The sequence below is a fragment of the Clostridium sp. CX1 genome (assembly GCF_025398335.1).
Lineage (GTDB): Bacteria > Bacillota > Clostridia > Clostridiales > Clostridiaceae > Clostridium_AM > Clostridium_AM tanneri.
Genome location: NZ_JAODOO010000023.1, coordinates 1 through 43,921, shown reverse-complemented (window position 1 = coordinate 43,921; position 43,921 = coordinate 1). Strand labels below are relative to the sequence as shown.

Here is a 43,921-nt window from a genome sequence, read left to right as displayed (position 1 = left end):
TAAGCATTGCCATTGGCTTGAACCTTTTAGCAAAGGGCTTTCATGTAATTTATATGTCCTATAGAGATGAAATCTTAAAACTAAAACAGAACATTTTAGATGAGGAATACTACGCCAGCTGCATAAGAAAGTACAAATCTGCAGAGGTTTTAATTATTGACGACCTATTTAAGGGTAAAATTAATGAATCAGATATCAACATAATCTTTGAAATAATTAATTATAGGTACATGAAGAACCTGCCTATTATTGTGTCTTCAGAGTTTACCTCAGAGAGGCTGCTGTATTTTGATGAAGGGGTAGGCAGCCGGATTATTGAGATGTGTAAGGATTATATAATTGAAATGGAGGGAAGGGAAAGCAACTATAGGATAAACCATAGGGAGTAAGGTTGCTGCTAACAACAGTTCCACCGAAGAATCTGATATGATTAAAGAAACTTATTCAACTTTTGAGTTTTCTTACCCAAAACAATGGAAAGACAAAGCTAATCTTGCAGACCCTTATGGAAAAATTTTATACAAGGATGAAAAAAATCTAGTTTCCTTCAATATTGCTCCTGTTGCTGATAACGATACTAGCAAGTTTATTGAAATATTAAAGGAAAATGCAAGAAGGTTAGAAACGGATAAAATATCTACTGGAGAAAATGTCTACATATTTGAATATGATACTGCAAACTCTAAGGAATTTTCTGCCTATGTTTTTACAAAAACTAGTATGTACAAAGTAGAAGCTATGGTTACTGAGGATTTCTTCAAAAGCAACTATGATTTATTTAAAAAGATTGCTAAATCAATTATTATAAAGGAAAATACCTCTAATACAAGTTCTTCTAGTGAACCGGTAAATAACAATACTACTATAACAAAACAGGAGGTTCAATATTCTCCAAATACCAGCACTATATCTCAAACTACTAATACTCCTGCTCCCTATGCTGATCCAGAACTTAGTGCGAAGCTTAGAGCATTTGAGCAGTCTCATAAAGGACAAGTAGTAACAATAAAGGACCTTGAAGGGATTATGAACCAAGGAGGAGATATAACCTTTAACAACACCAATATTTACGGTGCTGCCTATATGGTACTCTTTGGACTTACTTATGGTGAGAAAGGTCTGCTGGCACAATGTGTTTTCAATCCTCAACAGGAAGCTCAGAAACTTATCAGTGCTGTACCGGAATTTGGCGGTGATGAGGTTTCCCCTTATTTTAACCAATTTCAGCTTTCAGTGAAAAATGATATGGAAGTATATGTTTACCTAAAGAAAAATGGCATGGACTTTGGTATTAAGTTTAATAAAATAGGCGGCAAGTACTACTTCCGTGAATTTACCGAAATTCATTAAATAAAAAAGAGTTGGCTCCAAATACATAAGTCATTGGAGCCAACCCTTTTACTATTAATAAAGCTCTTTCTCTAAAACCACAATGCTGCACTAGAACTCTTCGATATAGTAATAGAAATTTATCTTAACTATGGTCTGTACTGCTGTTCCATCTTCACTACAACACCATCTTCAATTACTAAATCAAAGGTGTCACTAACTTGAATATCTAAGCCTGTAAAATCAGTTTTAACTAATAAAATATCACCGTTATCACTAAAATATAGCTTAGTTAGTTCTGCATCCTTAGATACTTCTAACTTCACAATTTCACTTATAGGCATATCAAAACCATCATCTGGTATGTAGTATTGTCCTTCGTATTCATCAACAACATCGTAGCCTGTCCTTTTTTCATATTCTAAAGCTTCATTTATATCAGTAACGAATCTTGAATACCTTCCTTCAATATAATACTTTCCATTTTCCTCATACTTATTAGTTATAGTAAACTGTTTCTTTTCTACGGCCTTTAGTATATTTTCAACATCATCACTTACAGCACCCTTGCCGCCAAGTATTATTTTATTTTTGTAATTTGTAGTGTCTATGTAACTCTTTTGAGTACCTATATCCCTTCCATTAGTCAACAAAATAGGAGCCTGTAATTTTGCTGCCAAAGCACTTCCAGATAAAGCATCTGGGAAATTCTCTCCATTAGCAATTACCACAGTATCGGTATCTAGATTAAAATACTTACATATATTTAATGAAGTCTCATATCTGTCCTGACCCCATATTCTTATAATTTTGTCATCCTCTATACTAGGAACTAAAGCTTTTACTTCAGAAATAATGCTATCCTTCAAGGAACCTTGTCCACCTATAATATAAACAGAAGAAGGCTGTATTTCACTAATCTTTCCCTTTACCTCATCTGGCAATGAGTTTTGATTACTTAAAATTATTGGATAACCTTTAATACCTGCAATACTTGATATACTTAGTGCATCAGGAAAGTTGTTGCCGTTAACTATAACTAATGGTGTCTTGCTAGCTGCATTCATACTTTCTACAATAACTTTATTAGTATCAAATCTATTTATTCCCCCTAGCCTTTTTATATTGTTAAAGCCTAAGGATCTAATATAATTTACATATTCTTCACTTATAGAAGCCTGTCCCCCTAAAACATAAACAGTTCCCTTTGTGTCTAAGTGGTTTCTTATATAATTGATAGAGTCTTTACTTCCACTTAAAGATTTATCAACTAGAAGAATTGGAGCATTTAGCTTCTTTGAAAGAACACTTCCTGCTAAGGCATCAGGAAAGTTATTTCCACTAGCCACAATAACATTTTCTACTGTTCCGCTGCTGAAGTTATTAGAAACGTTAATTGAGGTTTCAAATCTATCCATCCCGTAAATTCTGCCCACATTACTTCCACTGGCAAATGCCTTTGTGGATAGTACTAAAGATAAAATCATCGTTTGCGCCAGGGCAAATTTCATTAGTTTTTTCATATATCTCCCTCCAGATCATGATGTATTCAACTTTATTATAAAGGATTTTGCATTTTTGGTCAAAATATTCCAACCTAAAAGAACCATCTTTTACGATGATTCTTTTCTAGGCTCAATCTACCTAGCTATGCTTCTAATATCTTTCTTATATTATTCATAGTAAGTTCTTCATTTTCTTCATCCACAGCAGCAAGTTCTATCTCTATTCCTCTATCTTTAAGCATCTTCTCTATTTCCTCTATAAAAATTCCTGGAGAAGTTATGCACTTTAGGTTACTTATTTTTTCATCAGTATCTGCACTACTGGCAAACTCCCCACCCCAAGAATTTGATGAACACGTTAAGCTGTGTCCACAACTTGGACTTCCATTTATACCAATTAAAGCTTTTATTTTATATCCATTGTTAATATAGTCTTCAATTTGCTCTAATATCGGTTCAAATATACCTCTACAGTGTTTTCTATAATAAGGAGTGTCAAATTGTTCTTTAACATGCCCCCATCTTTTTATTCCATAGATAGTAGTTTCAGGACATGGCATTTGAATTATTCCATAGTCATTATCTATTAAGTACTTAATAAAATTTGAAGAAACTTGACCAAACTCACAACATCCCTCCACCTTTGAATTAACATTTAGTATGCAGTGACTTACGATTACAATCTTTTTAGTCCTTTTCATAGGGTTATCTCCTTCTATCATATATATGTTCAAGATTATTTTACATTACTAGAGCAGAATGAAGCTATCGTTTTTCATAATACTTTACCTTAGAACTATAGGTAATTCCTATTTCAAATTTTTATTTACCTACATTACAATTGTATAGGGACTAATACTATATTTATAGAAGAAGGTGCTATTTATGAGAAACAAGAAAACATTTGCAGTTATACTTTGCGCAATAGCTGTAGCTTTAAACATTGTACTAGGTACAGCTGTTGCCCAACTAAAAATTCCTTTGCTTTTCCTTGATACTATAGGTACAATTTTTGCTGCAGCATACTTTGGTCCTTGGTATGGGGCTTCTGTAGGTGCAGTGTCAAATATCATTACAGGTATGATTTTTAGCCCTAAAGACATACCATTTTTGTTAGTTAACGTAGTTGTTGGACTTGTAGTAGGATATATAGTTAAAAAATTTGGATTTAGCTTAACTACTGCTATAGTAACTGGACTACTTCTATCAGTTATTTGTCCATTAATAGGTACCCCTATTGCCGTGTGGCTATATGGAGGAGTTACAGGTACAGGAAATGACTTTCTAGTACTGCTTCTTAGAAAATCTGGTTCCGATATATTTACATCAACATTCATTCCAAGAATTACTGGAAATATTGTAGATAAAGTTTTATCATCACTTTTAGTACTAGCTCTAGTAAAAAAACTTCCTAGTCAATATAAACCAGAAAAGTATAATAACTTTTATACATAACTGAAAATTTATTATAATCTATTAATAAATTTTCAGTATCCTGAATACTATATTAGTGATTATCAATTTTGCTTATAAGGTGTTTTAATGGAAGCAAAGATATTTATGTCACTATCTCAATTGATTAAGTCTCTCTTAGGTACTTTTTTACTTGGAATTATACTTGGCTCTATAATAGGAGCACTGCTATTCTTAAAATTTAAAAAGCACTTTAGATAGACTTTAACTATGTAAAGTGCTTTCAATTATTGAATTTAACTTAGCAAAATACTTATTTAGATTAAAAACTACAGAGATTTATCTATTATAAATCTCTGTAGTTTCTCTTATTGAACCTCTCTCTTGAATAATATAGTTCATGTTACTTTTTTAACTTTTTTATCTCCTCTATAGATAACCCTGTTTTCATTGCAATTGTTTCTATATCTAAAACATCTAATAAATTTCTTGCTACATCTAGTTTTCCTTCTTTTATTCCTTCTTTTATCCCTTCCTTTATCCCCTCTTCTTTACCTTCTTCTTTGAGCTTTTTATCTAATTCCAATTTTTTTATAACTTCCATTATAAATTCTCTATTGTCACTACTTATTTTCCCTATTCCCATATCTTTGTACACCTCCAATAGTTCATTTGGATTTGCTTCTGTTAACACATTCATTATTACTCCATATAGCGGATTTTTTACATTGCTTATGTATTCTGTTATCCATTTTCTTATCAGTTCTTTATTGCTATGCTCTATTTGAAGTAATTTTAAATATCTCGCATCTTCATCTCTTAACTCTTTTGCAACTATAAGCTGTGTTTCAACATCTGTACCTTCTATATAATATATTCCATCCTCTTTTCTTTTTACTATTGCTCCCTGTTCATTTTTTAGATATTCTACTAATTTCCTTGGATATCTATTTGAAGTTAGTGTAATGGTCATTTCTTTTATGTTTATCTTATTTGTTCCCTCTGATAAGGCCTTATATAAGTATACATATGCTTTTACTTTATAATAGTCATCTACTGATATATAATCTGTTGGTGATTTATATTCAAATACATTGTATTTTTTAAATATTCTTCCTATGAGCTTTCCTATTTGTATGTCATCTAATTTCTTTATAACTAATATGTCTATTCTTAAAGGTTCATCGGTTAACTGATATTCTGTTAAAAACTCCAAGTGTTCTTTATATTCTTTTAGCTCTAGCTGCATTGCTGCAGTAAATGCCGGATGCCACTTTATTTTTTCTTTTGACACTTTTATCACTGCCTTAGTTTTATTTACATTATTATATCATATATGTTTTTACTTTTATATACAGCTTTCTAAATATTCATACCCTTAGCTCAGCTTCAACCTTCTATGCTATGTATATATAAACGCCAACCAAACTTTATCAAATAACTCATAGGAAAAAACAAATTATAGATTATTTTAATTTTTTACCAGTCTTTTAAAAACCCAAAATATAATTAGACAAAATTATAACTAAACTGTAATCATCCTGTAACAATCCAAGAGTAAAATGAATTCTTGATGGAAATAACTAAAGGAGGCCCAAATATATGAAGAAAGTATCTAGACTTCAAGTATTAAGATTTATTATCCAAATAGGATTTTTATTTTTCTTACCTAGCTTATTCACTTTAACCTTTGGTGAATTAAAGCAGCTTTACTCAATGATTGCTGCAGGTAACTTCAATTTTGCAACAGCTCTTCCACAACTACTGGAGGCAATTATAATTATACTGATGACAATATTACTGGGCAGATTCTTTTGTGGATGGATTTGTGCCTTTGGTGCTCTTAATGATGTTATTTATATTTTATCTAATAAGCTATTTAAGACCAAATTCTTAGTAAAAGAAAAAGTAGACTCAATATTAAAATACTTAAAATATATAGTATTACTATTTATAGTACTTTTTTCATGGGTGATTGGTAATTCCCTTGATAGCTACAGCCCTTGGAATGCCTTTGCTCAATCAACTGAAATTACTGAAACAATATTTTTATATCCAATAGGTTTTGGAATATTAGGATTAATAATTGTAGGAGCTATGTTCATAGAACGATTTTTCTGCAGGTACTTATGTCCTCTAGGAGCTATTTTTTCTATCACTTCTAAGCTTAGACTTCTGAGAATAAATAAAAACAGAGAAAAATGTGGAAAATGCCGAATCTGTACAAATAATTGTTCCATGGGAATAAAGCTTTATAAAGTAGATGTGGTAAACAGTGGGGAATGTATAAATTGCATGAAATGCATAAGTTCTTGTCCTAGAAGTAATACTGAGCTAAAAGCGATAGGAAGGAAACTTAGTCCTATTTTAGTCAGTGGTGTAATAATTCTGAGCTTTATAGCCATATACTTCTTATCAACAACCCTTGTTGGCAAAAGTAATGTAGGTTTGACTACAGGTACTAACTCATCAAGAACTGAGAATTCAACATCGGAAAATAGCAATAGTACAAGCAGTACAGAGGGAAAGAAGTATAAAGATGGAACTTATGAAGGAACAGGCCGTGGCTACCGACCGAATTTAAAGGTTTCTGTTACAATAAAAAATGATAAGATTACTGATGTTCAAATATTGTCAAATAATGAAACGCCTAGATATACTACAATCCCTTTTGATACAATACCTAAGGAAATTATAGAATCACAGTCAACGGATGTAGATACAGTGTCCGGTGCAACTAGATCAAGTGATGGAATAATAGAAGCAGTAGAAGATGCACTTAGCCAGGCTAAAATTGGCGGTTCTGATGATAATAGTACAGCAAAAGAAAGTGATAACCAATCTACTGGTGAATCTAGCAATTCAGATAGATATACTGGAGAAGAAAGCTATCCACATGAAGAGTATAATGAACCTAACGCTCCAAACGACAACTTTGGAGATAACATAAGACCAGAGTTTGATGGCAATCGTAGACAGAGACATAGATAAAAGCCTGTACTGAAAACTGCTTAGAATAGGATGAAAGATATAATAAAGGCCTGCCTTTTGGCAGACCTTTATTAATTACTTGCATTATAGTGAAGACATACTCTATTTTTCATTAAAGGACACCAGGCTATCAAACTTGTCCTTATTTTCGTTAACTACTTCTATAAACTTTTCTGCAATTTCAGGATCAAACTGAGTCCCTGCACACTTTCTAAGTTCTAATAAAGCATCTTCATAATTCTTTCTAAGCCCATATGGCCTGTTAGATGTCATTGCATCAAAGCTATCTACTACCGTTAGAATCCTGGAGAGATACGGAATTTCATCTTTTTTTAGCTGAGCTGGATATCCTTTGCCGTCATATCTTTCGTGATGATATAGAATTATAGGTGCTACCTCTTTCAAAGACTCTACAGATCTTATAAGATCAACTCCATTTGCTGGATGCTGCTTTAATATCTCCCATTCCTCATTAGTTAAGGACATCTTTTTATTTAATATTTCTTTTGCAATATTTATTTTTCCTATATCGTGTAAATAAGCAGCATATTTTAAAGTTTTCTTTTCTTTACTAGTAAGCTCCAGCTTATTTGCCAAAAGCTTGGCGAACATTACAACTCTTTCAATATGCCCATATGTATATCTATCTTTATTATTTATTATACTAATCAATGTTTTTATTGATGTAATTAAGTCTATGTGCTCTTCTTCAATATCTTTCTTTAATTCTTCTAGAACAGAATGGTAAGTTTCTACCCTGTTTTTATTAAAGAATTTAGCTCTATATAGTGCATCATCAGCACTGTTAATTAACTCTACTTCGTTTTTTGCTTTGCTTGGGAAAGTTGACACTCCCACTGATATTGTAATTTTTCCATTAGGCTGGTTTTTTTCACCTTCAAATTCCCATCTTTCCACTTCTGCTCTAATTCTTTCAGCTACGGTAATTGAAGTCTTTTCATCGGTATTGGATAGTATAATAACAAATTCTTCCCCGCCATATCTAGCGACTATATCACCTTTTCTTACATTGTTATTTAGTATATAGCCTATTTGCCTTAGAACATCATCACCTTTTTGATGCCCGTTAAGGTCATTGTAATGCTTAAAATAATCAATATCCAGTAGTATTAGTGAGACTGAAAATTTTGACTCTTTCGCTTTTTCAATCACACTTTTTAAAGCATCCTGAAAAAACCTATGGTTATAAACTTCGGTTAGTCCGTCTATATTAGCTAAGTTAGATAGTTTATCAATATACTCATTCTCAATCTTAACATAGTATCCTAGTAGCCAGGCGGTCAATGTGAAAATTCCACATAAAATTAAATCATTTTCAAAGTAATAGTTAACATCCAACTTCCTGCCATAAACTAGATCTATTGTTAACACTATCATTGATGATATAGCGGCCACTATAATTCCATGTTTCATCTTTGATTGTATTGTTGATGTTATAATAATAAATAAAAACAATAATTTATATTGACTTAAATGACCCTCTGATAAAATAACCAGAATCGTAAATAGCAAAATAAATATGAAATCTTCAATTATCTGTATGATCTTTATATTTCTTAAATTAATTTTTTTTATAGAAAAGATTATCCATATGGCATAAATTAATACTAATATACATATGGACATTCCTATTGGAAACACATTGAAAAATTCATCACTTGCAGTTCTATAAATCTTTTTATTACAAAAAAACAAGTTGAAGACTATAATTCCACAAAACAATAGTGAGGTTATCTTTACAATCGATACTATCTCATAAACCTTGTTTTGCCTTCTATTTATTATTTCATTCATTTTAAACACCTTTTTATGCAATTATTAAAGATAAATATAAAGGTCGAATAATCGACCTTTATATTACTCTTCTCTTAAGCACTTAGGTTCTTCAGGTTGATAAAACCCCCAAGTACATGCTGATGCTGAAGTTGAAAGTGCGAAAAATGTAAATGCTGATGCAGCTAACATCATCATGCACTTTAGTGCCTTTACTTTAAAGTTTTTCATTTTTTTCCCCCCAATATTTTTACAATTTTTTCAAAGGAAATATCTATATTTAATAACACTAGATACCCTTTCGGTGTAAGTGTTAACACCTGCCATAGAACACCTAAACAAATGCACATAGCAACCGGCAGATAATATTTATTTTCTATTGTAAATTGACTAATTACTATTATTATCATAAAAACAGCTAGTACATTAAGTGTAAGAATTGATTTTTTTTTCATCCTCTGCTTAGATTTTTCCTTTACAATAGGTTTAGCTGGACTATCTACTGGTGCATATTTACAAATATTATAGTATGCAAATAGGAAAGTAAAAACTGATATAATAATAATCCAGTTTAAATCTAAAAATTTATAAGTATATTCTACAAATAAGGCTAGTCCAACTGCAGTAATTGCTCCTATAATCGCACAACGATTAGGCGAACTAGAATGAGCTCCTCCAGAGTACTTTCTTAATATGCTGATGCTAAAAGAGATAATTAAAGCCTTTACTGGAACTTTGAATATTATACCTAAAATCATAACCATAAAAATAGACCAAATGGTTTGTATAAAGTTAAATGCTCCATAAGCAATAACTTCTTCCTTATCTTTGTCTAAGTTTAGGCTAGAAGCAACTTTAAATGCTAAATTATTTGATATTTTCTCTATTAGAAACATCCCTACCTGCCTTTCCCAAATACAAACTTCTTCTCCATATTGCAAAAATAATTAGAGCAAATAGTACTATAGACGGAATTCCATATACCACCTTTAGTAAATCATTTTTTAACATATTTTCAATATTAAATTTTAGTAAATCTGTTATTATAAACACATTAATCCATTCGCAAATAAAAAGTATAGTTGCTGAAGTTAGCCCAGCAGATGTAGCTTTAATAATATTAATTTTATTGATATTAACAGTTATTAAAACATAAATTATAAGAAGTATTATTGTATGTACTCCAAAATGAATTGGAAGCATTCTTACTAAGTAAGTTGCTATTGATATTAATATAGTAGATACGAAAAAATTTATCTTATTAATACTTTTACCTGAAAAAGCATATGCTGCTAAAATAAGTATAAGCGATTCAGGAATAAGCCTTAAAAAAATTTCTAGCACCGATAGTTTTAACATAATTCACCTCATATGATAGGTAATACTTATTTCCATACTATGTAATTATACCACTAATTTCTTACTTGGTGAATATACAAATATAAAAAATGACAGTTGTGCTTAATATTTTACACTTTCTTCAATTTAAGCTTAACAATGCTTTAGGGGATAAACTTGAATTTATCCCCTAAATACTAAAAAGTTGTATATATTTTACCTGAGATGATCCTCAGCTCTTTAATAGCTTGATCTATTTTGTTGAATACTTGCAAACTGTCCCTAGTTTGTCTACTCATATCTCAAGGCTTCAATAGGGTCAAGCTTCGCTGCTTTACCTGCAGGATACATTCCGAAGAAAATACCGACTGCTGATGAGAAGCCAAAGGATATTAGTATTACCCTCATAGATATCGGAATCTGTATATGCATAAAGGAGCTTGCAAGCTTGCCTAAGGATATACCCAGTATAGTTCCGATAGCTCCTCCTATTAAGCAAAGTATTACTGACTCCATAAGAAACTGTATCTTAATATCTCTTGTTTTTGCTCCTATTGCTTTTCTTATACCTATCTCCCTAGTTCTTTCGGTAACAGACACCAGCATTATGTTCATAACTCCTATACCTCCAACTAATAGAGATATAGCTGCTATAGCTCCAAGGCCTAAGGTTAACATGCTTAACATCTTATTTACCTGGTCTAACTCTTTGAATCCCTGCTCAACAATATACTTCCCTTTATTTTGATGTTTACTTTCAAGAATTCTTAGTATCTTTGTGCCTATCTGATCTGCATTCTTCATATCTGAAAGAGTTACTGTTAAGCTTGATATTTTCGTATCTCTGAATATTCTTTCTCCTATAGTTATAGGAATTATCATAGTTCCAGGCATATCAGGATTAAGAGACTCTCCAAGAGCAGCATTAGGATCTGCCGACACACCTATGATAGTTACATTAATACTTTTGTCTTCAACGTTTATCTTTACTCTTTCTCCTACTGCATCAATATTGCCAAAAAGCTTTATTGCAGTTTTATCATCTATTACTGCAACATTCTTTATACTCTCTACATCATTTTCATTGAGATATCGTCCTTTTGCTATTTTCACATTAAAATACTTCATAGATCCAGCATTGGTTCCTGAAACATACATACGTCTTGACTTGTTATTTTCAGTTTGCAGAGAACCCATGTCCCCGATATTAGTTACAACAGATGTGATTTCAGGCACTTTTTCCTTTAAAAGATCCATATCCTCTAGAGTATAGTAATCTCTTTCTTTTACCCCTTCATCTGTGTTAGAGTTCATTTTAACATTAACTATATTAGTACCAATATCCTGAAATTGATTTGTTACATAAAGCTTTGCTCCATCACCTATAGATACTATTGTAATTACAGAAGATATTCCTATAATTATACCGAGCATAGTGAGGAAGGACCTCATTTTATTTGATCTTACACTTTGCAGTGCAGATTGAAAACTTTCCGCTATATTCACTGTCCTTACCCCCTAACTATAGTTCTATCTTCCACTAGATTGTCTGAGATAATATTTCCATCTTTAAAGACAATGGCTCTTTTAGTATGCTGGGCTATATCAGGCTCATGAGTAACCATAACTATAGTTACTCCTTCATCATTAAGTTCCTGAAAAATCCCCATTATCTCCTCACTGGATTTACTATCTAAGTTTCCTGTAGGCTCGTCTGCAAGTATTATTGTTGGATCATTTACAAGAGCTCTTGCTATAGCTACCCTCTGCTTTTGTCCTCCAGACAACTCATTTGGCTTATGATGTACTCTATCAGAAAGTCCAACTCTGTCTAAAGCTGTCTTTGCGCGTCTTTCTCTTTCAGCCTTTGGCAAACCTGCATACATCATTGGCAGTTCAACATTAGCAATGGCGGTAAGCTTTGGAAGCAGATTAAAGGCCTGAAATACAAAGCCTATCTTTTTGTTTCTGATACTTGCAAGACTATTATCATCAAGAGAGGATATGTCAACTCCGTCTAAATAATATTTGCCTTCAGTAAGCTTGTCTAAACATCCTAGTATGTTCATCAATGTAGATTTTCCTGAGCCGGAAGCCCCCATTATAGCCACATATTCCTTTTCCTCTATTTCAAGATTTACACCTTTTAAAGCTTTTAATTGAATTGCTCCAGTATCATATACTTTAACCAGATTTTCAAGCTTAATTATCACTTTTTAGTCCCCTCACTTTTCTTTGCTCCTTCTGTAACCACATCTCCCTCATGAAGGTTTTCTGAAGGATTTACAATATATCTGTCCCCCTCTTTAAGGCCCTCTTTGATTTCTACATCATATTCTGTCTCAATACCAATCTTTACGTACTTTTTCTCAACTTTGTTCTCTTTGTTTACTACATAAACATACTTTTTGCCTGTACTTTTTTCATCTTTAATGCCATCGAAGCCAACTGTAAGCACGTTGTCTTTCTCATTTATTACAATTTCTGAGTCAGCTTCATAGCCAGCCTTCACTTTATCATCAGGATTGTCCATAGTAATCTTAATATTAACCTTATATTCTTGATTTGTGCCATTAGTTTTTGCCTGAGCCATTTCCCCTATATCCGTTACCTGACCAGTATACTTTTTATCTGAACCTTTTACTTTAATATTTGCTTTCTGTCCCTTAACAACCTTTACTGCATCATATTGATTCATGTCTACAGCTATCTTATACAATGAGTTATCATCTACAATTACCATATCTCCAGCCTTAGGAAATTGATTCTCCTTAGCATCCATCTTTATTACTACTCCATCAGTATTAGCTCTTAACTTACTCTCTTCTATTTTCTTAGTCAAATTATCTATATCTGCTTGTGCTAAGGCTATCTGGTTTCTTTGAGCAGTTACCTTGTCATTACTAGATGAATTTACATTACTAAAAGCTACCTGTGAGTTTGTTAAAGCAGATCTAGCAGACTTAACAGCATTAGCTGCATCTTCAAAGGCTTTTTTAGAAGCATCAAAGTCGCTTTGTGGTATGTACCCCTGCTTAAGTAACCCTTCATTCTGCTGGTGTTTTTTACTTAAATCATCATAATTCCTTTGTGCATTTTCAAGGGTTATCTGTGCCTGTGATAATCCATTTTGAGCATTACTTCTATCTGCTGCTATTCCTGTTCCAAGAAGTTGATTTAGTGTAGACTGTGCATTAGATAAGTTTAGCTTTGCTTTTTGGATTTGATTTTCATAATCCGCAACATCCAGTTCTACTAGTATGTCCCCCTTTTTTACCTGCTGTCCTTCACTAACTAAAACCTTCACAACCTTCTGTGATGGATTTAGTGCTATATCATTTCTGTATTTCGCTTCTACATTACCCTCTGCAGATGCAGATTGTACAACTTTCTTTTTTGTCACCTTAGCTAATGTTACCTCTTTAACCTTAGCTTTTTTCGCCTTTGCATAGGATGATACTCCCATACCCACAACAGCTAGGGCAATAATTCCTATAATTACTACCTTTTTTTTAATCTTAATAGACTTCAGTTTTACTCCCATACTCTTTCCCCTCTTACCTAGATTATAATTCCTTTTTTGTAACAATATTTCAGTTACTACATAAGCTTATCATTAATTTAAGCGTATTTCTACATTTCAATTATAATCTACATTTGTGGTATATATTTCTTAACTTTTTCTTAACTATTTATTAACTGTTAGTTTATGAACAAAAAATCGTCATTTCTGACGATTTCTTTATAACTATTCTCTGCTATTGCCCTCTATTGTTCTCGATAACATCCTTAAGCCTTTTAGAATTTCTTCTAGTTCACTATCACTTGCATCCCTCATTATTTGTCCAAAGTTTTCCATATGCGCTACCTTTATTCCTTCCACATATTGTTCTGCCTTATCTGTTAAACATATACTAGCTCTTCTTCTATCATCACTATCTCTAATTCTATCTACAAGGCCCTCTTTTACAAGCTTATCTACTAAAACTGATGCAGTACTATTAGGCAGTCCTAAACTTTCGCTTATTTCAGTTAAGGTTTTTCTTGGCTCATCTTTTAGAAGATGCAATATCATATATGAAGATATGTTTAATCCCTTTTTATCAGTATTATTTATTGTTCTCCTTTTTAGTAGTTTAAGCACTTTTATTAATTCCTGTGCAATTTCATATACCTCTTTTTTACTCATTATATTTCCTCTCATGATAAATTATTTCAATTATGAAATAATTTTATCATGAATTTTAGTATATTTCTAGTTACAACTTGTAATGTTAAATCTTTCATCCACAAAAAAAGAAAACCATCATTACTGACGGTTCTTTTTAAGGGATATAGCCCTAAACTTAACTTCTACTTCCAAGTTCCTCTAGTTTAAAGGATACAGTCCAATCCTTTAAAGCAGTATCCTCTTCTACCTTTACTCCTGTAGGGAAAATAAGGTTGCAGATTCTTGCCTTAAGAGGGTTAATTGTAAAGTCACTTAGCTTAAATAACTCTGACTTTACAACAGTTCCATTAGGATCCTTTAAAGTAACAGGAACTTTTTCTATATTTATTGGTTGATTGTTTCCGTTTCTTGCTACTAGTGTAACTAATATATTTCCATTCTTTTGTATTCCTACGCTAAAAGTAGATAGAGAAACTTCTCCTTCGTTTAGTTCAGGAATTTCATTTAAGAAGTTATCATAAACAAGCTTATCAGCTATATCTATATCCTCTGGCAGATCTTCAAACTGAACCCTAACAGTTTTAGAAGCCTTTAATCTTGCATCGAAAGCTAGCTTCCAATCATCCATTGGTATAGTGTCAACTTTTATATTTTTCTTCTCAAAATAAAGCTTTACTGGTCTTGCAGAACGTGGTGGCAATTCACCTAAAGATTCTAAATTAAACATTTGTTGACCTAAAATCTCATCTTTAGAATTTAATATATAAAAAGGAACCTTTCTTAAAATTACCTTCTCTGAAAGTCCATTTCTTATATAAGCTTTAACTTCAAATTTTTCACCTTGATCATAAGCATAGATACCAGTTACATTAAGTTGTCCTTCAACTATTTTTGGAAGCTCTGCTATTTCTTCTTCTAAGATTTCTTTTTGAACATCAGACATTACATTTTCATCATGCTCTAAAAGTGAAAGTACCGTAGACACATATGTTTTATCATTATTTACACTTCCACTGCTATTAGCTTCTTGCTTTTTCTTTTCCATTTTATACCTCCAAGTTTCTCTCATTAATATACTTTCACAATAGTTACTACTTAATAAAAGACCTTACTTACAAACTTCGATAGTAACTATACCTATTTCTACATTATATTTTACTAGTTTAATATATCATAATGATTTTGTAAAATCAATTTACATATTATATAGAAGTTATTTTTTCTTATTATTCCTACAAATTCTTCTTTTAGCTTTTATAATTAGACTTGTTGTTATAATATTTTATACTTCTTTGCCCATTTTTATGTATATCTCCCCATTTACCTAAGAAATAGCTTTATGCAACATTCTCGGTCTTCAAAAGAGACTAGTAGTCATTTAGAATAATCTACTAGTCTCCTATAATTATTAGCTTGCATTTTCCTTTGGCTTCATTAATTTTCTCTGTACAACTTTAAAACCAAAGATTTTAAATAAGTATAATCCTACTCCTAGAGGCAGCCAAAATAGTGCATAATATATTCCACCCTGTACATAAGGTGCAATAATAGCAAAATCTACGCCCTTTAAATTCATAGTCTTCAGCGGATTAATAAAGTACACCAGTGGCCATATCTTTTTTACCACACTGAAGAAACCTGCTGGCATCATATACTCTGGCCATACGTACCCAGCTGTAAGGAAGGTAGGTACAGATAAAAACATACTAAACCGAACGCATTGGTCCATTGCATCAAATACGAAGGCAAAAACAAAGGATATGGCTGTAAGATCTAAAAGAAATATGGTAAGAAGAATAAAATAATCTATTAAGCTTCCCTTAAGAGGAAGATAAAAATACTTTCCTGCTGCGTACAAGCTGCCAGTAGCTCCCACCGCTGCCATTGTAGCAAAAACTAAAATTTTCAAAGAAATTTTAAGCAGCTTTCTTACTCCTTCCTTTGAACGAAGCTTCATTTTTACCATGCTTAGTTTTTCTTCAATTAATACTGGTGCTAAGGCTCCAATATACACCTGCTGAACAACAGCTCCTATCATAGCATAAAGCAAGTATCTCATATAACTTAATTGGGGATCATAAAGTATCCTTTCCGTAAAGGATAGCGCTCCTATAGATTTTTGAGCTGCATAAGGCACCATATTATTTGCCTCTAAAACATTAAGCTGAATGCCAGCATTAATAGTATTTAATATTTCACTTCCATAGGATAGAGCATTATTTCCTATTACTATATTAGTTTCATCTATCAATAATAAAGTTTTAGGCGCTTTTATAGCATTTGCATCCTTGGCAAAATTATGAGGTATAATAAGCCCTACACTAACTTTTTTTGTCTTTATCGCTTCATTAAGCTCTTCATCAGTCTGAGCACGATAAACAACCTTAAACTTTGAAGTTTCTTCAAACTGCTTCACAACATTTCTTGATATAGAGGAATTGTCCATGTCTAGAATCCCCATTGGAATTTCCTCAACAAAAATTTTACTAAAAACCAATCCTAAAAGAGAAATAAAAAGCACTGGTCCTAAGGTAAGTAAAAAAATGTTCTTTAATGTTACTGGCCTAACTCTAAAAGGTAGCTTTTTCTTCATGCTTGAATCACCTCTTCAGCTTGTTGCTGCTGATTTTTATTACTTTTTATACGATTATATTCTCTTTTAACAAGTTTCTTTAACATAAAGATAGCAAAGGTTGCTGCCCATATATACAATACAAACTTAAATAACCAGTGTATTTGAGGCAGAATATATTCCATTCCAATGTTTTTTAAACACAAATCCCTCATAGTCTCCCCATAGTGCAAGAATGGAAGATATTCTGATAACTTCTGAAAGAAGACTGGCATTCCCATAACAGGGAAGGTAAAACCTGCTAAAATAGTTGTTGGAAGAATGGATATTGCACCTACCTGCAAGGCAGCTATTTTATCTGGCAAAATAGTTCTTACTAACACACCATAGCTTACTAATCCTATAGAGTATAGAAGAGTTAATATGATAGCTCCCTCTGCTGTCCCTCTAAAGGGTACATCAAAATACTTAAACTGAACTCCTAAACTTATTCCTATAGAAAGCACTCCGAAAAGTCCTCCTAAGATCCCTTTAAGCCACAGCCACAAATAGCTTTTTTCATCTTTTCTAACTATATCCACTCCTAGCATTACAAGACTAACCTGAATAATAGAGATAATCATCCCTGGAATAAGAAAGTTTATATAATTTCTAGTTGGATTATTTAGAAGTCTATAATTAAAATACATTGGAAGAACGTAGTTTTGAGATACCTCAGGCATTACGTTTAGCTTTCCTTCCACTACCTTTTTTAAATATCCAGTTTTAATGCTAAGTAGAATTTCACTCATTCTTGCCTTGGCAGCACTGGTAACGGACATTTGTGAGCCATCATAAAACACAAGTACTCTAGGTCCATTACCACTAAATAAATCCTTTGAAAAATTCTCTGGAATAATTACTCCAACTCTTATCTGCTCCTGTTCTATTAGCGTCTTAATATCCTCATCTCTATCGCTATAATTAGTTACATTAAATATTTCATTTGTTTTTATTTCTTTGATAAGCATTTGGCTAAATTGAGAATTGTCATGGTCTACAATAGCCGTTGGAATATGTTGAATCTGGTGATGTTCCATTTGATAACCTAATATAAAGCTGCAGATAACAGGAATTCCAAGTACAAATAAGAAGGAAAAAAATAAGCTTTTAATTTTTACACCTAGACCTATAAGCTTTAATAACTTTTCATTCATGATTAATTCTCACATCACTTTCCAAGGTCAACAATAGCTGTCATTCCCGCATGAAGTGGCTTATCTATACTAGTTAGCTCTACTTTTACACCATAGGATAATACATCAAACTCACCATTATCATTTGTAGCTCTTTTAACTGCAAAATCAGGTTTTTCATTTATTCTGACTATCTTTCCTTTAAACTGCTGATTAGGATAAGCTGAGAACTTTACAGAAACCTCTCCATTTAACTTAACCTTTGAAAGGTCTGTTTCCTTCACATTGCACTCAATCCAAGGTGCAGCTGTATTCGTTAATACAACAAGAGGCATTCCTGGAGTTACTAACTCTCCAACTTCAACATTTAATTGAGTTATTATTCCGTCTAATGGTGCAGTTATAGTAGTATCATTAATATACGTCTGAACCTCACTTAATCCACCTTGGGCCTGCTTAATTTGTCCTTCAGCTGCCTGTATTGTAGATTCTGCTTGACTTACTTGAGCCTGTGCTGCAGCTATGTCCTCTGCTCTAGCACCATTTTTAGCAAGGTCATACTGCTGTTTTGCCAGTTCAAGCTGAGTCTGAGCCTTATCAAGATCAGCCTGTGGTACAAATTCCTGATCAGATAATGCCTTTACTCTATCATAAGTTACTTTAGCTAAATCATATTGAGCCTTAAGCTGTGCAAGTTCTTCTGGTCTTGCTCCATTTTTTGCCTTTTGAAGTACTGCCTCCGCTGCCTGTTTTGCTGCTTCTGCTGCCTTTTTCTGCCCTGTAGCTGCTTGAATTTGGGCCTCTGTCTGAGCCTCTTTTGCTTGCAGAGTGCTATTGTCGATAGTTATCAAAACTTGTCCACCTTTAGCGTTGTCTCCTTCTTTTATATTTATTGCTGTTATTCTTCCTGAGGTTTTGGAATTTATATTTACCTCTTTAGTTTCTACATTTCCTTGAACTGTTAGGTGTCCATTACTTTGCTTTATTACTTTATCTCCTGTTAAACTGCGTACATTAGTGGAGCATGCTGTAAAAAGACTTACCATTGTTAATAAAGATGTTGCTAGTACAATATTTTTGCGTTTCATGAAAAACCCCCCTGTATAATATTAGCTGCTTATGAAGCTAAAATAGCCTGTGCTTCTATTTGTTAAAATAATTTGCAATCAAGTATTTTTCCACTTTTATGAGTAGTTCATAAAAATGCTCCCTCTCATTACCTGATAGAAAATTCAACACCTCTGAAGTAAGTTCTTCCTTGTCCGGTAATACCTTCTCTAAAATCTCTTTTCCTTCCTCTGTTATTACCGCATTTATACTTCTTCTATCATTCTCATTGGTAATTCTCTTTATCAATCCCCTTGAAACCATTCTATCAACTAGAGATGTTATATTAGCTCTTGTTACAGACATTTGATCTCCAAGAACAGATAAAGCAATTCCATCCTCTCCAGTTAGATAAATTCTATAAAGAGCAGTAAATTGCGGCTTTGATAATTTATAAGTTTTGTAGAACTTATCGAATACCTGCTCTATTAAATCCCCTATTCTAATAATTATTTCAATTAATCTCATTGAATCAATTTCTACGGGACTATTGCTTATTAAATGAGATAAGTCCTTCTTTTCTTTGTTCGCCACCTGATTCTCCTCCAAAGTTCTCAAAATTTTATATATTTATTATTAACACATAAATAGTAAACATGTTAATTAATTTCATATTAATTATAAGAAACTTATGAATGGTTGTCAATATATTCCTTGTGTCTAAATACTAATTATTAAAGCAAAAAGACTACAGAAACTTACTACTGTAAATTTCTGTAGCCTTCACCTAAGCTTACTCCAGTTAATCAATACTATCAATAACAGTTTTATAAACTTTCTCTGCTATTTGTATACTTTCTTCTACTTCATAATCACTTACTACTCCCTCACCCCGAGTTATTAAGTAAGCCTTTAGTGACTTTTCTACTGCTTGCTGACAGTGAAATGCCACAACATCGTTTCCACAATCATGCTCCTTTAGTATTTTTGCAGATTTGATATCTCTTTCAGCTTTTTCTATCCAATCTTTATACCGTAAAGTATCAACCATATATCTTCACTCCTGTATTATTTATAACATATGCAAAACTATTTTTGTCATCTACACATTCATCCCACTCTGCTTCTGTATACAGAATTAAATCAAAAGGAATGCTGCTCTCTATTTCCACATACATTTCCGCTAGTAGATGTCTTTTATTATTTGTATTCTTAATGATACACAAATCTATATCACTATCAGCCTTAAAGATTCCTTTAGCCACAAAATACTGATATGTCTGGTATTCTAAATTCATCCTCAGAAAATTTAACATGGAGCTCACTAATTGCTATACAACCATTAAGTAATTTAGTTCTTAATTTAGTTCTTAATCTACTTATTATATCATACACTTATACCTCTAAATTCATCTTTATCACATATTACAACTATATCTGGTATAACCTTTTGAAAATGTTCTTCCTTCTCTTTTTTCAGTTTTATATCTATAGGGGCTGCAAAAGGCTCATAATCCTTTCCATCAAAATATAAGTCTAATTTTGCGCACGATGAATACTCACTTCTGTTTACCAAAGTTTTTATTTAAATCCTAACTTTGCAACTACAATAAATCTTTTTGGTGCTGACCCTACATATCCAAAAGGATAACAAGTTACTAATGTGAGCATAGCTTCATTGCACTCTTTAATAACTTCTTCTTCCTTAGGTTCAGTTATTTCAGTGCTGATAACCTTATAGATAAACTTGCCCTTGTCCGTTTCAATAGTTATAATATCATTTATTTTCACTTCTTCTAGATTTGAAAAAACTCCATCTCTATGACCAAATATGACACAATTTCCACTTTCACCAGGGGCAAAAGAGTGCTCATAATGTCCAGCACCGCTTTTCAGCTTATCTTCAGTGGTGCCCTCAACTATTGGCAATACCTTTTTAGTTCTTTCTATAATGAGCTTGCCCATAATTCCATGGTTACTATAAATGTCCTCCTGCACTTTAGTTTGATTACTACCCGTGTCACCGCTACTATTCTTTATATTTTTATCCCTTTCAATACTATCTAAGATTCCTAAGTTTTTCTTAACTTTATTTTTACTATATATAATTTGATAAGAAGCATAGGCTATTACTAATATGGATATTAAAAATATACCTATAGCCCCTCTATAAACAATCCTATCTTTTTTCATGAAAACTCCTTTTTACCTTTCCTTAATCTGTATAATACCATATTTTATGTAAAATTTAAAGGAAGTCCTAAGACTTCCCTTTACTCTAATCTAATATTCTTTTTCCTTTTGATAACTGTCAGATAGCTTATACATACCAATTGAAGCACTTGTCCCTTTTACCTGTGAATCAACACTTGTATCTACCACTATCCACTTTCCATCTAAATAAACTTCGTTCCAAGCATGATAACCCTTAACGTTGTCAGAGTATCCCATTACAACCTTTGTAGGCACTCCAACAGCTCTCAACATTCCTGCAAAAACCGCTGAAAAATCATAACAAATGCCTTTAGATGATTTTACTACAGCATCAATATCTGGTACATAACCGGTCTGCACAGTTTTAAGCTTGTTATAATCATAGTTAACATTATTTATTAAATAGCTGTAAATCACTTGAACCTTCTTATCATTACTAACTATATCCTTAGTTAAAGCAGCTGCCTTATTAACCGCTGTATTAGCTTTGCTAAAGTCTACTATTTTATTAGATATAAGATACATAGCGTTAGGATTAGTTATCTTAGCCTCAATGTTCCAGCTCTCTACCTCTACATATTTTTTCCCTTCAAGGTTTTCTAATAAAGTTACATCATACTTCCCACTACCCATTTGAAGCGGATAATTTTCATATTCTCCTTTACCGTCAAAATCGTAGTAGTAAACATTAGTATCTCTTTTTACTGATATCTTCATTTTCTTACCGCTGCTGTTTTTATACATCACTTGTACATATCCATCCTTAACATAATCCTTGTTAATTTGCGGACTATTAGACTTAACTGCATAAGCAGAAAGTAAAGTAGTTTTGCTGTAATCAGCAGAGGTTGTCTTAGCTTCCACTTTACCTTGAAAGGATGCTAAGCTTAATGAAAAAATCAAAAATAAAGCTATCTTTGGTAGCCTTTTATACATGAAAAACTCCCCCTTCGGTAACTGGCTGCCACACAGTAAAAACTGTAAGGCCCTATAGCTTTGCGTCCTATACTTTCGTATAGTTTGCTATTATCGGTGAAAAGCAACAAATTAAATTATAAATTTAATCTATAACTTAACTTTAACATTTCTAACAGATAATATCAACGTATTTATCTTTTATACATCTGCATATTTTGCAATTAATCCTGACTTTTAAAATATAACATTATTAATGTTCTCTACCTAAATCCTTACCTGCTCATCTATAAAAAATAGGCTCTCAGGCGGCATTAATAATGTTTTTTAGATTAAGCCTAAATATCCCTCCTTTCATTATTTGTAGTATATAATATCAGCGACTTCCCCCACTGGTTACTTAATTTTATATTGTCTTTGAAGTATTAGCTTCCTTAAACTTATTACAAATATATTTACAGAGCGTAACTGATAACCATGTAAAATAAAAAGAGCTTGGTTAAACCAAACTCCAAATTATAATAACTCCCAGTTTATTTTTTTTCAATAACAGTAATATCCATAGTACTAGTAAAATCAGCACAAGTAACAGTTATTTTTGTTGTACCAGCTCTCTTAGCTATAATGTTCCCATTATTGTCCACTTCTGCTATATCAGCATTAGAAGATGTATAAGTTATTTCATTTCCTGTAACTACTATATCATAAGGTGATTTACCAGTAAGCATATCTTTATCTGCTAGATATGCTTTAACATTAACTAAATGTTTCTCTGAAGAATTGGAATATACTGCAACAGGTTGAATAGTAGTTTTAGAACCTGCAACTAGATTATTATTAGCTAAGTTAAGTTTAATACTTCTAATAGAAGGACCATGACCGCTGCTTCCGGTATCTCTTACTACCTGTACTACATAAGGATCACTACTTGTTCCAGTACCCGTTACTGTTATCTCTGGATTTAAGCATATAGCAGCATAAATGTAACCTTCTTGGTTACTATCTTGATTCTTAAGTTGGTTGCTATTTAAATCATAATAATAAGCTTTTACGTTATCAACAGGTTTTAAAAGCACCCATGCAGAGCCAGATAAATTACTGTGAATTTCGTCTAGTATAGATATCTCATATGCTCCTGATAAACAAATCTTATCATCAAATTCTACATCTGCATCCCCATTTACAGAATGCATATACCAATGGGTATTTTTCACGCAGCCTCTTTCTGCTCCTAAACTGCTAAAAAATGTAGTGTTAAGATATGTTCTAATATCAGAAACAAGATAGTCAGAATTATTATCATGAGAATAATTCATAGATGCGGCTGGCTCATCAAGAATTAAATAGTTATTATATAGCAGCCTCCAAGTCTTTCCTCCAAATGAAACATAAGCTCCAACATTGGCATTACTTACATTCCCTATTGTATAGGAAGCTGTCTGTGCCTTTGCATTAATAGGAAATAAAAAGATGGATATGAACAGAAAGGCAATAAACCGTGAACCAAGCAATCGCTTCATAAATATCCCCCTAAAAACCTTTATAATGTAAATAGTATTCTTGTCTCTCAATAAATATACCATATTTTAATATGTATACCGAACTAGTACTATAAAAAAATAGGGCTGTTACATTATAAAACTTATATACAATATATTGTTTCCAAACTTAAAATTAGTACAATATGTTGTAGTATTTATTCCTAATGCAACAGCCCTGTGTGAGAAGCTCTTATTGGCTTCTTTTTTTATATACTCCTCTTATAAAAACTCTACTTATCCCTACGTCTTCTCCTTAGTATAAATAACCCGCTTCCAGTTAAAGAAACTATACCTAAAAGCAACAGGTTAAAGTTTTCTGTTCCTGTTTTAGGTAAGCTGCTATCCCCTAGGTTCTTTGTATCCTTTGGAGGTTTTGTTCCCTTATCTGTCGGTGTATCTGCTGGAGACCCTGGTGTTTTATCATCTTCAATATCAATCCCCGGCTTATCCTCTGGTGCTGGTTTATCCGGTGGATTTTCTGAAGGACCGCCAGGAATTTTATCATCATCAATATTAATTCCTGACTTATTGTATCCAAAGTCTACATCCTCTTTAACATCATTGTAGGCTAAGGTTACAGATACTTCCTCATTTAAACTGTTATCTAACTCCCAAGTTTCCTTAAAGCCTTCCGGTAAAGTATTTGGATCTAAAGCTATGGTATAGGTTCCCGGCATTAGTTTCTCAAAAAGGTACTTACCATTATCATCAGTAGTGGCAGTAGCAGTTCTTCCATTCTTGTCTTTTAAAGTAAGCACTACCTTTGGTATACCTTTTTCAGTTAAGCCCTGTTTACCATCGCCGTTTTTGTCATACCATACATAATCTCCTACAGAGGCTAGTTTATATACTATAGGAACACCGCCTCCAGATGATGGAGTATAGTATCCAAAATCTACATCGTCTTTAAATTGATTACTAGATAAAGTTACATTAACCTTATTATCTAATGTGATATCTAATTCATAAGAGGCTGCCATTCCAGCTGGTATTGTGGTTCTGTCTATAGTTACAGTATAAGGGCCAGGCATTAAGTCGTCGAAGAGATACTTTCCATTGTCATCGGTGACAGTGGATTTTGTATTGCCTTTTGAATCTGTAAGTATAACTTTAACCTTTGGTATTCCTTTTTCTTCTGGGTCCTGCTTGCCATTGATATTTGTGTCTGCCCAGATATAGTCTCCAAGAGAAGCTGAAAGCTTTACTTCTGCAGTATCTTTTGCTTGTGGATTATGAGTATTTGGAACAGCATCACCTTTATCATCTACTGGTTTTCCGCTTACCTGTACAGTATTTATTAAATTGCCATTAATCTTGCCTTCATAATAGTAAACAATAGCAGCACCAGTTGTTAAAGGCTCAGTTCCACTTAACTTAGTAAGTTTTGTTTTATCAATCCCTAAGGCTGTATCATCAATTGTTATGTCATCTAAAATAGTATCTCCAGTGTTTTTTACAGTAAATAAGTAGGTTACATCAGTGTTTATCTTACCTGATACCACTTCTACTCCCGTACCTTTCCCGCTGTCATGGCCATTGTATACTGTCTTTTCTACAGAGATTGAAGGTTTTACTTCATCTACCTTTGCATCGTCTGTTGCTTCAGCTTTGCTTACATAAGAAATATCCTTTCCTAACTCATTACTTGGTATTCCTACAACCTTTACTGTGTTTTTTAAATCTCCATTAATAGTGGTTTCATAGTAATAGGTTATACTTTCATTAAGTCCTAGAGGTACATCTTTATCTTCCCCGATTTTACTTCTTCCTTTGTAAATCATTTTTGACTTATCAATTTCAACACCATTATCTTTAATATTTAAATCTTTAATAGCTATATCCTTCAAATGTACATTTCCTGTATTGGTTATTTTAAAGACATAGGTTATATCAATACCTCCTTCGCCTACTACCAACTCTCCACCACTTTGATTACCCTTATCATGACCAGCATATACAGTTTTTTCTACCTTCATTGATGATATTAGCTCACCTATAACTGCAGTGCCTTGCTGGGAAAAGACCTTATCTCCATTAGGAATTAAGCTTCCCTTATCATCACTAGGGTATGCTGAAGCTGTTGCTGTATTAGTTAAATCATTATTAATGGTTGTTTCATAATAATACACCGCCGTTTCTCCTGGTGCTATTGGCTCTTTGCCGCTGACTTGTTTCATACTAGATTTATTGATATGAAGTTCGTTATCAATAATGTCTAAGTTATTTAAATAGGAAGTACCAGTGTTTTTTACTGTGAATAAGTAAGTTATAGCAGTTCCTTCCTCACCTTTTACACTATCCAAACCTACTCCCTTACCTTCATCATGACCCAAATATACATCTTTTGCCAAGCTCATACCTGTAGTTAACGTATATCCTGCATCAATACTGTCGTTTCTATCTCCAGACTTAAGCACTACAACCTTACTTTTTCCTGTAGCTGTATCTGCATCACTATCTGTATTGTCGCTATCTCCAATATCATTCCCTTTATCTTTCTCTGTATAATTATAGTAACTTGCTTTTTGAAACTGCACTATATAGGCTCCCGGCACTAGATTTGTGAAACTGTACTTTCCTTGGCTGTCTGTAACAGCATCTGGAATAACTGTACCATCACCATACTTAGCAGGTTTACTATCCTTATCTAAAAGCTTTACAGTTACACCTTCAATACCAGGCTCTCCTGCATCTTGAATGCCTTTAGTATCTTTATCTAAACTGTTCTTATCTAGCCATACAAAATCACCTAGTCTAGCAGGCACATATATTCCTGCATCCCAGCTTTTGTCTATCTGTCCTGCTAATAGGTTAATGGTTCTAGTTATACCTGTTGCAAAGTCTGCATCACTATCTATTGCCGCAGATGTAGTATTTAGCCTTGTAAAATTATAGCCTTCCGGTAAGGTGAATTTAACCTTATAGTCTCCTGCTTCTAGGTCATTAAATTCATATATACCCTTTGAATCCTCCTTTGAATCCGTTATGGAAGTAAGAGGGTTCCCTCCAACCTTTACAGCATTACCATCTTTGTCTAAAAGTTCAACTTTAACTCCTGCTATGCCTTCTTCTTTAGCATCTTGAACTCCATTACCGTTTACATCAAGCCATACTTTGTTTCCAATTAGAGCCTTGTGAAGTCCAGCATCAATGGTTATATTGTTATCTTCTGAATTTAAAACAATCTCTGCTGTAGCCACAGACTCATCTGCTCCTACTACAGCATCACTATCTTCAGCATCCTTTTCTCCTTGCTGTCGATCACTAAATTTAAAGCTGCTATTTTTATTAGTAAATTGAACTATATAGATACCAGGCTTAAGCTTGTCAAATAAATACTCTCCATCTGTCTCTGTAGTAATAGCTGAAACTGTAGTACCATCATCATGCTTAGCTTCACTTATTGAATTATCTTTTGATTTACTTAGAAGCTTTACTTCAACACCTTTAACCCCTTGAATATTTGCTTCATCTTGTATTCCGTTGGCATTTTTGTCGTCCCAGATAAAATCTCCTACAGAAGCTAGTTTATACAGTCCTGCATCTATATCCATATTTCTTTCACCAGCAGACAAAGTTATCACTGAGGTTTTTCCTGTGGTTTTATCTGCATCGCTGTCTATATTACTGTCTTTGGTGATGTCTGTAACATTGCCCTCTGCATCTTTTTCACTAAACTTATCATAACCTGTTGGTTTTTCAAACTTTACTATATACTTCCCTGGTTTTAAGTTGTCAAAAAGATATTCACCACTGGAATTTGTAGTAGCTTTAGGTACATTATTACCATGTACATCTTCTGCATCAGCTCCATCTTCGTTAAGGAGACTTACCTCAACTCCTGATATTCCTGCATTTGTTTCATCTTGAGTTCCATTTGCATTTTTATCATGCCACACAGTATCTCCAATTTGTGCAAGGTACATTCCCGCATCAATAGTCATATCACTTCCTGCAGAATCTAAGGTTATTGCAGAGGATGTCGCTGTCAAGCCATCGGATGAGACTACTGCGTCGCTGTCATTTGCATCAATGTCTTTATCACTGCTTACTACATCTGCCTTAGTGAACTTATAATCACCATTTGGATTTGTAAACTGAACCTTATAAGTTCCTGGCTCTAAACCTGTAAAATTATAATTTCCCTTTTCATCTGTCACATAGGGCGGTACAGCTCTTCCATCTTCATACTGTGCTTGAGTTATCTCGCCATTTAGAGGATTCACTTGTAGAAGATTCACTACCACACCTTTTATACCAGACTCATCTAAATCCTGTATGCCATTCATATTTTTATCATTCCAAACCTTGTCTCCAATAGATGCCAATCGATATAAACCTGCATCTGAAGAAAAATCATTTTTGTCAACTATAACTATTTCGTCACTCATTATTGAAGATTTAGTAGTACCGTTGTCTTCATAGTCTGTTATATTTCCCCCACTTGCTCCTTTGTCTATATTAGAATCTAGTCCTATGTCTGCTCCTTTTTTATAGAGCGTAACCTTATAATCTTTAGGGAAAACAAACTGAACCTTATACTTTCCTGGGCTTAAATTAGGAAATTCGTAGTATCCTGGGTGTCCAGTTTCTCCTGTTACGTAGCTATATCCAGTTCTAGTATACTTACCAGTGTACTCATAGTCTGAAATTACATTATTATATTTGTGTAATCTCACCAAAACCCCGTTTATACCGGTATCTCCATCATTCTGTATACCGTCCTTATTCTTATCCTCCCACACACGGTCTCCAATATAATATTTTTCATTTGGATCAGGTTGCACCTCAAAACCTACTTTTTTAGGTTCAGAAGGAAGAAAAGGTTCCTGTCCATTTACATCAGGGTAGGTTGCTCCATATCCAAAGGAACCCCATGCAATTTTTCCTGTTGGTGCAGCGTAAGGAGCTCTCATTGGCCATTCTAAGGTTATCTCTTCATCTGACTGCAATTTTATATCACCAAAGTCAAACTTCAATGATTTAACGGTTGTAATATCACTTGGCGGTGTTTCTGACCATCCACCGTCACTTAACTTTTTATTATTTATAGAATCAGTTAACTCCAGTGTTGATGGGTTTTCCTTGGTGTTATAATAAATCTTAACACTTTTACTTATGTCTTTCTCCCCATTTTTGCCTTTTATTCTTATAGGTCCGTTGTCTTCACCGGTTATCTTATTTACAAGATAAGGTCTCCACTCACTTTCTCTATTTTTAGTATCAATTACTCCCTTGTCACCAACATAAGGCAGAATATCAATAAAAACGAGATTACTTATAGGTCCGTTAGCATCAGTGTTCTTTATCTTTAACCTATAATCTGCAATACCGCCTGGTAAGGTATATCCATGTCTCTTAGTTTCATCATATTTATTCCAGTTATCATCTAGCTCACCTTTAACCAATTTTTCAGACTTAACACTGCCAACAAAGCTTACAAATATATCCCTACTTACTAAAATCAAATTATCGGAAGTGCTAGAATCTCCGTCTAAGTTCCCTGCATCTTTTATCAATTCACTAGGGGAATTTTCAAACTCACTTGAATCGTTTGTAGTAATATAAAAATTATTTTTAACTTTTCCTGCTAAAGTTTTATCCTTTATTTTTGCAGTAAATCTAATCTTTACATACTCACCGGGTTTAAGTGTTCCTGCAATATTCCACCTTAGTATCTGACAGTTCTTTCCATCAATAGTTCTAGGTTCTATTGTATCCGGTTCAGCTCCTCTAGTGATACTAGTATTGCCCTTATCCCAGGCTAAAAACTTAACATCCTCCATTTCCTCTGGAAGTACATCAATAGCTATTGGATTTACATAATCTCCAGTTGCAAACTGATGGTTCTTTATAGTCAAGTTATATTCAACGGTATCATTCATATTGAACTTAACCTGTCCATTTTTTACAGTTTTCTCTGGAACTAACCAAGGCATCGGAGCTATAACAGAAATAGTCTTTCTTGAGCTTTTTACAATATCAGTAAGGTCCTTCTTTGACGCTTTAAGGGTTGCAATATTAGTTATAGTGTTTCCTGATGCAGGCTGCTTAACTTTAGCTTCTATAGCTATTGGAGTAGTATTTTTAAAGCCAGCTTCGATTCCCTGTAATGCTTCTGGGTCATTTGAAACATTTGTTATTACCCATCTTACAGAAATTTTATCTCCTGGTTCAAGCTTCATATCATTATTTACATTTAAAACCTTATTAGTATCAGCATCAACTGGTGTTTCTGCCCATGTAATCCAGTCACCATTTTCACTTTGATTTGGTGTTTCTGTTGTATTCCCGCTTTCGATTCCACTTCCCGTTGTATTTTTAGTTATCTTATACTGTACCTCTACAGTCCCTTTCCCACTATAAGCCCCAGTACTTACAGACTTTAGCTCCAAGTCTTCTGATATATCATCCACTATCTGAATTTTGTCTATAGAAATATTTCCCGTATTTTCAATTCCACCTATCCAAAACTTAGCTGTCTGACCTGCGGAATATCTATCATCTGCCTGTCTGCCATATTTACTGAAGTCGCCTACAGACATAGTAGGTTTAGTAAAACCATGTTGGGCTTCACCGCTTTGAGTTATTACTTCATTACTTCCAAGGAGGTTTCCCGAAGCCTGTGCTGTATTGGTTACTGAGCTCACAGAGCGTGAATAAATCAAAGTTATGGTTCTGCTTTGAGAAGTACCAACTGGCAAATCTCCTATATCCCAAGTAACCTTTCTACTTTCCTCATCATACTTCCCATCATCAGAGGAAGAAATGTATTTAGCTCCTTCTGGAATACTATCAACCAAGGTTACATTTTCAAGATTTAACCCTCCAATTTTACTATTACCAATAACATCTATCCTATAGGTTACAGGATATCCTACAGCAGGCTCAACCCCTGATGGAATTACTCTAGTTTTAGTTACTTTCCAATCTGGTTTATTTACTTTTGGAGTTACAGTGACAATATTACTTGTTATCTCTTTCTCAGTACCGTCAATAGAGCCTTTAATTGTTGCAAAGTTTTCTGCCTTATAGGAGTCCGTTGCTAAAGGTGTCCCCTCTTGAAACTTAGCTGTAATCTTAACAAAACCAGTTGTACCGTCCTTTAAATATCCTGGTATTCCATTTACTTCTTTGAAGTTAAAGGTTATCACATCTCGTCCACTAATGCTCGCCCCTGTTGTTACTGACTCTATATCTGGCGAAGTAATAGAAGAAATATACTTTACATTTTCCGGAAGCTCATCTGTTATGGCCACAAACGCTGCAGCTGTAGTGGTGTTAGCATATCTGTACTTTATAGTATAAGTAAATTCATCTCCAATATAAACCTCGCTTTTATCTACTATACACTGTACGTCAAAGCTGCTGTCATTTTCAGCTGCCTTTACCTTACTCTCCATAGCTACTGAAAAAATATTGAAGATAAAAGACAAGAGTGTAAAGAATACTAAAAGTCTGTTTTTTCTTAATCTAATCAATCTATCCCCCCTTTCCCCTTTAGTTACTTACCAAGTATCTTAAAACTAGAATATTAATTAAAACCCCCTTATGTATCTTTTATTTTTACTAATTTATTAAGAAAAACTTCTCTATATGCAAAAAACCGGCTATTATATTAAATATAACGGCCGGTTGCACTACTAACTCACTATACATAAAGTGCCCAGTTAAATGTACAGATCATTGTTTCCCTAGATAATATTCCCAATAAATAGTAATTTATCTTATTATATAATGAAACAAATCTATATTCAATCACTATTTTCAAATAGTTCTGATAAACATTGTGTGCAAAAGAGCAAGCTAAAGCCCCCACCTGAAAATAGGTGGAGGCTATTTAATCTTTATACTATCTCTAATTATTGTATATTTATTTTTGTACAAATTCAGTAAATACTAATTTATAGTCCCAGAAGAAGCATGACCATCTAGCAAATACTTAAATTGCTCCTGAGCAATCATATAATCATTTATTGCATCTTCAGTAGTAACCCTTTGGTTATTTAAATTTAGCTCAGCTAAGTCTAAAGTTACCTTGTCTATTAATCCATTATTAAAACTCTCTTTTGCTTTGTCATAGCTCAATTGAGCAACTTCTAGTGCTGTATTTTGAGTTTGAACAGCATCTTCTTTGTTTTTTAAGTTATAGTAGGAATTCCATAGACTTACCTCTGTTGAAGTAGACGTATCCACTAATTTATTTTCGTTATCTTTTACAGTTAACTCTGAGTTCATTGGCTCTGTTACAGAGTCGTAAACATACTTTTTATATATATCTAATTGTTTTTTAGAAAGCTCTGTAGTCTTTTGAAGACTTCCATAGTTGTAGTCTTTTTCAGCAGCTGCAGATATTTTCTTTTCTATATCAGTGTCATCGAACTTAGCAAATTCTTTTTTAGCAGGAGCTAAGCTTAATTCACTATTGAAATCAATATTTAAATATTTTTTTACGGCTAAAGATGAAACCTCCATTTGAATATGTGGTCCATTTATTGTTGACAACAATGTATTCCTCTTTACCTTTAATGGATTTAATTCATCTTTAGTTGCCTGTCCTAGTTTTATTTTTTGTTCAATCTGATTCATTTGTGCGTCTATAGTTGATATAGATTTATTAATATTATCTATTTGCTGCTTAGAGGTTAAAACCTTCATGTACTGCTTTTCCAAGTCAAACTTTATGTTATTTAATCTTTCATCCTTAGAATTTTTTGTGTCATCTATTTTCTTCTGATCGTTTAATGGAGTTAAGTCCCTTTGTATTACTGCCTGTAAATATTGACCAGGACCGTATTGAGCCTCACCCTTACCTAAAGATATGGATATAGACTGTTGATTATCCCAATCATATTGTTTCTTTGCTGCCTCTATTTGGCTATCTATATTTTTTAACTCTTCATTATTACTTTCTAAACTACCAATAGCCTGTTCTAATGTTATTTGTACTGCATTATTTTGCACAGGTGCCGCTTCTGCAAAACAAGTAGTTGTTACGTTTAGGGAAATGGCAATTGCAACTAAAAAACCTAGTTTCTTTTTCATAAATATTCCTCCATACTTAATTGTTAGTCTAGTATCCTATACCTGAAACTCCCATAGACTGAGTAGGCATCTTTGTTAAAGAATGCCCCTCTAACATGTATTTAAACTCCTCTTGAGCTACCATGTACTCATTTACAGTTCTCTCAGTTATACTTTTTTGCTTATCTAATTCTAAGGCTGCTGAGTCTACAGTTACTTTATCTGTCATTCCAACCTCAAAATTTTTCTTTGCCTTATCATAGGCATCCTGTGCACTCTGTTCTGTAAGTATCTGTGTCTGAATTGCATTTTCTTTACTCTTTAAGCTGTAGTATGAATTCCACAAAGTTTGTGGTATACCAGTATTCACAGTAATTAATTGAGTTTGTAAACCTGCTAAAGTAGATTTACTTGTATTTTCACCTGAAGGAGCATTGTGGGAATACTTAGAATATAACTCATTTTGTTTCTTTACAATGTCCATATTTGCCTTAAGTGAACTTAGTGTATAATCTTTACTAGCTGCTTCATTAATTTTGCTAGCTATATCCTTGTCATCAATTTTAACAAAATCCTTTTTTACAGAAGATAAATTTAAATTCTTATTTAAATCTATGTTAAGATACTGTTTTATAGTTAACAATGATTGATCTGTCTGGTCTTCAATGTTTCTAATTTGAGAGTAAAGCTGACTTTTTTGGACATTTAAAGGGTCTAATGAATTAGCAGTTGCCTGACCAACCTTTATCTTTTCTTCAGTTTGTTTGATCTTCTCGTCTATATTAGCTATAGTCTTATTTATGTTATCTATCTGACTTCTGGAATTTAATACATTCAAATAATGTCTTTGAAGATCAAATTTTATTACATTTATTCTTTCATCTCTAGAGTTTTTTGCATCCTTTATTTTCTGCACATCATTTAAAGGTACAATTTCCTGAAGCATTTTAGCTTGCAAATATTGATTTGTAAGACGCTCTATACTACCCATCTTGTTAGTATCTATAGTTGTAGCATAGTTATGATCTATATCAAACTGCTTATTTAAAGAATTTATTTTATCCTTCATAAGTTTTAATTCAGTATTATTTTTTTCTACACTATTTAGTGCGTCCTCTAGAGTTAGGTTTATTGTATCACTAGTGGATATAGTGTTTATATTACCAGATTCAGCTGGAATAGCTGCATCCGCAAATGCTGCAGTATTTACGCTCAAAGAAATTGCTAAAGCAATTAAGAAACTTAACTTTTTTTTCATGATTTTGCCTCCTGCCTTGTATTAGTTTTAGTTGCTACTTAAAGAGTTTGTCCCTAATCCAGATGCATATTCAAGTTTTAATTTTGCTAAAGCTACATCTCTTTGCGCTAGCTTTAGAGAATTCTCTGCTGCTTTAAAAGCTGCTGATTGATCTTGAAAATCTATTTTACTAATCATTCCTAAATTATATTTTTGTAGAGCTTGATCATATTTTTTCTTTTCAGCATTATAGTTTTCTTTTTGAGGCTGCAATTTTTGGATCTTACTCTGTAAGTCATTGTATAGTCCATTTATCTCTATAGATATATCTATTTTATCTGTCTCTAGTTTATTTTCCGCCTCCGTTACACCATACTTCCCAATTATATATTCTGGGGAATTATTGTAGGGGTTAGCACCTCTGATACCAGCAAATTCTAATTTTTTCAGTTTAATTTTTTCATTATCATTTAAGATTTCTACTCTATTTTGTAAAGCATCATTTAAATAATCATTATAAGTCTTTATATTTGTGGTATCTGTAATTATATCCTTTGTAAAACCAGTATATGTATCATTTAGACTTAAACCAGAAGCCTGATTTATAGTCTTTGTAGTTGAGTCAAACTTTCTTTGAGCTTTATTTAACTGAGCTTTTCCGTCATAATAAGACTGCTCCATAGTTTTAAACTCATTTCTGCTTATAGTACCTAAGCTTAATTGAAGCTGTGCTCTTTTATATTTTGATTCTGTATTTTGAAATTCCTGTGTTTCTAAGTCTAATGCTTCTTTAGTATTTATAAAGGACGAATATTGAGTCTGCATATTAAGCTTTATTGAGTTTTTTGCAGCTTCCTTTAGGTTTGTATATTCATATATGCTGTACTTTACCTCTATATCTGCGTTACCTTTTCCTGCTCCTCTAGTAGCATCCTTTAAAGTGTTTTTAGCCTTTTCAATGGATATATCTATACTTTTTAATTGGTATGAACTTTCAATAGCCTTACTTGTAATACTATCTATATCCAGTGTGGTTCCTGCTGCTTGTACAAAAGTTGCAGAAGAAAGTATTATAGTCATTACTGCAGCGGTACAGAGTAACCTTATTTTTTTCATTTTAGTTTTATACCTCCTAAATTAGTTATTCTGGAATTACTGTTTTAAATACTATAAAAAATCCTATTACAGTAACATGTTCATTAATATTGTTTGCATTCATAATATTTCCTGGTGGGTAAAAATATTTCAATCTTGAAATAATTTTATCATATAGGTAAAGATATTTCTATATCTTTAGTTTATATTTTTTGTTAACTTGCTATCTTTTATAAAGAAATTGAAGAACAAATCTAAGTAGAATAAGTCACCAATCTCTCATTTTTAGACTGATTATAAACCCCGCACTTTCGAAAAGTACGGGGTTCTTCTTTAAATATTTATTTGTTAATATAAAGATTAAGTTTTTCTAACAAGTTAATTAAAACACTTGCTATAGTATACGAATAATTTAAAATCTTCTCGCTAACCTTGGGATTAACGTGCAGTTATTGTCCTAGTTCCTAAGTCATCTCTTGATGGACTATATACTGAATAATCTCCATTGCTACGCTTTTTGCTTCTTATATTAATATTGGCTACATCACTATTGGCCTTAATACTAATACGATCTCCAGCTATTATTGAACCAGTATTAAACTTATAAGTGACATTCTTTCCATCAATACTAACTGATAAAACATTAAGTCTTTGTCCAGTTCTCTCATTTGTAAATATAAAGTCATCACTATATGAGCTTTGAATATCGCTATCGATATCTTGGTTAAATACTATAGTTACAGTTGAATTAGTGCCTGAAGACTTATTGCTATCTGCTCTCCATGAATCTGAGACAGTAGTTGGAGGAAGTAATATTGTATCTGAGCCAGTTCTTAAGCTTCGTCCTGCAGCATCTGCAGAGGCTCTTCCAGATATAGTAAGCGTAGTACTGCTGCCACCATTCTTAATATTATTTATCTTTTCGTTATTCTTAACACCTGCTTTAAAAGTGAGAATTATATCATTTCCTATCATTGTACAACTATCAGGAACCTGACTGTTGACTCTAAAGTCACTTAAAACTAGTGTGTCTAACGGTGCAGTTAATGAGAATCTAACCTTTATGTCATCACCTTCATAGGTAAGCTTAGCGGTATTATCAATAAGTTTAGGTCCATTGTTATAATCCATACTTATTGATCCACTATACGTTCCTGCCTCCAGTAAATTACCATCCTTATCTCTAACATTAGAAACACTCATTTTTAATATTGACCTTTCTTCTGTTCCGTTGTCTATTACATAGCTTGTAGGAAATTCAATCGTTACACTCTTATTGTCAGAACTTGGTGTAATTACCGTACTAGTTGGTAACCTTTGGCCTTCTCCCTTTCCATTCATAAATTGATAATTCTTTAATTCACAAAGTGAAGATTGGTCCATAGTCTTATCGAAGAAAATTACTAAACTTTGGTCATCATCTACTACTTTTACTATTGATGTAACCTTTGGGCCTCCATCGGCTAAACCAGAAATCACCGTAGTATAAGTATCCATTACATTCGATGTTGAGTTAGTATCTGCAATATTTTTGATAGTTAAAGTGAACTTAGAACCCTTTAAATCATTATTACTTTGGAAATTGATGTCAAAGGTTCTCTTATCATTGCCATCCATATATACTGACTTTATATAGTCAATTTTATAAGTAACATCTGTTCCATCAGAATCAATTAATTTATAATTAGATCTATTAGTCGCATAACTATTAGACACATCCTTATTAAACTTAACTCGAATAGTATCATCATCAATTAAGCTTACATTTGTAACTTGTGGTTTGATGCTATCTGTTCCAATATTAAAGGTCATTTTAGTTTCATCTATTTCATTTCCATAAGTATCCTTCACATTGCGTTTTATAATTACTTCATTTTCACCATCTTTAAGTAAATAGCTTAGTCCTTTTATCTTGACAACTTCGTCACTTGAACCTTCATCAAAAGCTATGTCAGAAGAACTGATATAATTTGTATTACCATTTATTTTGTAATTGGTACCTTCAAGAGCTGTTTGCTTATCCATAGGTCTATCATATCTTATATAAATGTTACCTGAGTTATCTCCTGTTACACTTGTAACCTTAGGAGTTCCTTCTTGCGAATCTACATTAAAACTTAAGGAAGTACCTTTCACAGTGAATCCAGCTGCATCATCAAATTTTGATCCCCTATCACCGTTCGGAATACTAAGTATATTTGTTCCTGTTGGAAGAGGTGAATCAAAGTAAAGCTCCACTGTATCTGTCCACATCCCTGAACGATTTTTAAAAACAGTCATTCCTGACGCTGTATTTAGGCTATAGTTAGTTATACTCTGTCTGTTAATCTTTATTGAGGATAAGTCACCTACGCTCATTCTTATAGGTTCTGAGAATTTAACTGTTAGTTTATTTCCTCCATGTGATGTTACAGATTCCACTCTCGGTGCCTCAATATCAAAAAAAGTAATCTTTTGTTCAAATTTAGCTATAGAATCAGTTAAGTTTTTACTCAATATTGTATTTTTAACTGTGAAGGTTACCTCTTTATATTGTTCAAATGATTTTGAAATGGTAATTAATACTGTCCTTTTGTCATCCTGTAGAGTAATATTTGCTGCAGAAACCGAGTTTAAATTAGCACCATCAATCTGGTAGTTTTGCATTAGTTCTGCAGAATCTTCATCAACATCAGTATTGAATACAACCTTAATCTGATTAAGCCCATTAGTACTTATAGACTTTACTGTAGGGCTGTCCACGATTGGAACTGCTCCATTTATTTTAGAAATAACATTATCTGAAACAGCATCTAGATTCCCTATAACATTTAAGTCAGTTAAGCTATTTATCTTACCCTTAATATAATTTATTGCTTTGTCTGTAGCTTCACTATTTTCACTATCAACTAAAACCAACGGAGTGCTCCACTTTCCTGCTAAGGATGAGGCAATTAATGCATCTGCATATCTATCTTCACTTGCATTAGCTACAAATAACTTTGTTGAACTTAACTGTTCTCCAAATTCACTTAAAACATTTAAATTAGTTGCAAATCTATCTGCACCACCATTAACTCTCTTAACAGCATTAAGTGACTTATACGTAGCGTCATTTATAGAATAACTTGTACCTACAACAGTAACCTTTGAGTTACTAGACTTCACAAAGTCTAGTACTGGCTTCATTGAGGTTTTGTCGTTAGTTCCCAGTAATAAAATTTGATTTTTAGCTGCTGCTACAGAAGTGACTGATAACGTATCAGAAAAACCTTCACCACTAACTAAAATAACATTGTCAGCACTTACTCCAAGTTTAACTAATTGTTTGGCAACAGCAATATTAGTTTCATACCTATCCTTTCCAGATAGTTCTACTAAATTATATTTAGAATCCTTTAATCCATCTCTTACAATTTTAGATACTGAAGCATTCCCACCTATAACATATATATTTTCAGGTTTCAGTGTATCTAATGCATCTTTTGCACTCTTACTAAGTGACGATGCTGTAGTTAAAAGTATTGGTGCATCCAGTTGTTTTGCTAATACTGTTGCACTTACTGCATCTGCATAGCCTTCACCACAAACTAATACTACATCTTTAGGATTACTCCAGTTTAAAGTAGCAACTCTAGCTGCAGTTGCATAACTGTCCGCTTCTCCTACTCTTGTAACTTCCCCTGATGCAGCTCTAACTAACGTTGTTGGTAGAGCTGCTGTTAAAATTAAAGACATAACCATCGCACTGCTCATGGCTTTGGTGTAATTTTTTTTCATATCGTAGCTTCCTCCCATCTTCCTAAATAATCTAATATAACAACATTGTACCATAAATCTAAAATTATAAGTATAGTAACAATATAAAAATCATCTGGTAAAATAACCATAATAATGAACAATTAACCTAAGGCTTACTATAAAGATCTTCTTAATCTTAAATATTTTATTTAACAGAAAACCCTCTAGTTCATAAGGACTAGAGGGTTTTAAACAACTAGAAGCAACTTTACGTTACCTATTTTTCTATAGTTATGTTTGCAATATTTTTGCCTTTTTGTACCGCTTGAACATTTACCTTCTTATCTTTATAAGTTGATTTTAACTCTTTAGCATATTTATCTGCTAAAGCTTTAGCATCACTTTCACTTATATTATCTTTAATTATCATAGTTGCTACTACTGAATCATCTTGGAAATATACCTGTCCATCGGATACTTGTTTCTCCTTCTTAAGCTGTTTTGTCTTTTTAGTATCCTGCTCAACTTTGCTAACATTCTGCTGTGATTGTTTTGTATCGTTGTTTTGCTTAGAGTCCTTCGTTCCCAAAGAACATGCCGACATAGATACAAGCAAGAGCGCTATTACAGACATTATTGATAGTTTCTTTGCGAATCCTTTCATAAATTACTCACTCTCCTTCATTCTTACTAATCTATTTTATCACAATGAAGATTTTCATTCAAAGTTTAAGTATAATTAATTTCAATCTCATTAGAGTCAGCAAGAATTACATTTTAACATTAATATTAGTTACTTCAAAAAACTTATATCTACTAGTTATCAACTATAAGAAATCTCTTAGCTGTAGCTTTAGGTTTTAGTATCTCCCCACTCTTAGATTTAATGCCACCAAGTATTGTAAGCCTATATACTTGCCCTTTTTCATAGCCAGTAGATGGAGGTTTCACAACTACTGTACAAGAATCCTCAAGTTCAAGTGAAACATCTAACTTTACTCCTTTACTATCTCTTACTTCTATATTATCTATTAAATTACTATAGTCCATATTACTCTCGTGTATCTTGTCATAATCTATATCCTTGCCATCTATGTTAGTATCGTCAACAGATATAGTAAATTTAATCTTCCATTGTTTAAAAGGGTCTATATCAATATTGCTTTTGGTAATCTTAAAATCAGTGTTTTTTACAATACTGTATTCGTCATCTTTCTTTACAACAGATACTCCATTTTGAAAATTAGATGTATAATCATATTTACATTCAACAACAGTATTTCCAAATCGATCTATAATTCCCCACTTATCACCTGACTTAATTAATGCTGTTCCATCCTCAAAATCAGATGCATAATCAAACCGCGGTTCGATGACTATCTGTCCTGATTTGTCTATGAAACCATATTTTGAACCATTAAATACTCTGGCCACTCCTCCATTGAAAGAATATATAGCTTGAAATTTAGGTTTTAAGTTAACCTCTCCAGTCTTATCTATGAAATAGTATCTTTGATGATACCTAACGATAGCTATTCCTTCTTGAAATTCATCTATGTGGTCAAATTTAGCATCTACAATGAGCTTTCCATTTTTGTCTATAAGCCCATAAAGTCCATCTTTTTCTATTTGTATAAAATCTCCGTGAGTAGGAACTATACTGCTAAAATCTGTATCAATTATCATTTTACCTTTCTTGTCCAAGACTCCCCAACTACTACCTTCTAAGACTTTTATTAGATCTTTATTTAAAAAAACAATCTTATCGTACTTAGGTTCTATTACTACATTCCAACTTTTATCTACAAGACCCCATTTATCATTTCTTTTTACAGGTGCTATCCCTCCTTTAAAAGACTGCACTTCCTGAAATATACATTGTATAAAACTACCTTCCTTGTCTATAAACCCCCACTTTCCATTATTCTTTACCGCAGCAGTGCCTTCTTGAAAATCATAGGCCTCATCAAACTGAGGTTTAATTATAACGTTGCCATTACAATCTATAAAACCATATTTTGTGCCTTGTCTAACTCTAGCCATTCCATCACTAAAATCATATACAGTATCAAACTGAGGCTCAACAATGGCTCTGCCAGTTTTGTCTATAAATCCCCACTTTCCACCAATGCTTACTTCAGCTAGTCCCTCCACAAAATCATAAATAGTATTGTATTTAGGTTCTACAATCACTTTACCATTTAAATCTATTAAACCACACTTTGTACCAATCCTTACTTTAGCAAATCCCTTGTTAAAAGAGTCTATAGAGTTAAACCTAGGTGAAACAATAACTTTTCCTGTATCGTCAGTTATTCCGTAAAGCCCATTCTTTTCAATTTTAAGTAATCCTTGTTCAAAGTTATACAAGTTATCAAATGAATCCTTTTTATCTATGTTTATATATTGAAGACCTTCCTTTGCAAATACTTTTTGCGATGTATTATAAAAAAATAAACTGCTAGAAAAAAGTAAAAGACCTAAGGCAAAACTGTAACTTTTAAGTTTTTTATTCACTACATCCCCTCCAAAATAATATAAATATGTAATCAGTTATTTAACATATGTATTTATTACCACTCTAGTACATTTTATCATACTACATACCTTAGAAAAAGAAAAAACAGCCAAAAGGCTGCTTTAAAATTCTTCCAACTTTTATTGTTAATATGCATTTTTATTTACAAATCCTTTAAAGACAGTTAAAAACATAATCTTGATATCAAGCCAGAAATTCCAATGCTCAATATAATAAATATCACACTGAATTCTCTTCTCTATAGAGGTATCCCCTCTCCATCCGTTAACCTGAGCCCATCCAGTAATACCAGGTCTTACTTGATGCTTTACCATATACTTTGGTATTTCTTCTTTAAACTTGTCTACAAAGAAAGGTCTCTCTGGTCTCGGCCCTACAAGACTCATATCTCCCTTAAGAACATTGAATAGTTGAGGAAGTTCATCTATGCTTGTCTTTCTTATAAATGAACCAAATTTTGTTTTTCTAGGGTCATTTTTTGTCGTCCATTGAACCTTTTCTTCACTTTCCTTTTGAACCTTCATGGATCTAAACTTATACATGTCAAATGTCTTTTTATTAAGGCCAACTCTTTCTTGTCTAAATATTATTGGACCAGGCGAGGTTGCTTTTATAATAATAGTAGTAGCTATCATTACAGGTGAGAAAATAATTATAGCTATAAGTGAGCATACCACATCAAAAACTCTTTTTATAATCTTGTTAATCATGCTGTCTAGTGGTATATACCTCATACCTATAACCGCTGTTCCTTCTATATCCTCAATATAAGGTTTTGAAGAAAGAAATTTTGAAAACTCTGGTATAATCTGAGCTTTAACTCCATATTTTTCACAAGTTTCTATTACATTATTAAGCTTGTCATATTCCTTAAAAGGAAGAGTTATGAACACTTCATCGATAAAAGGCTTTCTTAGATATTCTTCTAATCTATTTATATTTCCTGTTATCTTATTACATTTTTCCAAAGCAGCTGCTATCTCGCATGTATCCCAATATTGCCCGTTAAGATCACTATATACATCGTTAATATGATCATCTAATATTCCCTCAATCGTATACCCCCAATGCCTGTTATATACAATTCGGTTTATAAATTCTAGAGTAACATCATTTAATCCTATAAATAATACATGTTTTTGATTGTATCCTTTTCTTCTTATATGTCTTAGTATAAATCTAATTGCAATTCTTTCAACTATCATCATTAGAGTACTTATAATAAAGTAAGTAAGAATTAGATATCTTGAATAATCTATTTCTTTGATAATATATAGAATCATAATAAATATAAGAATTCCTATGATACTTGCTTTTAGTATGTTCATTGATTCACTAATCAAAGTTTTAAACCTATATGGCATATATAGTCTAAATATACTATATAGTGCTATATATATTGGAATCATAAATGCTAAAGGAATAAAATACTGTTGAAGTGGAAAATTCTCATGCTTATTTCCTAAAAATAAAGTTTGAAACCTTATAAGCCATGAAATTTTTATAGACAAAAGTAGTATTATTGAATCAATCAAAACTAGTAGCTTATTTAAATATCTTTGATTTTCTTTTATCATTTTAATAATACCCCTTTTATTATTAAATTAGTTTATATATACCTTTTTAGTATATCATATTTGCGAGTTATTTTCATCATGTAAATATATGATAATTACATATTAGTTTTCTGGTTACTAAAAATACCTATTTGTGTATTGCCTTAAAGCATTTTCATTAAGCTTAACTTCCTTATCTGGACTAGTACTAATAACTAGTGCTTTTGGATTATCAATTAATAGTTCTTTTGTTACACCACCTAAATCTCGATAGAGTTCATATCTCTTAAGCCCCGAAAATATCTTGGACAATTACCTATACATTTATTATAATGTAGAAAGTGATTGGAGGTAAGTTATGAAAGGTAAAAGTTATACAAAAGAATTGAGAGAAGAGATAATAAGAGAAGTACAAGAGGTTGGGAATGTTTCTTTAGTTTCAAGAAGACATGGGATATCCAAATCAACAATATTTACATGGATAAAACAGTCTAAGAATAAGGATAAAATTAAGGTCAAACCAGGAAGAAAGACTTTAATTGAGGGAGATAAAAAACTTGAAAATGATCTTACAGAGGTAACAAAGGAGAATGATCAACTTAAAAAACTTTTAGGAGAAAAAGATTTAGAAATAGCAATACTTAAAGATTTAATAAAAAAAGCCAACCCTCAATTAAAGATAAAGTAGAAATAGCTAAAAAATATATAGAGCAAGGATATAACGCAGTTTTTGTGCTAAAGGTTG

At 32.6% G+C, this 43,921-nt stretch carries 37 protein-coding genes and 2 riboswitches; of the genes, 6 read left to right on the top strand and 31 right to left on the bottom strand.

The genetic code is table 11. The annotated features are described in order from the left end of the window. Both N4T77_RS18455 and N4T77_RS18450 read left to right on the top strand, forming a co-directional pair. The coding region (locus N4T77_RS18455; RefSeq protein WP_261673337.1) for an ATP-binding protein at positions 1-389 on the top strand (389 nt) is incomplete at its 5' end. 37 nt (positions 390-426) lie between these two features. Continuing rightward, positions 427-1,350: a hypothetical protein gene (locus N4T77_RS18450; protein WP_261673336.1), complete on the top strand. Its 924-nt coding sequence runs from the start codon at positions 427-429 to the stop codon at positions 1,348-1,350. Between the two features lie 128 nt (positions 1,351-1,478). Here N4T77_RS18450 and N4T77_RS18445 read toward each other — a convergent pair whose 3' ends face one another. Further along, the gene (locus tag N4T77_RS18445) at positions 1,479-2,852 is read right to left on the bottom strand and encodes a cell wall-binding repeat-containing protein (RefSeq protein ID WP_261673335.1); all 1,374 of its coding nucleotides are present in this window, start codon (positions 2,850-2,852) and stop codon (positions 1,479-1,481) included. Between the two features lie 125 nt (positions 2,853-2,977). Further along, positions 2,978-3,535, bottom strand: coding sequence for a CD3072 family TudS-related putative desulfidase (locus N4T77_RS18440; protein WP_261673334.1), 558 nt, complete (start codon positions 3,533-3,535; stop codon positions 2,978-2,980). Between the two features lie 184 nt (positions 3,536-3,719). Between N4T77_RS18440 and N4T77_RS18435 the strand changes: the two genes are divergently transcribed. Beyond that, the gene (locus N4T77_RS18435) at positions 3,720-4,289 is read left to right on the top strand and encodes a CD3073 family putative ECF transporter S component (protein ID WP_261673333.1); all 570 of its coding nucleotides are present in this window, start codon (positions 3,720-3,722) and stop codon (positions 4,287-4,289) included. A gap of 87 nt (positions 4,290-4,376) precedes the next feature. Further along, positions 4,377-4,508: a hypothetical protein gene (locus N4T77_RS18430; protein ID WP_261673332.1), complete on the top strand. Its 132-nt coding sequence runs from the start codon at positions 4,377-4,379 to the stop codon at positions 4,506-4,508. A gap of 142 nt (positions 4,509-4,650) precedes the next feature. Here N4T77_RS18430 and N4T77_RS18425 read toward each other — a convergent pair whose 3' ends face one another. After that, positions 4,651-5,541 (bottom strand): 3-isopropylmalate dehydrogenase, encoded by an 891-nt coding sequence (locus N4T77_RS18425; protein ID WP_261673331.1) that lies wholly within the window; start codon positions 5,539-5,541, stop codon positions 4,651-4,653. 308 nt (positions 5,542-5,849) lie between these two features. Between N4T77_RS18425 and N4T77_RS18420 the strand changes: the two genes are divergently transcribed. Further along, positions 5,850-7,238, top strand: a complete 1,389-nt coding sequence (locus N4T77_RS18420; RefSeq protein WP_261673330.1) for an FMN-binding protein — start codon at positions 5,850-5,852, stop codon at positions 7,236-7,238. Positions 7,239-7,340: 102 nt separating this feature from the next. Here the strand turns inward: N4T77_RS18420 and N4T77_RS18415 are convergent, their stop codons facing one another. The 28 genes from N4T77_RS18415 to N4T77_RS18280 all read right to left on the bottom strand — a co-directional run bounded on the left by N4T77_RS18415 (position 7,341) and on the right by N4T77_RS18280 (position 43,488). Continuing rightward, positions 7,341-9,053, bottom strand: coding sequence for a diguanylate cyclase (locus N4T77_RS18415; protein ID WP_261673329.1), 1,713 nt, complete (start codon positions 9,051-9,053; stop codon positions 7,341-7,343). 63 nt (positions 9,054-9,116) lie between these two features. Then, the gene (locus tag N4T77_RS18410) at positions 9,117-9,263 is read right to left on the bottom strand and encodes a cyclic lactone autoinducer peptide (protein WP_261673328.1); all 147 of its coding nucleotides are present in this window, start codon (positions 9,261-9,263) and stop codon (positions 9,117-9,119) included. After that, entirely contained in the window at positions 9,260-9,928 is a 669-nt protein-coding gene (locus N4T77_RS18405; protein WP_261673327.1) for an accessory gene regulator ArgB-like protein, read from the bottom strand. Before N4T77_RS18405 ends, N4T77_RS18410 begins: the two co-directional genes overlap by 4 nt. Then, positions 9,900-10,391, bottom strand: coding sequence for a hypothetical protein (locus N4T77_RS18400; protein ID WP_261673325.1), 492 nt, complete (start codon positions 10,389-10,391; stop codon positions 9,900-9,902). The genes N4T77_RS18405 and N4T77_RS18400 overlap by 29 nt, the downstream gene beginning before the upstream one ends. Positions 10,392-10,661: 270 nt before the next feature. Next, on the bottom strand, positions 10,662-11,876 hold the full coding sequence (locus N4T77_RS18395; protein ID WP_261673324.1) for an ABC transporter permease: 1,215 nt from the start codon (positions 11,874-11,876) through the stop codon (positions 10,662-10,664). 5 nt (positions 11,877-11,881) lie between these two features. Then, positions 11,882-12,583, bottom strand: coding sequence for an ABC transporter ATP-binding protein (locus tag N4T77_RS18390; RefSeq protein WP_315903182.1), 702 nt, complete (start codon positions 12,581-12,583; stop codon positions 11,882-11,884). Then, on the bottom strand, positions 12,580-13,914 hold the full coding sequence (locus tag N4T77_RS18385; RefSeq protein WP_261673323.1) for an efflux RND transporter periplasmic adaptor subunit: 1,335 nt from the start codon (positions 13,912-13,914) through the stop codon (positions 12,580-12,582). Before N4T77_RS18385 ends, N4T77_RS18390 begins: the two co-directional genes overlap by 4 nt. Before the next feature lie 204 nt (positions 13,915-14,118). Then, positions 14,119-14,559 (bottom strand): MarR family winged helix-turn-helix transcriptional regulator, encoded by a 441-nt coding sequence (locus N4T77_RS18380; protein WP_261673322.1) that lies wholly within the window; start codon positions 14,557-14,559, stop codon positions 14,119-14,121. A 157-nt stretch (positions 14,560-14,716) separates the two neighbouring features. Next, positions 14,717-15,586 carry an SLAP domain-containing protein gene (locus N4T77_RS18375; RefSeq protein WP_261673321.1) on the bottom strand — a complete coding sequence of 290 codons (870 nt, stop codon included), beginning with the start codon at positions 15,584-15,586 and terminating at the stop codon, positions 14,717-14,719. A gap of 363 nt (positions 15,587-15,949) precedes the next feature. Next, on the bottom strand, positions 15,950-17,134 hold the full coding sequence (locus N4T77_RS18370) for an ABC transporter permease (RefSeq protein ID WP_261673320.1): 1,185 nt from the start codon (positions 17,132-17,134) through the stop codon (positions 15,950-15,952). After that, the gene (locus tag N4T77_RS18365) at positions 17,131-18,309 is read right to left on the bottom strand and encodes an ABC transporter permease (protein ID WP_261673319.1); all 1,179 of its coding nucleotides are present in this window, start codon (positions 18,307-18,309) and stop codon (positions 17,131-17,133) included. Before N4T77_RS18365 ends, N4T77_RS18370 begins: the two co-directional genes overlap by 4 nt. 14 nt (positions 18,310-18,323) lie before the next feature. Beyond that, positions 18,324-19,376 carry an HlyD family secretion protein gene (locus N4T77_RS18360; protein WP_261673318.1) on the bottom strand — a complete coding sequence of 351 codons (1,053 nt, stop codon included), beginning with the start codon at positions 19,374-19,376 and terminating at the stop codon, positions 18,324-18,326. A 55-nt stretch (positions 19,377-19,431) separates the two neighbouring features. Continuing rightward, entirely contained in the window at positions 19,432-19,929 is a 498-nt protein-coding gene (locus N4T77_RS18355) for a MarR family winged helix-turn-helix transcriptional regulator (protein WP_261673317.1), read from the bottom strand. 208 nt (positions 19,930-20,137) lie between these two features. Beyond that, on the bottom strand, positions 20,138-20,386 hold the full coding sequence (locus N4T77_RS18350) for a HEPN domain-containing protein (protein WP_261673316.1): 249 nt from the start codon (positions 20,384-20,386) through the stop codon (positions 20,138-20,140). After that, on the bottom strand, positions 20,379-20,633 hold the full coding sequence (locus N4T77_RS18345) for a nucleotidyltransferase domain-containing protein (protein WP_261673315.1): 255 nt from the start codon (positions 20,631-20,633) through the stop codon (positions 20,379-20,381). The genes N4T77_RS18350 and N4T77_RS18345 overlap by 8 nt, the downstream gene beginning before the upstream one ends. An 89-nt stretch (positions 20,634-20,722) precedes the next feature. After that, on the bottom strand, positions 20,723-20,911 hold the full coding sequence (locus tag N4T77_RS18340; protein ID WP_261673314.1) for a hypothetical protein: 189 nt from the start codon (positions 20,909-20,911) through the stop codon (positions 20,723-20,725). 5 nt (positions 20,912-20,916) lie between these two features. After that, positions 20,917-21,528 (bottom strand): class D sortase, encoded by a 612-nt coding sequence (locus N4T77_RS18335; RefSeq protein WP_261673313.1) that lies wholly within the window; start codon positions 21,526-21,528, stop codon positions 20,917-20,919. A 90-nt stretch (positions 21,529-21,618) separates the two neighbouring features. Then, positions 21,619-22,485, bottom strand: a complete 867-nt coding sequence (locus N4T77_RS18330; protein ID WP_261673312.1) for a transglutaminase domain-containing protein — start codon at positions 22,483-22,485, stop codon at positions 21,619-21,621. Between the two features lie 13 nt (positions 22,486-22,498). After that, a riboswitch (cyclic di-GMP riboswitch) is annotated at positions 22,499-22,584 on the bottom strand. A gap of 413 nt (positions 22,585-22,997) precedes the next feature. Then, on the bottom strand, positions 22,998-23,984 hold the full coding sequence (locus N4T77_RS18325; protein WP_261673311.1) for an Ig-like domain-containing protein: 987 nt from the start codon (positions 23,982-23,984) through the stop codon (positions 22,998-23,000). A 251-nt stretch (positions 23,985-24,235) separates the two neighbouring features. Then, complete coding sequence (locus N4T77_RS18320) at positions 24,236-31,486, bottom strand: SdrD B-like domain-containing protein (RefSeq protein ID WP_261673310.1); 7,251 nt, start codon at positions 31,484-31,486, stop codon at positions 24,236-24,238. 140 nt (positions 31,487-31,626) lie between these two features. Next, positions 31,627-31,708: riboswitch (cyclic di-GMP riboswitch) on the bottom strand. A gap of 196 nt (positions 31,709-31,904) precedes the next feature. Then, positions 31,905-33,050, bottom strand: a complete 1,146-nt coding sequence (locus N4T77_RS18315) for a TolC family protein (RefSeq protein WP_261673309.1) — start codon at positions 33,048-33,050, stop codon at positions 31,905-31,907. A gap of 28 nt (positions 33,051-33,078) precedes the next feature. Continuing rightward, positions 33,079-34,287: a TolC family protein gene (locus tag N4T77_RS18310; protein WP_261673308.1), complete on the bottom strand. Its 1,209-nt coding sequence runs from the start codon at positions 34,285-34,287 to the stop codon at positions 33,079-33,081. A 27-nt stretch (positions 34,288-34,314) separates the two neighbouring features. Beyond that, entirely contained in the window at positions 34,315-35,382 is a 1,068-nt protein-coding gene (locus N4T77_RS18305; protein ID WP_261673307.1) for a TolC family protein, read from the bottom strand. A 417-nt stretch (positions 35,383-35,799) separates the two neighbouring features. Further along, a complete protein-coding gene (locus N4T77_RS18300; protein ID WP_261673306.1) occupies positions 35,800-39,120 on the bottom strand; it encodes a cell wall-binding repeat-containing protein in 3,321 nt (1,106 codons plus the stop codon). A 238-nt stretch (positions 39,121-39,358) separates the two neighbouring features. Continuing rightward, complete coding sequence (locus N4T77_RS18295) at positions 39,359-39,745, bottom strand: hypothetical protein (RefSeq protein ID WP_261673305.1); 387 nt, start codon at positions 39,743-39,745, stop codon at positions 39,359-39,361. A 152-nt stretch (positions 39,746-39,897) separates the two neighbouring features. Continuing rightward, positions 39,898-41,598, bottom strand: a complete 1,701-nt coding sequence (locus N4T77_RS18290) for a WG repeat-containing protein (RefSeq protein WP_261673304.1) — start codon at positions 41,596-41,598, stop codon at positions 39,898-39,900. A gap of 147 nt (positions 41,599-41,745) precedes the next feature. Further along, positions 41,746-43,197 carry an undecaprenyl-phosphate glucose phosphotransferase gene (locus N4T77_RS18285; RefSeq protein WP_261673303.1) on the bottom strand — a complete coding sequence of 484 codons (1,452 nt, stop codon included), beginning with the start codon at positions 43,195-43,197 and terminating at the stop codon, positions 41,746-41,748. 117 nt (positions 43,198-43,314) lie between these two features. Further along, entirely contained in the window at positions 43,315-43,488 is a 174-nt protein-coding gene (locus N4T77_RS18280) for a hypothetical protein (protein WP_261673302.1), read from the bottom strand. A gap of 46 nt (positions 43,489-43,534) precedes the next feature. On the opposite strand from N4T77_RS18280, the gene N4T77_RS18275 reads away from it, so the two are divergent. Continuing rightward, positions 43,535-43,864 carry a transposase gene (locus N4T77_RS18275; protein WP_261673301.1) on the top strand — a complete coding sequence of 110 codons (330 nt, stop codon included), beginning with the start codon at positions 43,535-43,537 and terminating at the stop codon, positions 43,862-43,864. The last annotated feature ends 57 nt before the right edge of the window (positions 43,865-43,921 follow it).

Excerpts from the sequence above, each read along its gene's own strand:
- N4T77_RS18450 (WP_261673336.1), top strand. The coding sequence starts at position 427 with ATGATTAAAGAAACTTATTCAACTTTTGAGTTTTCTTACCCAAAACAA.
- N4T77_RS18445 (WP_261673335.1), bottom strand. The coding sequence starts at position 2,852 with ATGAAAAAACTAATGAAATTTGCCCTGGCGCAAACGATGATTTTATCT.
- N4T77_RS18440 (WP_261673334.1), bottom strand. The coding sequence starts at position 3,535 with ATGAAAAGGACTAAAAAGATTGTAATCGTAAGTCACTGCATACTAAAT.
- N4T77_RS18435 (WP_261673333.1), top strand. The coding sequence starts at position 3,720 with ATGAGAAACAAGAAAACATTTGCAGTTATACTTTGCGCAATAGCTGTA.
- N4T77_RS18430 (WP_261673332.1), top strand. The coding sequence starts at position 4,377 with ATGGAAGCAAAGATATTTATGTCACTATCTCAATTGATTAAGTCTCTC.
- N4T77_RS18420 (WP_261673330.1), top strand. The coding sequence starts at position 5,850 with ATGAAGAAAGTATCTAGACTTCAAGTATTAAGATTTATTATCCAAATA.
- N4T77_RS18415 (WP_261673329.1), bottom strand. The coding sequence starts at position 9,053 with ATGAATGAAATAATAAATAGAAGGCAAAACAAGGTTTATGAGATAGTA.
- N4T77_RS18410 (WP_261673328.1), bottom strand. The coding sequence starts at position 9,263 with ATGAAAAACTTTAAAGTAAAGGCACTAAAGTGCATGATGATGTTAGCT.
- N4T77_RS18405 (WP_261673327.1), bottom strand. The coding sequence starts at position 9,928 with ATGTTTCTAATAGAGAAAATATCAAATAATTTAGCATTTAAAGTTGCT.
- N4T77_RS18400 (WP_261673325.1), bottom strand. The coding sequence starts at position 10,391 with ATGTTAAAACTATCGGTGCTAGAAATTTTTTTAAGGCTTATTCCTGAA.
- N4T77_RS18385 (WP_261673323.1), bottom strand. The coding sequence starts at position 13,914 with ATGGGAGTAAAACTGAAGTCTATTAAGATTAAAAAAAAGGTAGTAATT.
- N4T77_RS18380 (WP_261673322.1), bottom strand. The coding sequence starts at position 14,559 with ATGAGTAAAAAAGAGGTATATGAAATTGCACAGGAATTAATAAAAGTG.
- N4T77_RS18375 (WP_261673321.1), bottom strand. The coding sequence starts at position 15,586 with ATGGAAAAGAAAAAGCAAGAAGCTAATAGCAGTGGAAGTGTAAATAAT.
- N4T77_RS18370 (WP_261673320.1), bottom strand. The coding sequence starts at position 17,134 with ATGAAGAAAAAGCTACCTTTTAGAGTTAGGCCAGTAACATTAAAGAAC.
- N4T77_RS18365 (WP_261673319.1), bottom strand. The coding sequence starts at position 18,309 with ATGAATGAAAAGTTATTAAAGCTTATAGGTCTAGGTGTAAAAATTAAA.
- N4T77_RS18360 (WP_261673318.1), bottom strand. The coding sequence starts at position 19,376 with ATGAAACGCAAAAATATTGTACTAGCAACATCTTTATTAACAATGGTA.
- N4T77_RS18350 (WP_261673316.1), bottom strand. The coding sequence starts at position 20,386 with ATGGTTGATACTTTACGGTATAAAGATTGGATAGAAAAAGCTGAAAGA.
- N4T77_RS18345 (WP_261673315.1), bottom strand. The coding sequence starts at position 20,633 with ATGAATTTAGAATACCAGACATATCAGTATTTTGTGGCTAAAGGAATC.
- N4T77_RS18335 (WP_261673313.1), bottom strand. The coding sequence starts at position 21,528 with ATGAAAAAAGATAGGATTGTTTATAGAGGGGCTATAGGTATATTTTTA.
- N4T77_RS18330 (WP_261673312.1), bottom strand. The coding sequence starts at position 22,485 with ATGTATAAAAGGCTACCAAAGATAGCTTTATTTTTGATTTTTTCATTA.
- N4T77_RS18325 (WP_261673311.1), bottom strand. The coding sequence starts at position 23,984 with ATGAAGCGATTGCTTGGTTCACGGTTTATTGCCTTTCTGTTCATATCC.
- N4T77_RS18315 (WP_261673309.1), bottom strand. The coding sequence starts at position 33,050 with ATGAAAAAGAAACTAGGTTTTTTAGTTGCAATTGCCATTTCCCTAAAC.
- N4T77_RS18310 (WP_261673308.1), bottom strand. The coding sequence starts at position 34,287 with ATGAAAAAAAAGTTAAGTTTCTTAATTGCTTTAGCAATTTCTTTGAGC.
- N4T77_RS18305 (WP_261673307.1), bottom strand. The coding sequence starts at position 35,382 with ATGAAAAAAATAAGGTTACTCTGTACCGCTGCAGTAATGACTATAATA.
- N4T77_RS18300 (WP_261673306.1), bottom strand. The coding sequence starts at position 39,120 with ATGAAAAAAAATTACACCAAAGCCATGAGCAGTGCGATGGTTATGTCT.
- N4T77_RS18295 (WP_261673305.1), bottom strand. The coding sequence starts at position 39,745 with ATGAAAGGATTCGCAAAGAAACTATCAATAATGTCTGTAATAGCGCTC.
- N4T77_RS18285 (WP_261673303.1), bottom strand. The coding sequence starts at position 43,197 with ATGATAAAAGAAAATCAAAGATATTTAAATAAGCTACTAGTTTTGATT.
- N4T77_RS18275 (WP_261673301.1), top strand. The coding sequence starts at position 43,535 with ATGAAAGGTAAAAGTTATACAAAAGAATTGAGAGAAGAGATAATAAGA.